The sequence below is a fragment of the Croceicoccus bisphenolivorans genome, assembly GCF_001634625.1.
In the GTDB taxonomy this organism is placed as follows: Bacteria; Pseudomonadota; Alphaproteobacteria; order Sphingomonadales; family Sphingomonadaceae; genus Croceicoccus; species Croceicoccus bisphenolivorans.
The window spans coordinates 55,522-112,559 of the sequence record NZ_LRSE01000003.1 but is presented as its reverse complement, the minus strand read 5'-3'; the positions used below and the strand labels follow the sequence as shown (position 1 = coordinate 112,559).

The following is a 57,038-nucleotide window of genomic DNA, read 5'->3' as shown; positions in this document are numbered from 1 at the left end:
ATCGCCATCTGCGACCGCAACGGCCTTTACGGCTCGATCGCCTTTGCGGGCGCGGCCAAGGATGTCGGCGTGCAGCCCGTCGTCGGCACGCTGCTGGCCGTCCAGCGCCCGAATCGCGATACGATCGACTGGATCGCGCTCTATGCGCAGGACGAGGATGGGTGGAACAACTTGTGCCACCTCGTCTCCAAGGCGCACCTCGATCGTCCGCTGCACCTTGACCCCCACGTGCCGATGGGTGCGCTGGAGGGGCATACCGACGGGCTGATCTGCCTTACGGGCGCGGGCGAAGGCGCGCTGGCGCGGCTGCTGGCGGCGGAGCAGGCGGAAGAGGCCGCAGCCTATGCCGACAGGTTGCAGGCGCTGTTCCCGAACCGGCTATATGTCGAGATTGCGCGCAGCGGCGCGGAGAACGAGGCGGAGAGCGAGGACGCGCTGATCGACCTTGCCTATGCGCGCGACCTGCCCATCGTCGGCACGAACCCCGCGCTGTTCGACGAGGCGAGCTTCCACCCCGCGCACGATGCCATGCTGTGCATCGCCAGTTCGACCTATATCGATAACGAGGACCGCCCCCGCGCGCCCAGGGATGCATGGGTGAAACCGGCGGATGCGATGGCACAGGTCTTCGCCGATCTGCCCGAAGCGCTGGCCAACACGATGGTCGTCGCCCAGCGCTGCGCGTTCATGCCGCCCTATCGCAAGCCGATCCTGCCCAGCCTTGCCGGCGATCTGGAGGGTGAGGCGCGCATGATTACAGAGGACGCGAAGCGCGGCCTTGAAAAGCGGCTTGAGCCGTATGGCGAGATGGAGCCGGAAGAGCGGCAGAAGTATTTCGACCGCCTGCAGTTCGAGATCGACATCATCGTCGGCATGGGCTTTCCCGGCTACTTCCTGATCGTTGCCGACTTCATCAAGTGGGCGAAGGATAACGGCATTCCGGTTGGGCCGGGCCGTGGTTCTGGTGCAGGTTCGCTGGTGGCGTGGGCGCTGACGATTACCGATCTCGATCCACTGCGGCTCGGCCTGCTGTTCGAACGTTTCCTAAACCCCGAACGCGTGTCGATGCCCGACTTCGACATCGACTTCTGCGAAACGCGGCGCGGCGAGGTGATCCGCTACGTCCAGAAGAAGTACGGGCACGATCACGTCGCGCAGATCATCACCTTCGGCAAGATGAAGGCCCGCGCCGTGCTGCGCGATTGCGGCCGCATCCTGCAGATGAGCTACGGCCACGTCGACCGGCTGACCAAGATGGTGCCGAACCTTCCGGCAGACCCGTGGACGCTGGACCGCGCGCTGAACGGCATCGCCGAGTTCGCGGGTGAGTATAAACGTGATCCCGAAGTGCGCCGGTTGCTCGACCTTGCGATGCAGCTGGAAGGCCTGCCGCGCAATTCCTCCACCCACGCCGCGGGCGTGGTGATCGGCGACCGTCCGCTCTCGCAGCTCGTCCCGCTCTACCGCGATCCGCGTTCGGACATGCCGGTGACGCAGTTCGACATGAAGCATGTCGAATCGAGCGGCCTTGTTAAGTTCGACTTCCTCGGCCTGAAAACCCTGTCGGTGCTGCGCAAGGCGGTTGATTTGCTCAAGCGGCGCGGGATCGAGATCGATCTCGATGGTCTGCCGTGGGACGACGGGGGCGTGTTCCAGCTTCTGAAGCAGGGCAATACCGTCGGCGTGTTCCAGCTGGAATCGGAAGGCATGCGGCGCACGCTGGCCGCGGTGAAGCCGACGCGGTTCGAGGACATCATCGCGCTCGTCTCGCTCTATCGCCCCGGCCCGATGGACAACATCCCCCTGTTCGGCCAGCGCAAGAACGGACAGGCGGAAATCGAATATCCGCACCCCAAGCTCGAAGGCATCCTGGCCGAGACGTACGGCATCTTCGTCTATCAGGAACAGGTGATGCAGGCCGCGCAGATCCTTGCCGGATACTCGCTGGGCGATGCAGACTTGCTGCGCCGCGCGATGGGCAAGAAGGTGCAGGCCGAGATGGACGCGCAGCGAACGCGATTTGTCGAAGGCTGCAAGGAAGTCAGCGACATCGACGCGAAAAAGGCGAACGAACTGTTCGACTTGATCGACAAGTTCGCCGGCTACGGCTTCAACAAGTCGCACGCCGCTGCCTATGCGTTGCTCGCCTATCAGACCGCGTGGCTGAAGGCGCATTATCCGCACGAATTCTACGCCGCATCGATGTGCTTCGACATGCACCAGTCGGAAAAGCTGTCGGTCTTCGTCGACGACATGCGACGCTATCCCGGCGGCGGTCTGGAATGCGCCGGCCCCGACATCAACATGAGCGAGGCCGAATTCACGGTCGAGCCGACCGACGAAGGGCACCGCGTCCGCTACGCGCTGGCGGGCATCCGCAACGTCGGCGAAAAGGCGATGGACGCGATCGTCGCCGAGCGCGAGGCACGGGGCAAGTTCGATGGCCTGAAGGATATGTTCGAACGGCTACCCGCAGGTTCGATGAACCGCCGCCAGCTGGAAGGGCTGGCCTGTGCCGGTGCGCTGGACAGCCTTGAGCCGAACCGCGCCAAGGTCATCGCCAATGCCGACATGCTGCTCGCCGTGGCCGATGCCGCCGTGCGCGAAAAGGAAAGCGGGCAGGGCGGGCTGTTCGGCGGGGAAGACCATGCCGAGGCGGACTTGCGCATGGTCGAAACGCCCGCATGGCCGCGCAAGGACCAGATGGAGAAGGAGCGCGAGAATTTCGGCTTCTACTTCGCGGCCCACCCCGTCAGCCAGTGGCGCGCGGTTGCCAGTTCGCAGGGTGCGCGATCCTATGCCAGCCTGATGGCCAGCGGGTCGGAAGACGGCGGCGGCAGCGGGCGCACCAGCGCGGTGATGGCCGTGCTGGTCGAAGGGGCGAACAAGCGCCAGACGCGCAAGGGCCGCGATTTCGTGATGGCCGATTTCTCCGACCAGTCCGGCCAGTTCAGCGCATCGTGTTTCGAGGAAGGGCTGGTCGACAGTTTCCGCGATTGGGCAAAGTCGGGCGAATGCGTGCTGCTGAATGTCGAGCTTGACCGCCCAAGCCCCGAAGAGCCGCCGCGCGTTACCGTGCGCGGGGCAAGAGCGCTGACGGCGGTGAAGGGGTCGGCGCGGATGGAACTGCGCCTGACGATCGACCGGATCGACGCCATCGGCGAGCTGGCACTCGCTCTGCCGCGGGCAGAGGGCGCGACAGGTGAAGTGATCGCCCGCCTGCTGTTGGGTGAAGGGCGGGAGGCGACGATGCTGCTGGGCCGCGATTTCGCGCTGGACGGCGAACTGGCCGACCGGCTGGCAGAGATCGCGGGTGTCAGCGCCGCCGCATTGTCGGCCAAATCGAAGCAGGCGCTGCGGCTGGTCGCCTGATCCTCAGTCCGATTCGAGCCAGCGGCGCATTTCGGCGTCTTCGCGGTCGGCTTCGTATTCCTGCTGCATCCTGCCCGTTTCGGCGCTCATCTTCAGCGCGTCTTTCTGCATCTGCGGCAGGTTGCGCATCATCGCGCCGGTGTTCTGCATCTGCACTTTGGCATTGTCGAACGGTCGCTTTTGCATCGTGGAATCGACCAGTTCGCGAAATCCGATCTCCTTCATCTCGTCCACCGCCGGGGCGGCCGCGCCGTCACTTGGCGAACCGCCGCCGGTGCACGCGGTTTTCACCTGAACCGCGTCCCTGCGGGCCTGGAAAACGGTGGCCGTGCAGCCGAACCGCGCATGGGCGCCTTCCGCCGCGAAACGGACCTTGTCGGCGGAAACCTTGCTGATTGTCAGGTCAAGATTGCCGAAGGGCATCTGCCCTTTGACGGGCGCTGCCGTCAGCAGCCGGTCGACGGCCTGTTCCGTCGTCAATGTATAGGCGGGGCCATGCGCCGTATCGAGGCGTTCGAACGTGCCGAACTTGAAGGGCGGGGCGAAGAACGTGGCAAGCCCCACGCCGAAGACGGCGACGCCGCCCAGAACGATTTCCTTCATAGCCGGGTAATCCCCCTGATTTGCGAAGAAAATTCTCGCACACAGAGTTTGCCCAACCGTAAACGCGATAGTTTACAGCAACGACAGCTGCCCGTCTGCCGAAGGCGCGCGAAAGCGGGAGCAGTCCAGCGTCACCTGCCGCTGCGGAATCCTTGCGCGCCGGATCGCCAGCCGGAAGCGTTGCCGGAACAGGTCTGCCCATGCCCCTTGCGGGCGGAAGCGGGCGTGGAAGTCCGGTTCGTTGTCCTTGCCCCCGCGCATTGCGCGCACGGTGTTCATGACTTTCGCCGCGCGGTCGGGGAAATGCGTGTCCAGCCATTCGCGCATCAGTGGCGACACCTCGTGCGGCAGGCGCATCATGATCCAGTTGGCGGATTGCACACCAACCGCGCCGGCCCGTTCAACGATGCCTTCCATGAATTCGTCGGTGATAGCGGGAATGACCGGCGCGATCATGCAGTTTGCCGGCACGCCCGCATCGACCAGACGGGCCAGTGCATCGATTCGCTTTGCAGGGGCAGAGGCGCGCGGTTCGAGCAGGCCCGACAGGCGCGGGTCCAGCGTGGTGACCGAAAGGCTAACGGCGACGAGATCCATCCGCGCCATCTGCGCCAGCAGGTCCAGATCCCGCAGCACACGCGCCGATTTGGTGGTTATGGCCACGGGGTGCCGCACTTCCAGACAGAGTTCGAGGATCGCGCGGGTGATCCGGTAACGCGCCTCTATCGGTTGGTAGGGATCGGTGTTCGTGCCCATCGCGATCACGGCGGGGGCATAGCCCTTTTTCGCCAGCGTCTTGCGCAGCAGGCTTGCCGCGTCGGGCTTCGCAAACAGCTTCGTTTCGAAATCCAGCCCCGGCGACAAGTCGTGATAGGCGTGGGTCGGTCGCGCAAAGCAATAGACGCAGCCATGCTCGCAACCGCGATAGGCGTTGATGGACCGGTCGAAGGGAATATCGGGAGAGGCATTGAACGACAGGATCGCGCGCGGGTGCTCCTCCGTCACCGTCGTGCGCAGTTTGGGGGCAGGACCGTCAATGCCCGCCGCCTCGTCCAGCCAGTCGCCATCCGCCTCGCGCGCGGCAAGGCCGAAGCGCTGCGGCACTGCGTTCGAAGGCGCGCCGCGACCGGAAAAGGCACGAATCGGCATGAGCTTATTGTATGGCCGAGCACGGAACATAACAAGAACTACTAGCGCCAAGCGATTGAACGACCTATGGTTCGGGCATGAGCGAATTCGGACCGTTTCACTATCGTGTAGAGGAAGCAGAGGCCGTCGTGGCGGGCCGGATGGCGATGAAGGCGCGCATGTTCAGGCCGCCGGCGAAGTGGCTTATCGTCGCCATTGTGGTCGTCGCGGTGCTGTTGCTGGTTCTGGACGCGATGGACGGATACCTGAACCTCGCATCGACTTTCGCGCTGGTCGTGGTGCTGCCGCTGCTGTGGGTGGTGCTGCTGGTGATGGCGCCCATTCAGGCGCGGCGGCAATACCGGCAAAGCGCGCAGTTGCGCGACGATCATACCCTGTCCTTCGATGAAGATGCGATCACTTTCATCGGCAGTCGCGGCACGGTGCGCATCCCGATGGCGGAATATCGCGAAGTGCTGGCGGGGAAGGGCGTGATCCTGCTTTACCAGACGGAGATGTTCTACAACCTCGTGCCGACCTGCGCGCTGGGCGATGCGGCGGACGAATTGCTGCGAAGGCTGGAAGCAGCAGGCGTCAGGCGGTTGTAGGGCTCAGCCGCGATAGATCCCGTCCTTGTCCGGACGGATTCTGGCGGCGCCGAGGATCGTTTTCACCGTGTCCGCTGCCAGGGCACGCAGGTTGGGACCCGGCCTGCCCGGCGGCCCTTTGAAATCGGCGTCGACATGCGGGCCAGCCTTGCCGGTGCGCAGCCATGCATCCGCTTCGGGCAACAGTGCGACCAGTCTGCCGACCAAGGCGCGGCAGGCGTCACGGTCGTCGCGGATATCGTCGTATCGGAAATCGCTGGACCATTGATGCCGGTCCGATCCGTCTTCGCCTTCGTGCCACAGACGGGCGCGCTGCTTGCGGTCATGGTCGGCAATCGCTGGCAATCCGGCCTGTGACGGATCGGATTTCAGCAGGCGGCGATAGCGCGCTTCGCTGAACGGGGATCGCGCCATGTCGGTCGAAAAGCCGCCGCCGTACTTGTCGGTGCGGATGGCAAAGCCGTGCCACTGCCCGTCGGCAAGGCGGTGAAATTCGGGGTATTTGCCGTCAAACCCCAGGCGGACCAGTTCCGGCTCCAGCAGCTCGCGGATCGCGGCGCGGACATGACGGTTGGATTTCGCCGCGTCAGCCATGTTCGCCTTACTTCTCGCGTAGGCGCGGGATCAGTTCCACGAAGTTGCAGGGGCGGTTCCGGCTGTCCAGCTGTTCGGCAAGAATGCCGTCCCACCCGTCCTTCACCGCGCCGTTCGATCCGGGCAGCGCGAAGATATAAGTGCCGCGCGCCACCACCGCGCAGGCGCGCGACTGGATCGTGCTGGTGCCGATGGTCTGGAAACTGATCCAGCGGAACAGTTCGCCGAAACCGGGTATTTCGCGCGTCTTTACCCGGTCCAGCGCTTCTGGCGTGACGTCGCGGCCGGTCAGGCCCGTGCCGCCGGTGATGACGACGACATCGATGGTCTCATCCTCGATCCATGCGTGAAGCTGTGCGGTGATGAGGCCGACATCGTCCTTCAGGATGCGACGGTCGATCAGCGTGTGGCCCGCGTTGTGGATGCGGTCGGCAAGGATGTCTCCGCTCGTATCCTCGTCCGGTCCGCGCGTGTCCGATACGGTCAGCAGCGCGATGCGGATCGGCTTGAAGGTGCGGGATTCGTCGATGGCCACCGTGTAACGCCTTTCTAGCGGGTCGCGCCCGACAATACCGGCTTGCCGTTCCGTGAAACCGCGCTGGCACCGCCGGGGCCGGGGAATTTCGGCCACAGGTTCTGGGCAAAGGCTTCGCGCACGTCGGACGTCTCACCATCCTGCCGCCGGTACATCAGGTAGTTCTTCGTCACGATCGCGACATAGCCGCGCGTTTCCCAATAAGGGATCGATTCCATCCATAGCAGCGGATCGCCGAAGTCGCGGATTTCGGTGTTCCAGCGCGTGATCGGCGACAGCCCCGCGTTATATGCGGCCATGATCTTGGGCAGCAGGCCCTGCGTTCCGCCCGAATCGCGCAGCATCTCCAGATTGCGCTGGCCGAAGCTCATGTTCGTGGCCGGATCTTTCAGGTCATAGCTGCCAAGGCCGAGCGATGGCGCATGGTGGCGTGCGGTGCCGGGCATGATCTGCATCAGGCCGACCGCGCCCGCGGGGCTGACGGCTTCGGCGCGGAAGTTCGATTCCTGCAATGTGTGGGCGTAGGCGAGTGCGGGATCGACGCGCCACCCCTCGTTCGGGGCCCAGCGCGTTACCGGATAGCGCGTTGCCGGATCGGCCTTTGCCCCGCGCGGTGCGTTGTACGCCATGTAAAGCTGCGTTCCCGGCAGGCCGAGCGCGCGGGCAAGGCGCGACAGCGAATCGAATTCGCCCGGATCGCCGATGCTGGCCTGATGGCGCAGCACTTCGTCGGCCAGTCCCTCTCGCCCGATTTCCACCAGCGCGATCGCCGTCTTCACATTTGGTTCGCCGGCGATCTGCTGCCAGTCGCGGGCGGAGAAATCCTGCCCGACGGCGGCCTTGGGCAGTTCCATGCCCAGCTGTTCCGCCGCGATCATGCCATAGAGCGTCTCGCTATATCCGGCGGCGGAGCGCAGCGACGGATCGGCCAGTTCCGGCTGGCGACAGCGGGTGAAACTGCGCGCTGCCCAATAGAGCGATGCGGCGCGCAATTCCTCGTTCGCGGCGGTTTTCGATGCGTTGGTGAAGCCGTCTGCGGCCAATGCGCAATCGCCCAGCCGCCATGCGGCCAGCCCCGCAACCCACCAGCCTTCGCCGACCCATGCGCCGGTGCCGCCATTGGCGACATTGCGGGCCAGTGACAGCGCAGCGGCATCGTTGTTCTCGATATAGTAGGACCATGCGACCTTCTGCCTCCATTCGGCCCGCGCCTCGCCCGAAAGCGTGGCGTCCACACCGTCCAGCAGGATGCGTGCGCCCGCCGGATCGTCGTTCTTGATCCGGTCGGTGATGGCGTTCGCGATCTCGTCCGGCATCGTCATGTCGCCGGTCTTGCGCGGCAGGATGCGTTTGGCAGGCGTGCGCATCGAGACCAGCCGCTGCGTGCCCGGCAATTGCGGCCCGCTTTCAAGGCCCCGCTTGATCGCCAGCCGCCCGATCTGTCCGGCCTGCGGCAGGTCCGTTCCCATCGCCAGCCACGCGTTCAGCTGGTCCAGCCCGATCACGGGGCTTTTCGGATTGAGGTAGTATTCGGCCAGCGCCACCTGCTTCATCGGCTCGTCCGGCCGCAGGGCAAGCCGGGCTTCCACTTCCGTCCAGTTTTCCGCATCGATCAGCGCGAAGATGCCGGAATAGAACGCGCGCTGTTCGCCGTTCAGCTGGTCCGGAATGCGGACGGAGGCCGTGCCGGGCACGGTGGTGTTGGCGTGGGCGGGTGCGGCGATCGCGGCGGCGCTTCCGGCAAGGGCCAGCGCGGCGCAGAAACGCTTCAGGCGTGACGTTCCGGGGATTGACGGGACCATCATGGCAAACCTTATGCGGGCAACAGGGTAAAGACTGACTGAACGGCGCAAAAGCAGGGCCGCAGGCCAGTCACATGGCACCACGTTGAATCCACTGGGCTTTTTCGTCAATCCCTGTTGGCGAATGCAAGCCAGCGTTGCCAGAAAATCCTTTTGTATCCGGCCCTTGGTGCCATCTGGGCGAGTGGATAAGCCGCAATTACGGGGATTTCGCGCGTTCCGGCGACAACCACGCCCGTGCCGTCCGCATCGAATTTCTCGGGCGCAAGCAGGGCGACAACCTCTCTCGACAGGACGAGCAGACGTTTTGGTGCGACGAGCTGGACATGGCGGCGCAGAACCGCTCCCATTCCGGCTGCCGCGATTTCTGCCCAGTCTGCCGCAGGGGTGAGCCGGGGGAGGGCGGACGCGCGATAAATCGCCCCCGGCGCAAGGCCCATGGCCCGTTCGATCGCATCGAGAAGCGCGCCCTCCGGCCCCGAAAGCAGGGTGCCGGTGTCGACCGATTCGGGCTGCGCGACGATCACCATCAGTTCGGCGCCAGCCGCACCGCGCGGGGGCACACGCCTGTCTGCCGGCCCGCTGTCCAGCGACGGTTCGGCCAGCCACCACGGCGCGAACGCCTCCAGCCGGTCCGGCCAGTGATCCGTATTGTCGGATACAGCCGCGACATCGGGCGTGGACGGGCCAAGCGGCCTTGCCGGAGGAAGTTCGACCGGCGCGATACGCGGCGGTGCATCGGGTGCATTCGCCGCCTCTGCCGCCGCCAGCATGTCCTGTGCTTCGTCGATGAAGGCAAGATCGACGCCCGCGTCCTGCCAGAACGCGGCGTGCGATTCGATCATGGCCTTCCAGTCGGAAGCGTTTCTGGCCAAAGTTCCAGTTCCCTAAAGCGGCGGGCCTTGCGCATCTGCTGCGTCAGCCACGACTACACGCAGGCTTGACGTTGCGCTTTGCAGCAATCAAGGCCTGATGTGAAAATCGAACGGATAAGATTGCTAGGGGAAGTTGGGAAGATGAGCGAACGGGAATCGATGCCCTATGACGTCGTCGTTGTCGGCGGCGGCGTGGCGGGCCTTTCGGCGGCGATCCGGCTGAAGCAGGTGAACCCCGAAATCGAAGTCTGCATCCTTGAAAAAGGATCGGAGATCGGTGCGCACATCCTGTCGGGCGCGGTGATCGATCCGCGCGCGCTTGATGAACTGTTCCCCGACTGGCGCGATGAAGGTTGCCCGATGGCGGAAACGCCGGTGACGGACAACCTCCACTGGGTCCTGACGCGCGGCAAGAAGTACTCGCTTCCGCACATCGCGATGCCGCCGCTGCTGTCGAACGATGGCAACTACACCGGATCGCTGGGCAACCTGTGCCGCTGGCTCGCCGAAAAGGCCGAGGAGCTTGGCATCGAGATCTTCCCCGGCTTCCCTGCTGCCGAAGTGCTTTATAACGACGATGGCTCGGTAAAGGGCGTGGCCACCGGCGACATGGGCGTTGCCGCCGACGGCTCGCACAAGGGCGACTATCAGCCGGGCATGGAACTGCACGGCAAGTACACGCTGTTCGCCGAAGGTGCGCGCGGTTCGCTGACCAAGGAACTGAAGGCAAAGTACGACCTCGAGGCGGATTGCCAGCCGCAGGTCTATGGCCTGGGCATGAAGGAACTGTGGGACATCGATCCCGACAAGCACGTTCCCGGCCGCGTCATCCACACGCAGGGCTGGCCGCTGAGCGAAAGCGAAAGCTGGGGCGGCGGGTTCCTCTATCACCAGGCGAACGGGCAGGTTGCTTTGGGTTTCGTGGTGGCGCTCGATTACAAGAACCCGTGGGTCTATCCTTTCGAGGAATTCCAGCGCTGGAAGCAGCACCCCGAAATCCGCAAGATCCTCGAAGGCGGCAAGCGCGTGGCATACGGCGCGCGCGCCATCAACGAAGGCGGCTGGCAGTCGGTGCCCAAGCTCGGCTTCCCCGGCGGCGCGCTGATCGGCTGTGCGGCAGGTTTCGTGAACGTGCCCCGCATCAAGGGCAGCCACACCGCGATGAAGAGCGGGATGCTCGCCGCCGAAGCGATTGCAGAGGCGATCGCCGCTGGCCGCGAGAATGACGAGGTGGCCGAGTACGAGGCGAACCTGCGTAACAGCTGGATCGCGGAAGAACTGAAGAAGGTGAAGAACGCCGAACCTGCCGTCGCCAAGTTCGGCGGCGCTCTGGGCACCGTTCTGGCCGGTGCCGACATGTGGATGCGCACGCTGAAGATCGGGTTGCCGATCACGATGGGGCACCACGCGGACTACGAAAGCACGGGCCGCGCCGATCTTTACAAGAAGATCGACTATCCCAAGCCCGACGGCAAGATCAGCTTCGACCGCCTTTCCTCGGTGTTCCTGTCGAACACCAACCACGAGGAAGACCAGCCCTGCCACCTGAAGCTCAAGGATCCGTCGATCCCGGTTGCGGTGAACCTGCCGGTCTATGGCGGCCCTTCGCAGCGGTATTGCCCGGCAGGCGTCTATGAATTCACGGGCGTCGAAGAGGGCGAGCCGAAGTTCGTGATCAACGCGCAGAACTGCGTCCACTGCAAGACCTGCGACATCAAGGATCCGAAGCAGAACATCATCTGGACCACGCCCGAAGGCGGCGGCGGACCGAACTATCCGAATATGTGAGGGGTGGGTGATCGGAGCCTGACTTCACGACGACACAACCTTCGTCATCCCCGCGAAGGCGGGGATCCAGCGAGGCGCGCGTGAACCGTGAATTCAGCCCGATAGTCTATATGCTGGCCTCCCGGCGCAACGGCACCCTTTACATCGGGGTGGCATCGAACCTGATTGCGCGCTTGCACCAACACCGCAGCGCAGAGATCTAAGGTTTCGCCAAGCGATATAATGTGCATCGGCTGGTATGGTTCGAGCAGCATGCGACGATGGAAAGCGCTATCGTCCGCGAGAAGCAGTTGAAAAAATGGAACCGTGCGTGGAAGCTGCACTTGATCGAGGAGAGTAATCCCGATTGGCTCGACCTTGCAGTCGACTTTGGATTTGAACCTTTGGCGCAGGCTGGATTCCCGCCTTCGCGGGAATGACGAAAGTGCGATGACCCTCTCCGAAACCGCCTACGCCAAGATCAACCTAGCGCTGCATGTTCGCAGGCGGCGGGAGGACGGGTATCACGAGCTTGAAACGCTCTTCGCCTTCGTCGACGATGGCGACAGGCTGACCGCAAAGTTCGCCGACGAGGACAAGATCACCGTTTCCGGCGAGTTTGCGGGCGCGCTCGACAACCCCTTTGACAACATCCTGGCCCATACGCTGACCAAGTTTCCGCGCGGCGAGGGCTGGCACGTCCATCTCGAAAAGAACCTGCCCGTCGCGGCGGGGCTGGGGGGCGGGTCCGCCGATGCGGGCGCGCTGATCCGCATGATCGCCGCAGAGCAATCGGTGCCTAGCGACGTCATGCAACGCGCCGCAACGCTGGGCGCGGACGTTCCGGCCTGCGTCTGGTCCGAAATGAAGATCGGCACCGGCACGGGCACCGATCTCGCCAAGGTTCAGAACGACCTGAAAGGCACGCCGGTCTTGTTGGTGAACCCGCGCCAGCCCGTGCCCACGGGGCCTGTATTCAAGGCGTGGGGTGAATTGGGCGGCGGCAAGGATCGCGGCCCGCTGCCCACCGGCACGGCGCGTCAGATCGCCACCGATGGGCGCAACGATCTCGAAACGCCAGCTATCGCGATCTGCCCCGCCATCGCCGATGTCCTTGCCGCGATGCGCGATACCGCGCCGTGGCTGGCCCGCATGTCGGGATCGGGTGCGACCTGTTTCGCGTTGTACGATGACCCTGCGGCGCGCGACGGTGCCGCGCAAACCATCGCCGCCAGCCATCCCGACTGGTGGCAGATGAGCGGAGCGATACGTTGACTTTCACCCCCTACCGCACCCTCGGCACGCCGCAACCGGGCGGGATCGTTCTGGTTGCCGACCATGCCAGCAACGCCGTGCCCGAAGGCATCGAACTGGGCGTTGCACCCGGCGTGATGGACGAACATGTCGCGGTCGACATCGGGGTGGACGGCGTGGCCGAACGCATGGCCCGCCGCCACGGCATCCCCGCGCATCTGGCCACGCTCAGCCGCCTCGTCATCGACCTCCACCGGGAGGAGGATCACCCCGGCCTCATCCCCGAAACCAGCGACGGGCACTTGATCGCGGGAAACATCGGCGCGGACCGGCAGGGGCGGATCGACGCGTTCTACCACCCCTATCACGACGCGCTGGAGGCTTGGTTGGAAGCAGCGCAACCGCGCCTTATCGTCTCGCTCCACAGCTTTACCCCGCGCCTTGAAACCCGGCCGGAGGAAGCGCGCCCGTGGCAGGTTTCGCTGCTCTACAACCAGACCTCGAACCCCGCCTTCCACGCGATGCGGCTGTTTGCCGATCAGGGCCTGATCGTGGGCGATAACGAGCCTTATTCGGGCCGCGACCTCAACGCGACGATGAACCGCCACGCAGAGGACAAGGGCCGCGACTACCTCGCCATCGAAGTCCGCAACGACCAGATCGCCGACGAGGCGGGGCAGGCGCGCTGGGCCGCCCTGATCGCGGACGTCGCGCAAAGGACGGTGCTGGCGATGGGGTAGGGCGGTTGGTCGGGTCTATGGCTGCTTAGCGGACTGGCGGCTAGCGACCCCAAAGGCCGCCGGATTGCCGAAAGCGATAAAGCGTTAGGCTGCTTTAGCGAACTACCGCAAGTTTTATGTCCATTGGTTCGGTATCCTGGTCGGTCCTGGCTGACCGCGCCGATGCACGCGTTATGGCGATCGCGATCTGGTGATTGGCACTTCTCATGACGGATTTCAGGCAAGTGTGCAGGAAGATCGAGATTTCGAATGGCACGTCATAAAATCCGCAGACTTGCTTGGCGGCGTGTGTTACCCGCGCCCTCAACTCGTCTTGCCCCTCCTCTGTATCAAGTCTGATATCGGCATAGCCGACCCTGACCGATTCCTCTGCCTCCGTGGTCGCGGGATTGGCGACCGCAGGTGCTGCCAGCATCATCGATGCAGCAACAGGAAATGCGAACATTGCGGAACGGTACATGATTGTTCTCCTTCGTCGCATGAGCGTGGGCGAAGGATGCGGCCGACAAAGGGTAATGTGCGAGGACGATATCCTGATATTTACCTGATGAATCGATGAATACTGGTGCGGTTCAGTTGGTGGGGGACTTGGCCTCTACGCGGGTTGACTTGGTTGCCCTTGGCAGCGTTCCCGTCGCATTGACTCGCTTGCCCCTTCACCATAAGTTTCAGGCGCATCGAATATTACCGGGTCACCAGATGATGACTGTGACCAGAATAGATCTCGCTCACGAGGTGGACTTCAATGCGGGTCCGCTTACGATCCTGCCCCGCACGCGCGAACTGATCGGTCCCGATGGCGAACCGATAGTCCTTGAACACCGGGTCATGCAGGTTCTGGTTGCGCTCGCCCGCGCAGATGGCGGCATCGTTACCCGAGACGATCTGATCGACAGTTGTTGGGACGGACGGATTGTCGGCGAAGATGCCATCAATCGCGTCATCTCGCGGTTGCGCAAGGCGGTGAGGAAAGTCGGCGAAGACATTGCCAGGATCGAAACCCTCAACAAGATCGGCTATCGGCTTATCCTTGACGCGGAAGGACGATTGGCCCGCCCACCCTCGCGCTTGCCGACATTATTCGCCATGGATCGCAGAGGGGTCATGCTCGGTTCGGGTGCCCTGGCGTTGCTGGGTGGCGGTGCATGGTACAACCGGTCGCGGGAGCGAGGCGCGGTTTCACCCGAAATCAGGGATCTGCTGGATCAATCGCGGCAGCTTCTGGGGCAAAACACGCGCGATGCGCAAAACCAGAGCATCGGCCTTCTCAGGAACGTCGTCGAACTGGCTCCGACTTTCGCGGACGGGTGGGGCCGGCTGGGCATCGCCTACGGCGTGGTCTCGCACTATCGTGAGCGACCGGAGGCCCAGAGCCTGCGCGTGCGGGCCGAGTCCGCGGCGCAACAAGCACTGGAGCTTGATCCCGACAACGCCTGCGGTGAAATCGCCCGGTCGGTCGCGCTGCCGCTTATCGGACATTATCTTGAGCGGGACCGGTGCCAACGCCGGGCACTTAAGGCCGAGCCCGATAATTATGACGCCATCGTCTATACAGCTACTGCCCTTCCCTGCGTCGGACGCAATCTCGAGGCCGTGTCCCTGTTTCGCCGTCTGCCGGACGGCCCTCTGACCCCGGCAGATCACAACAATTTGATATTGGGGCTATGGAGCGCAGGGCAGATCGAAGACGCAGACCGTGAACTGGACAAGGCCGCCTCGCTATACCCCACGCAGGTGTCTATCTGGCTGACCCGATTGTATATAAAGCTCTATAACGGCGAATTCGACGCTGCGATCGCACTTGCACACGATACGCGGAATGCGCCAACGGGAACCGTCCCGGAAAGGGTGGCTAGGTTTGACACTCTGGCAAAGGCATTGGAAACCCAGGACAGCAAGCAGGTCGACGCGGTCACCCGCTTACTCGTCAGTCGGGCACGCTTATGTATGTATGAGGCGGAACTGGCCTTGAGAGGTTTAAGTGCCCTTGGCCGAGTGAACGAAGCGTTCGACGTTGCAAACGCCTACTATTTCAGCAGCGGCTACAGCGTCCCCGATTTTTTCTTGCCGGGGAGCGATTCCAAACCTGGAAGCAGCGTATCCATCGACCAGCGGCAAACGCGACTGTTGTTTGAGCCGGTGACCGCGCCCATGCGTGCAGATCCTCGATTTGAAACCCTGGTGTCGAAAATCGGACTCGAGCGGTATTGGCAAACATCCGGCTCGCCGCCTGATTACCGCAAAACCTGACCTTCGCGTATGATCGTGTCGACCTGATGTTCCGGCGCGAGAGTCCACTCTCGACCTTTTTACGGGTATAGTATCGGGCATTCGACAACGGCTACGCTTCACGCCATATCGGTCATTCGGCTCCTACCGGCACAACCCCGTAACTCGCCATCGCATCCCGCAATCACAAACCATTTTCCTACACGCCGGCGCCGCGTCATGATGCGCGCCGCTCTTTGCCATCGTTGGTCCTTGCCTGCACAGTGTCACCCGTGACGCGTGCGCTCAAAGCCAGCTTTCCTGCGGGCTTGCGGCTGTTGGACATGGGTGACAGGGTGTCACCTTTGTCACCCTGTCGTGCTTATTCAACGTCGCCGCTGAACGCGATTTCCTGCAGTTTTTCGCGGGTCTGTTCGAACATCACGTCGACATCGACATCCTCGCCCGCCTCGATCCGCTGGGATATCATCGTCACCGGATAAAGCACGATCGAGGTGCCCGGCCAGTTCAGCGCCGGAACGCGGCCGTATTCATCGTCCACCGTGATCCAGTCCAGCATCAGGTCATCCGCCAGCGCATCGCCCAGCGCGATGCCGAGTGCCTGCAGCTTCCAGGTGTCATCCGCCTTTACCCATCCATGGGCAAGGTTGGCGCGCACCACGGCGAGCTTGGCGTCGGTATCGTCGTAATTGTCTTCAGCCTTTTCGCTGAAGTGACCCTTGATCCACGATCGCGACTCTTCGAGCCACTCTCGCTCCGGGTCTTCGAGCCGGTAGCGGGGAATATCGTCCATTGCGGGGGAGCATAGCACGCAATGCGGCACTTGCGAAATCGTGACCGCAGACATGGCAAAGCGCGCGATTGGGGCCTAGACTTGCCCGCCGCTGCCGCTAGTGACGGGCAGCGAAATTCTATCCGGAGCCAAGCAAATGCCCGCCTATCGTTCACGCACATCGACCCACGGCCGCAACATGGCGGGCGCGCGCGGCCTCTGGCGCGCGACGGGCATGAAGGATAGCGACTTCGGAAAGCCGATCATCGCGATCGCCAATTCCTTCACCCAGTTCGTGCCCGGCCACGTCCACCTGAAGGATCTGGGCCAGCTGGTCGCCGGAGAGATCGAGGCGGCGGGCGGCGTTGCCAAGGAATTCAACACCATCGCCGTCGATGACGGCATCGCGATGGGCCACGACGGCATGCTCTATTCGCTGCCCAGCCGCGACCTTATCGCCGATTCGGTGGAGTTCATGGTGAACGCCCACTGTGCGGATGCGATCGTCTGCATCTCCAACTGCGACAAGATCACGCCGGGGATGCTGATGGCGGCGCTCAGGCTCAATATCCCCGTCGTCTTCGTGTCGGGCGGCCCGATGGAAGCGGGCAAAGTCGTGCTGAAGGGCAAGGAAGTCGCGCTCGATCTTGTCGACGCGATGGTTGCCGCCGCCGACGACAGCGTTTCGGACGAAGACGTGCAGGCCATCGAACGCTCCGCCTGCCCGACTTGCGGTTCGTGCAGCGGCATGTTCACCGCGAATTCGATGAACTGCCTGACCGAAGCACTGGGCCTGTCGCTGCCCGGCAACGGTTCGATGCTGGCAACCCACGCGGACCGCGAGAAGCTGTTCCGTGAGGCGGGGCGCACTGTCGTGGACCTTTGCAAGAAGTACTACGAGGAAGAGGACGAAAGCGTCCTGCCGCGCAATATCGCCAGCTTCGCCGCGTTCGAGAATGCGATGAGCCTGGACATCGCGATGGGTGGGTCGACCAACACCGTGCTCCACCTGCTCGCCGCCGCACATGAAGGCGAAATCGACTTCACGATGGCCGACATCGACCGGCTTTCCCGCAAGGTGCCGTGCCTGTCGAAGGTAGCCCCCGCCAAGTCCGACGTCCACATGGAAGACGTCCACCGCGCCGGCGGCATCATGGCGATTTTGGGAGAGCTGGAGCGGGCCGGCCTGATCAATGCCGATTGCCCCACCGTGCACAGCCGCACGATGGGCGAGGCGCTGGAGCGCTGGGACGTGGGCCGCACGAACAGCGACAGCGTGCGCGAATTCTACGCCGCGGCGCCGGGCGGGGTGCCGACGCAGACCGCGTTCAGCCAGAACCGCCGCTGGGACGAGATCGACACCGACCGCGTCGGCGGGGTGATCCGCAACGCCGAAAACGCGTTCAGCAAGGACGGCGGACTGGCGGTGCTTTACGGCAACATCGCGCGCGACGGCTGCATCGTGAAGACGGCGGGCGTCGATGAAAAGATCCTGACCTTCAAGGGGCCGGCCAAGGTGTTCGAAAGCCAGGAAGCGGCAGTCGTCGGCATCCTTGGCGGGCAGGTCGTTGCGGGCGACGTCGTCGTGATCCGCTACGAAGGGCCGCGCGGCGGGCCGGGCATGCAGGAAATGCTCTACCCCACCAGCTACCTGAAGTCGAAGGGGCTGGGCGCGGCATGCGCGCTGATCACCGACGGGCGCTTTTCGGGCGGCACCTCGGGCCTCTCCATCGGCCATGCCTCTCCCGAAGCGGCCGAAGGCGGCGCCATCGGGCTGGTCGAGGAGGGTGACCTGATCGAGATCGACATCCCGAACCGGACGATCAATGTCGCGGTGACGGACGAGGTTCTGGCCGAGCGCCGGATCGCGATGGACGCGAAGGGCGAAGCGGCATGGGCCCCCTCCCACCCGCGCCCGCGTCGGGTTTCGACCGCGCTCAAGGCCTATGCCGCGATGGCGACGAGTGCCGCGCGCGGGGCAGTACGCGACCTGTCGTTCATCACGTCGCGACGCTGATCCCGCGATGACCTTCGCCGCCGCCGATCAGGTGCTCACCGTCGCGCAGATGGTCGCGGCGGAAGAGCGGCTGATGGATGGCGGCACAGACGTTCACGAACTGATGCAGCGCGCGGGGCGCGGGGCGGCGGAATATGTCTGGCGCATGGCTGCGGGCGCACCCCACGGGCATGGCGTGACGGTGCTGTGCGGCCCCGGCAACAACGGCGGCGACGGGTACGTTATTGCCGAGGCGATCCGCGAACGCGGCGGCGAAGTACAGGTCGTCGCCGCGCGCGATCCGGGCACGGATGCGGCAAGGCGCGCGGCCTCGCTCTATCGCGGCAGGGTGGCCGATGCGGGTGACGCGAAGGGCTGGATCCTTGTCGACTGCCTGTTCGGCACCGGCCTGTCGCGGATGCTGTCGGACGGGATGAACGCGCTGCTGGCGGGTCTTGCCGCGCGCCACCACCGCACCGTTGCCATCGACGTGCCGAGCGGGATCGACAGCAATACCGGCGCAATCCTTGCCGCGAACCTTCCGCACTATGCGCTGTGCATCGCGCTGGGTTATTGGAAGCGTGCGCATTTCCTGATGCCGGCGATGGCGCATTGGGACATGGCGAGGCTGGTCGATATCGGCGCTGCGAAAGCGCGGGGTGGCGCTGTCACGGTGTCGAAGCCGCAGCTCTCCGTGCCCGCGCCCGATGCGCACAAGTATCGGCGTGGCCTTGTCGCTGTTGTCGGCGGCGCGATGTCGGGGGCGGCGCTGCTTGCATCGCGTGCGGCGGCCCACGGCGGGGCGGGTTATGTGAAACTGCTGGCGCGTGGGGAGTGCGGTGCTCCCGATTGGCTGGTGGTGCAGTCTACCGGCGATGATGGCCTGTCCGATGCGCTGTTGGACGAGCGGATTGCCGCCGTGCTGGTCGGGCCGGGGCTGGGGCGCGACGACAATGCGCGGGCGCGGCTGAACGCAGCACTGGCCAGCGGGCACCGCGCGGTGCTCGATGCCGATGCGCTGATGTTGCTGGACCGGCCGGCAGCCGGGGCGATCCTAACCCCGCATGAAGGCGAACTTTCGCGGCTGGAACGGCATTTCGGGCTTTCCGGCGGCGGCAAGCCGGACCGGGCACAGGCCCTCGCGCGTGCAAGCGGAGCAGTCGTTGTCGCCAAGGGGCCAGACACGGTGATCGCCGCGCCGGACGGCAGGATCGCGTTTGCCGGAAAGGCACCAAGCTGGCTGTCCGTTGCGGGCACGGGCGATGTGCTGGCAGGGCTTTGCGCCGCGCGCCTTGCAGTTACCGCCGATGCCTGGGCGGCGGCGAACGAAGCGGTGTGGCTGCATGGGGAGGCCGCGCGGCTGGCGGGGCCGGCGTTCCATGCGGGGAACCTTGCCGATCATGTGCAACCGGCGATGGCGAACTGTCTGTGAGTGAAACCGAAGAAATCCTGCGGATCGCCGCCAAGGGCGATGGCGTCACCGCGTCTGGCCGCCATGTGCCGCTGACCGCGCCCGGGGACATCGTGGCACCCGATGGTGCCGTCACACCGGGGCCGCACCGTGCTGAACCGCCGTGCCGCCATTTCGGCAAATGCGGCGGATGCCAGTTGCAGCAGCTGGACGAGGAAAGCTGGACCGCGTTCGTGCGGGATCGTGTTGCCAATGCCGCCACGGGGCAGGGGCTGGAGGCTGTGCATTTCGATCTGCCGCACCTTTCGCCCCCGAACAGCCGCCGCCGTGCGACGCTTCACGTGGAAGGGAAAGGCCGTTCAGTCCGGATCGGTTTTCGCGAAGGGCGCAGCCATGCGCTGGTCGATCTGGCCGAGTGTCCCGTCCTCGCGCCGGAACTGTTCGCGTTGGTCGAACCCTTGCGCGGTATGTTGCGCAGTTTTGCGCGCAAGAAGCTGTCTGCCGACATTCACCTGACGCTGGCCGATCAGGGCGTCGACTGCAACGTGAAGGGTTTCATGCCCGAAGGGCTGGCGGAAACAGAAAGCCTGATCGCCTTTGCCCAGAAGCTGGGCGTTGCCCGCCTGACGCTGGACGATGGCTATGGCCCCGAAACGCATTGGGAGCCGGAGCCGGTTACCGTCATGCTTGGTGGCGTTCCGGTCTCACTGCCGCCCGGAAGCTTTTTGCAGCCCACGCGCGAGGGAGAGGCAGCACTGATCGCCGATGCCCGCGAGTGGTTGGCAGGTGCGAAGACGGTGGCCGACCTGTTCTCCGGCCTCGGCACGTTTGCATTTGCGCTTTCGGATGGCGCGAAAGTGCTTGCGGCAGAGGCTGCGCGCGATGCGCACATGGCCTGCAAGGCGGCTGCGGGTGCGGCCCAGGCGAATTCGGGGCGGCAGGTGTTCGTCCAGCACCGTGACCTTTTCCGCAACCCGCTTCTGCCTGCGGAACTGAACCGTTTCGATGCCGTCCTGCTCGATCCCCCGCGCGCCGGCGCGAAGGAACAGGTGGCAAGGCTGGCCGAAAGCACCGTGCAGCGCGTGTGCTACATCAGTTGCAACCCGTCCAGCTGGGCCAAGGATGCGGCAACGCTGGTGGCGGGCGGATACCGGCTGGAGCATCTGCGCCCTGTCGGCCAGTTCCGGTGGTCCACTCACGTCGAACTGGCCAGCCTCTTCGTGCGTTAGGTTCTGGCCCTAATTCAGCACCGACAGTAGCGCCCTGATCGACAGGATCAGCATCACCAGCGTCGAAACGACGAACAGCGCGCCGCGAATTTTCACCACGTTGATCTTCGCCTGGTACACCGAATGCACCACGCGCAGCACTAAGTAGGCCCATGCCAGTCCGTAGTCATATCCGCTTGGCCCACCGATCGAGAGGATCACCACGGCGGCGTAGAACACCGTCGGCTGCTCCATCAGGTGCATGTAGTTGTGGGCGGGCCAGTCGCTGCCGGGCGGCAGCATCTTCTGCAAGTCGACACCGCGCGCGCCGGGTGCGGCCTTGTTGATGTCGATCTTGGCCTTGGTGAAGGTCTTTACCCGGTCGACGGCCATCCAGATCGCCATCACCATCGTCCAGACGACCAGCAGCGCTGCCGGTATCAATATCGCCTTGTCGGGCATTGCCCCTGTCTCCATCCCCGTTTCGGAGCGGCAGTGATGCGGCGCAGTCACTCTCTTGTCCAGACCGTCGCTTGTTCTGTCATCTGAGGGGACTATATGCACCGCTCACGCAGTGGCATTCCCCAAGGTTCGGGAGACGAGATTTGAGTAAGGTTCTGGTGATCGGCGCAGGTGGTGTCGGTTCGGTCGCGGTCCACAAGATGGCGATGAACAGCGATATCTTTTCGGAAATCGTGCTGGCGAGCCGGACGAAATCGAAATGCGATGCCATCGCCGAATCGGTGAAGCAGCGCACTGGCGTGACCGTGGAAACGCACCAGATCGATGCGGACGACGTTGCGGCAACCACGGCGCTGCTCAACGCGGTGAAGCCCAAGCTCGTCGTGAACCTCGCGCTTCCCTATCAGGACCTTTCGATCATGGACGCCTGCCTTGCCGCGGGTGTCGATTACATGGACACGGCGAATTACGAGCCGAAGGACGTCGCGAAGTTCGAATATCGCTGGCAGTGGGACTATCAGGAGCGGTTCAAGGAAGCCGGCCTGATGGCGCTGCTGGGTTCGGGCTTCGATCCCGGCGTCACCAGCGTATTCGCGATGTGGCTGAAGAAGCACAAGCTGAAGACGATCCGCACGCTCGACATTCTCGACTGCAACGGCGGCGATCACGGGCAGGCATTCGCCACCAACTTCAATCCGGAAATCAATATCCGCGAAGTGACCGCGCCCGCGCGCCACTGGGAAAACGGCGAATTCGTCGAGACCCCGGCGATGGGCGTGAAGCAGAGCTTCGACTTCGAGGCAGTTGGCCCGAAGAACATGTACATGATGTATCACGAGGAACTGGAAAGCCTCGCGAGGTTCATCCCGGAAATGGAGCGTGCGCGCTTCTGGATGACGTTCGGGGACGAGTACATCAAGCACCTCACCGTCCTGCAGAACGTGGGCATGACCCGCATCGATCCGGTCACCTACAACGGGGTCGAGATCATTCCGCTGCAGTTCCTGAAGGCCGTGTTGCCTGAACCTGCGTCGCTTGGCCCGACGACAAAGGGCAAGACCAACATCGGCGACATCGCGACGGGCGAAGCGCTTGACGGTTCGGGCGAGAAGACGTTCTACATCAAGAACATCTGCGATCACGAAGACGCTTACGAGGAAACCGGCAACCAGGCCGTATCCTACACCACCGGCGTTCCGGCGATGATCGGCGCGGCCATGGTGCTGACCGGCGCGTGGAAGGGTGACGGCGTGTTCAACATGGAGCAGTTCGATCCCGATCCCTTCATGGACATGCTGAACAAGCACGGGTTGCCGTGGACGGTCGAGGAACTTCCCGCGCCGTTGCCGTTTTAAGTTTCATGCGCGCGCTGTTTCTTGCCCCGATCCTGCTCTTCGCTGCCGCCTGCACGCAGGCGGTGGCCGACGAGCCGGTGCCTGCCGATGAAATCGCCGCCCCTGATGCGCAAGCGCCGGTCAGTGCCGGTGCGGCCGATGCGGAGTCCTGCAAGGCTGCGGGCGGTTTCCTTGACCAGAGGGGGCGGATGCAGAGCCTGATCTGCGTTCATCCCTATGCCGATGCCGGCAACGCCTGCACCGACAACCAGCAGTGCGACGGCAAGTGCGTGACGGCGGTGGACGACGGGCCGGACGGCGAAGTCGTCGGCTCGTGTCAGGCAGACGATGCGCTGTTCGGCTGCTATGCCGAAGTGGTGGACGGCAAGGTCGTCCGCGCGATCTGCGTCGATTGAACAGGCAGGACTGAAAACATGGAAACCCGTGCCGGCGATCCCGGGGCCTTTGCGCGCTTTGACCTGAACCTTGTCGACAGTCCTGCCTTCGTCGTCGATACGGCCAAGCTGCGGGACAACTTGCGCGTACTTGCCGATATCCGCGACCGGGCGGGGATCAAGGTACTCTCCGCGCTCAAGGCATTTTCCATGTGGTCTGTCGCTCCTACGATCGGCGAATATCTCGACGGGGTCTGCACATCGGGCCTGTGGGAAGCACTGCTGGCGGCAGAGCATTACGACGGCGAGATCGCTACTTATTGCGCCGCCTACAAGGAAGAGGACATGGAGGAGATCCTCCGCCTTTCCGACCATGTCATCTTCAACACTCCGATGCAGCACGAGCGGTTCAAGCCGCAGATCGAGGCAGCGCGCAACCGCGGCGAATCGTTCGATGTGGGGCTTCGCATCAACCCGATGCATGCCGAAGGCGAAGTGCCACGCTATGATCCCTGCGCGCCGCATTCGCGGCTCGGCTTCCCGATCGACCAGCTGACCGAGGAGCATCTGGAGGGCATCGACGGCCTGCACTTCCACACTTTGTGCGAACAGGATTTCGAACCGCTGAAGCGCACGTGGGAAGCGCTGCTGCCGTGGATCGAGGAAGTGATTCCCGATCTGAAATGGCTGAACTTCGGCGGCGGGCACCACATCACGCGCAGCGATTACCAGCGCGACGATCTGGTCCGGTTCCTGATCGACGTTCGCGATACCACGGGCTGCGAAATCTACATGGAACCGGGCGAGGCGGTTGCTCTGGATGCGGGCATTCTTGTCGGCACGCTGCTCGATACGCACTGGAACGGCATGCCGCTTGGCATCACCGATGTTTCGGCGACCTGCCACATGCCCGACGTGATCGAGGCACCCTACCGCCCCGCGATGCTGGGCGAACTGCCGGAGGAAGCCGGTGTGGAGCCGGTGCGGCTGGGCGGTCCATCCTGCCTCGCCGGAGATGTGATCGGCGACTATCGCCTGCCGTTCAAGCCGGAGCCGGGTGCGCGTTTCGCGTTCCTTGACCAGGCGCATTATTCGATGGTGAAGACCAATACCTTCAACGGCGTGCCGCTGCCTTCGATCTGGCTGTGGGACAGCGAGACCGGCATGCTCGATAAGGTGAAGGGCTTCGGCTACGACGCCTTTCGCGACAGGCTGAGCTAGGGAATACCGCTACGAAAATTGGCGGAGCGGTCCGCGGACGTGGATGGTTCGGACTAACCCGGGGTATCGGCGGACCGTCAGGAAGAGGCCGTCCGGACAAACGGCTCTATTGATCCACAACCCCGTTCCACGACCGCGGACAGCTCTCGCCAATCCAGGCCAGCAAGTTCGCGGTTGGGAAAAGGCCAGACGGGCGCCTTTCAAAACCGCAAGGGTGCGCGAAGCACCCCGCCTGCTGCGATCACCTGCGCTGGAACGGGCGCATGCGATCACTGTGCCAATGAAGAGACGGATTCTCCCCCCGAGGCACCGCTTTATGTCGACGCGACCGATAGCCACGACCGGGTCTGCGACCCGCCGGAACCAATCCCCCAACTGGTGACCGGAACGAGAGGCACCTTGCGCCACTCCGCCCCCCTTCACGAGTTGCACCGGACTGCGCATCCTGTTGCAACTATCGTGCAACCTGGTTGCATATCTGCGGTAAGCCGTTATTTCGGCGGCATGAAGCGAGTTTCTGACCTTGCCGAAAAACTTGATATGTTGCTCAAGGCCTGTTCGCTCAGCCGCGTTGCGCTGGCTCAGCAGGTCGGTGTCGACAAGTCGCTGGTAGGGCGTTGGGTTAAAGGGACAATTCATCCCGGCGAACATAATCTTGCGCGGCTGACGGGCGTGTTCCAGCAGCATTACCCGACCTTCACGCTGGCCCATTGGTACGAGGAAACGGCCGATCTGGCCAAGCGAATCGGCCTTGCGATCCGCCCCGATGCCGGTGCGCGGATTGAAACTATCCCCGACGGGCCATTCGCCAAGATCGTCGCCACGTCCGAACCGGAGATCGAATTCAGGGCCAAGGCCTATGAAGGTTTCTGGCGCACCACCCGTCCATCGCTCGTCATGCCGGGCGAACTGTTTCACGATTACGGGATGTTCCGGCTGAACGATGAGGGCATGATCGATGTCCTGATGGAAGGGGCGGGGCTCACCTTCACCGGCTGGATGTTCCCGATGGCGGGCAACCTCTACGTATTCCTGTTCGATCCGGTCGGGCGCACGCCGCTGATCGTGCTCATGAAGGGCGTGACATTGCCACGGGCCAACTCGCTGGAGGGGTTGTTGCTGCTCTCGGCGCTGGATCCGGCGCGGACCCCAGCGGCCTTTCCGATCGTGCTCGAACGCGTGGGAGACCTTAGCGGCGATCGCGAGGTGGATGATGCCCGAATGCGTGAGATCATCGAAGCTCAGCCCGCGCCGCTCGAACCGCTAGGCGAAGACGTTTTGCGCAAGGCGACCTACCGCGACGTGGGGCCGGAAGTAGCAAAGGCGGGAGGACCGCTGTTCATGGCGGTAACGGGCGCGTTGTCGCACGGTTCGACCTCGAACGGCTTGCGAGGCTGATCCTGCGCCCTGCCGCGCCATGGGCACGGCTGGCGGCGTGGCATGGAACGGCATGGCCTTCACCCCGTTCCCCTCACACACTGCAAGGGCGGATCTGCAGGCTCCACAAGGTTGCCTGTCATCGATTTGTCATCAAAAACACGGCGTCGAACCGCGTTTTAAACTTGCAGTTCATGTCGGCTGTTTTATATGCGCCCCTCGCTGCCCCAAGGGGACTTCCTAACCGCAAGGCAGCCTTGTCTGAAACGCCATGTTTTGGGGGTCCCTTGAGTTGCACCATCATCCTGACGCCACTGCTGTAGTCCGCGACCTCGCTCCGGACGAACCGGTTATCCTCAATCGCCCGCACGCAGCAAAGCGCGCGGCGCGGTTCTTCGTGCAGAAATTCCCCGGCAAAGTGCTCTATGCGGTGAAGGCGAACCCTTCGGCCGACCTGCTGCTGCTGCAGTGGGAAGCGGGGGTCACGCATTACGACGTCGCCTCGATCGCCGAAGTGCGGCTTGTGCGCGAGACGCTGCCGGAAGCGACGCTGTGCTTCATGCACCCGGTCAAGACCGAGCGCGCGATCGAAGAGGCGTATTTCCGGCACGGCTGCAAGACCTTCAGCCTCGATTCGGTCGAGGAACTGGAGAAGATCGTTCGCGCCACTACCCGTGACGGCGCGGCTGCCAAGGACTTGCGCCTTTGCGTGCGCCTGCGCGTCTCTTCCGAATATTCGGAACTGTCGCTTGCCGCGAAGTTCGGCGTGGACCTCACCGAAGCGCCCGCGCTGCTTCAGGCGACCCGCCAGGTCGCCGACTGGCTGGGTGTGTGCTTCCACGTCGGTTCGCAGGCGATGACGCCGTTCGCCTATGTGCAGGCGCTGGAACGCGTGCGTGCCGCGATTGCCGAAGCATCGGTCGTCATCGACATGATCGACGTCGGCGGGGGCTTCCCGTCGGTCTATCCCGGCATGGAACCGCCGCCGCTGGAAGACTACTTCAAGATCATCCACCAGCACTTCTATGCGCTGCCGATCGCCTACAACGCGGAATTGTGGTGCGAGCCGGGCCGTGCGCTGTGCGCGGAATACAATTCGATGATCGTGCGCGTGGAAAAGCGCCGCGGGAACGAGCTGTTTATCAACGACGGTGCCTATGGCGCGCTGTTCGATGCCGCCCACATCGGCTGGCGCTTCCCCGTCCGCCGCATCGCGGCAGACGGCACGGCGGGCAACGATGTCGAGGCGGAGGACTTCGCGTTCTACGGCCCCACCTGCGACGATGCGGACTTCATGGAAGGTCCGTTCCAGTTGCCGGGCGACATCCGCGCGGGCGACTATATCGAGGTCGGCATGCTGGGTGCCTATGGCGCGGCCATGCGCACCGGTTTCAACGGTTTCGGCACCGGCCCCGTGGCTACGGTCGACGATGAACCGATGAGCAGCCTCTATCGCGGCGACCGCGACGATCCGCGCGTTTCGGACAACGTGGTCTCGCTGCGCTGATTTGTACCTTCGATTCCGGGGCGGTAAGGTCCCGACGGTAATAGACCGTTAGCCTTACCGCCCTAGGACGTTTTCCCATGTCATCGACCACCACGAAGGCCGCGGGCAAGTTGCTGGCCGCGATTGCCTGCCTGATGCCGCTCTTGCCCGTCCTGCTCTGGCCGGGGCTGGGCATACTTGCCTCCATCGCGCTGGCCGCCATCGGGCTGGCTTTCTTCAAGGCTTCGCGCAAGCCGGCACTGGCAATGGAATGGAAGGGGCGGGCAGGCTCAATCGTGCTTGGCGCTCTGGTCGGGGCGGGAATGGCATGGGGCATCGCCAATCTCGTCCGCCCGCTGGTCGAACAGTGGTTCGGCAAGGGGCTGAACATGTCGGGGCTGGAGCAGGTGGCGGGCAATCCGCTGGTCTTCGTGATCACGCTCGCGATTGCGCTGGGCAGCGCGATTATCGAGGAAGTGATCTTCCGCGGCTATGTCATCGGCTGGGGCGCGCAGATCTTCGGCAAGGGCTTCGCGCCGTTCCTGATGTTGCTATCCAGCGCCGTGTTCGGCTGGGCGCACATGGACTACGGGGCCAGCGGCGCTGTCGTCACCGGCTTTGCGGGTTTCGTGCTGGGCACGCTCTACCTGCTGTGCGGGCGACGCCTGCTGCCATGCATTGCCGCGCACATGACGTTCAACCTGATCGGTACGACCGCGCTCTACCTGTCCTGAAAACCCGGTCGCCGTGCCGCAGGATCAGGCGGCGAGCCGTATCTCCATGCGTTCCCAGATCTCGACCAGCGCCGTGACCAGATCGGTCATCATTTCCTGCGTATGGGCAGGGCCGGGCGTGAAGCGCAGGCGTTCGGTGCCGCGCGGAACGGTGGGGAAATTGATCGGCTGGACGTAGACGCCATATTCGGCGAGCAGGATGTCGCTGATCTTCTTGGCCATCACCGGATCGCCAACCATCAGCGGCACGATGTGCGTGGTCGAATCCATGACCGGCAGCCCTGCATCGCGCATCGCCTGCTTCAGGAAGGCGGCAGCGGCCTGCTGGCCCTCACGCTCCACGCTGCTGGACTTCAGATGCCGTACACTGGCGAGCACGCCCGCGACGAGAACCGGAGATAGCGAGGTGGTGAAGATGAAGCCGGGTGCATAGCTACGCACGCAGTCGATGATCTTCTTGTCCGCGGCGATGTAGCCGCCCATCACGCCGAACGCCTTGCCAAGCGTGCCTTCGATGATGTCGATGCGGTCTGCCGCATCGTCACGTTCCGAAATGCCGCCGCCGCGCGCGCCGTACATGCCGACGGCGTGCACCTCGTCGATGTAGGTGAGAGCGTTGTACTTTTCAGCCAGGTCGCAGATCGCGTGGATCGGGGCAACGTCGCCATCCATCGAATAGACGCTTTCGAACGCGATCAGCTTGGGAACGTCGGGGTTTTCGGCCGCCAGCAGTTCTTCCAGATGCGCGACATCGTTGTGCCGCCACACGCGCTTTTCGCAGCCCGAATTGCGGATGCCCGCGATCATGGATGCATGGTTCAGTTCGTCGGAAAAGATCACGCAGCCCGGCAGCAGCTTGCCAAGCGTCGTCAGCGTCGTGTCGTTGGAGACATAGCCGCTGGTGAACAGCAGTGCGCCTTCCTTGCCGTGCAGGTCGGCCAGCTCGGCCTCCAGATCGACGTGGTAGTGCGTGTTGCCGCCAATGTTGCGCGTGCCGCCCGAACCTGCACCCACATCGTGCAGGGCGTTTTCCATCGCCTCGATCACCTTTGGGTGCTGACCCATGGCGAGATAGTCGTTGGAGCACCACACGGTGATCGGCTTGGGACCGTTGTGGCCGGCAAAGCAGCGTGCGTTGGGGTAGGCGCCCTTGTTGCGCAGGATGTCGATGAAGACGCGGTAGCGACCTTCGCTATGGAGCCGGTCGATCGCTTGGTCGAATACCTGATCGTAGTTCACAGATGCGCTTCCGTCGTTTTCCTGACGGCTGGCGACACGCAGGTTGCCATTCCGGTCTTTCGACCGGAGCCCGTCCCGTTCATGGCGCGCATAGTCCATCAGGCTTCTCCATGCAAAACATTTGCGTGCGGAAGACTGGCCGTGCCCGGTTCGGGTGCGACCGGTTGGCCGCCACCCTTCGCCCCCTCGCTAGGGGTAGCGACCGCCAACTCCTCTGCCGCACGCAGGCTACGGTTTCCTTGAGGCAGGTCAAATTGACCTAAAGGACGAGGATATCTTCGATTCCCCGCGCACCGAGTGCCGGGCGCAGGGCATCCAGCCGGGCATCCGCACTGGTGAACACGGCCCTATCGGGGATGCTTCGCGCGAACGACTGGCCCTGCGTCAGCTGCGCGATTCGGCGCGCGATGCCCGCTGCGCCATCGACAAGTTCTACTTCGGAGCCGAATACCTCCCGCAATTCGCCGGACAACAGCGGGAAGTGGGTACAGGCCAGCACCAGTACGTCGATCGTGTTGCCGCTGGCCATCATCGTCAGGTCTTCTGCGGCCTTGCGGATCGCACCAAGATCGACCGGATCGCCACGCAGTTTCGCTTCGGCGGCGGCGACGAGATCGGGTGCGGCAAGGCGCAGCAGGGTCTTTCCCTGCGCAAACTCCGCCTCCAGATTGTCGACATAGGCTTGCCGGATCGTCGCTTCCGTTCCGATCAGGCCGATGGTGCCGGTTTTCGTCAGGGCGGCTGCGGGCTTGATCGCGGGAACGGTGCCCACGATCGGGATGTGCAGCACTTCGCGCACCATGCCCAGCGCGATCGTGCTGGCCGTGTTGCAGGCGATGCAGGCAAGGCGGGGGCGGAACCGTTCGGACATGCGACCCAGCAGGCCCGCGACCCGCGCCGCGATCTCCGCCTCGCTCTTGCTGCCATAGGGCAGGCCGGCCGTATCGGCCGCGTAGATCAGCGGCGCATCGGGCATCAGCGCACGCACCGCATCAAGCACCGACAGCCCGCCGACGCCCGAATCGAAGATCAGGATCGGGGCATCGGGATCGGGGCTGGCGTCCTGGTCGCTCATCGCCTGTTTGCATGGGCAAAGCCGAAACGCTTGGCAAGCAGGTTCGCTTGCTTGTGCCCGTAACATCAAGCGGCTAGCGTCCGGCGCGAGAGAACCGGTCAACCTTGGGGTGCGCCCCTGCCGGAATAGAGGAATCCTACGACGTGTCAGTCACTGCGCTGATCTCGGCCCTGTTGCTGGGCTATGTATTCGGTTCGATCCCGTTCGGCGTGATCCTGACCCGCATGGCGGGGGCGGGGAACCTGCATGAAATCGGATCGGGAGGGACCGGCGCAACGAACGTGCTGCGCACCGGCCGCAAGGGGCTGGCTGCGGCGACCTTGCTGCTCGATCTGGCAAAGGGCGTTGCCGTCGTATTCCTCGCTCGCGGTTTCTTTCCGGGGCTGGAGGCAATTGCCGGCTTCGCGGCCATCGTCGGCCATTGCTATCCCGTCTGGCTGCGCTTTCGCGGCGGCAAGGGCGTGGCGACGCTGATGGGCGTGGCACTTGGCCTTGCATGGCCGATCGGGCTGGTCTTCGCGGTCGTCTGGCTGGGCGTGTTGGTGGCAACCCGCATATCTTCCGCTGGGGGAATGAGCGCGGCCATCGCGGCGCCGATCGCGGCGCAGTTGCTGGGGTATCAGGTCTATGCCCCCGCGCTTGCGGCGATGGCGCTGGTCGTCCTGTGGCGACACCGCGACAATATCCGCCGCCTGCTTGCGGGCAAAGAACCGCGCATCGGCAAGAAGGGCTGATCCGCGACCGTAATGCCGATCACGCAGGAAGAAGCTTTCGCGCGCATTCGCCTGTTGCGCTCCCCCAATGTCGGCCCTGTCACGTTCCGCCACTTGCTGGCGCGGTTCGGCAACGCGGTGACCGCGATCGAGGCTCTGCCCGATCTTGCCGCGCGCGGCGGCAAGCGTCAGCAGGCTGCGCCTGTCGACAGGATACGGGCGGAGATCGCGGCAGTGCGCGATGCCGGTGCGAAGTACCTGTTCCACGACGATCCCGCCTATCCGGCGCTGCTGCGCGAAGCGCCATCGGCACCGCCCATCGTCACCTATCGCGGCGATCCGGCACTGCTGGCGCGCCCCGCGGTTGCCATCGTCGGTGCACGCAATGCCAGCGCCGCCGCGCTGAAGCTGGCCCGCCAGTTCGGCGAAGCACTGGCCGGTGAAGGCAGGCTTGTCGTGTCGGGCCTTGCCCGCGGCATCGACGGCGCGGCGCACGAAGGGGCGCTGGCAAGCGGCGCAACGGCGGCAATCATCGCGGGCGGTATCGACATCGCCTACCCGCCGCAGCATGCAGAATTACAGGAACGGATCGCCAATGAAGGCGTGTTGATTGCCGAACAGCCACCCGGCACCGAACCGCAGGCGCGTCACTTTCCCGGCCGCAACCGCATCATCGCGGGCCTTTGCGCCGGAACGCTGGTGGTGGAAGCCGCTCCGCGATCGGGCTCACTGATAACCGCAAGGCTGGCGGGAGAGGCGGGGCGCGAGGTCATGGCGATCCCCGGCAACCCGCTGGATGGGCGGGCGCGCGGCTGCAACCAGCTGATCCGCGAAGGCGCGATCCTGGTGCAGACGGCCGGGGACGTGTCCGAACTGCTGGACGGGTTCACCGGCCAGCCGCGCAGCACCTTCCGCGAGGACCGCGAGGATTATGCATCGTTTGCCGTCGATCCCGCTGCGGAACCGGAACCGGCAATGATCGAAAACCTGCTCTCCTCGTCCCCCGTTCCTGTGGACGATATCGTACGTGCCAGCGGCGAGAGCACGGCTTCGGTGCAGCTTGCCCTGCTCGAACTGGAACTTGCCGGTAGGCTGGTGCGCCACGCGGGCGGGCGGGTTTCGCTGAACGGCTGAGCACCGAACGTGACCGCATTTGTAAGCAGTGTTGCGATGACAACGCTGGCATTGAGGTGTGGGGCTGGCGGGACGGCAAGTGATTGTCCCGCGCTGACTTCACGTCACCAAATGGGGGATTTGATGAAGAAGATTTCGGGATTTTTCCTTGCTGTCGCATTTGCACTTGGGCTGGCGGTGCAGCCGGTTCAGGCCAAGGGTGATGAACCGCTGTCGATCAAGGATCGCGGGGCGATGGACGGCGCGGCGCAAGTCGCCGTGGCGGCCTTCAATGTCGGTTTCATTTTCGAATCGACCGATCAGACGAAGAAGACCGGCGGGATGATGGGCGCGTTCGGCGGTGTGACGAAGGCGAAGAGTACGCTGGTCGGCGTGACGCCGGAAATGATGCAGGCCGTCGTCGATGCCGCATACGCCGACTTCATGGCGAAGCTGGCCGCGCAGGGCGTAGCGGTTGTTCCGGCTGCGGAATTATTCGCGAACGAGGATATCCGGAAGGCAGCAGACGGAACAGGGCCCATCGAAACGAAGATCCAGCTTGAAAAGAAGAGCAGCGGCATCGCGACTTTCGTGAAGCCGACGGCGCTGCCGCTGCAGCTAACGCTTCAGGGCGATCTTGTCGAAAAGACCGGCGGTTTTGCCGCGATCGGGAAGGGCTTTGCCGCCGGTGGGCGTCAGGCCGCGATTGCGCGCTATGTCAGCGAAACCGGCATTCCGCTTGTCAGCGTGGTCTATCTGATCGACTTTTCCGACCAGAAGCGCCCCGGTGCGTTTAGTTTCGGCGGGCTGAAGGTCAATGCGAATCTGTCGGTCGTGCCGGAATATTCGAAGCTGACCGTTGTAGGCGTGAATAAGCAGGACGAGCTCGTGCTGGAGCAGCAGGTTTCAGTCGACGGCGATTTCATCGAGCAGGCCGACGCGACAGGCGGTACCGAAAAGACCGCACAGGCCGCAGCAAACATCGGCGCCGGTGTTGCCGCAGCCAAGGGGCTGGGGCTGCCGATGATCGGCAAGACGCGCAAGTTCGAGTTCGCCGCCAAGCCGGGCAATTACGAAGAGGGCGCTGCCAAGGCCGCGATGCTTGCCAACGACGTCGTCCTGGCCGGTTTTGCAAGCCTGCGCTGACCCGTTCCCGATGATTTGAACCGGGGCCCGGTCGCGTCTTTGCGGCCGGGCCTTGCTTTATCGGCTTGACCAACGCAGGGGGCGGTACCCAGATTCACACGCGTATACGCGTAGGGACGTCCTGTTCCCGCGCCCGGGAAATTTGAATGCAGCTTGTTATCGTCGAGTCGCCTGCCAAGGCGAAGACAATCGAAAAATACCTCGGGTCGGACTACAAGGTCCTTGCCAGCTATGGCCACGTCCGCGACTTGCCGCCCAAGGACGGTTCGGTGCGCCCGGACGAAAACTTCGCGATGGACTGGGAGCTTTACGGCGACAAGCAGAAGCAGGTGCGCGCCATCGCCGATGCCGCCAAGCAGGCCGACCGCCTGATTCTCGCCACCGACCCTGATCGTGAGGGAGAGGCGATTTCCTGGCACGTTCAGGAACTGCTGACCAAGCGCAAGGCGCTGCCCAAGGAAGTCGAGCGGGTCACGTTCAACGCCATCACCAAGAAGGCGGTGACCGATGCGATGGCCGCCCCGCGCGAGCTGGACCGCGACCTGATCGACGCCTACCTCGCCCGCCGCGCGCTGGACTACCTATTCGGCTTTACCCTGTCGCCGGTGCTGTGGCGCAAGCTGCCCGGTGCGAAATCGGCCGGCCGCGTGCAGTCTGTCGCCCTGCGCCTGATCGTGGAGCGCGAGCGCGAGATCGAGGCGTTTCGCCCGCAGGAATACTGGAACGTCCTTGCCCGTCTGGAGCATGACGGCACGAAGTTCGACGCCCGCCTCGTCAAGTTCGAGGGCGAGAAGCTCGAACGCCTGAGCCTTGGCGACGAAGGCGTGGCGATGCGTGCGAAGAAGGCGGTCGAGGACGGCCTTTTCACGGTCGAGAATGTCGAGACCAAGCCGCAGCGCCGCAATCCGGCCCCGCCGTTCACCACCAGTACGCTGCAACAGGAAGCCGCGCGCAAGCTGGGCTATTCGGCCAGCCATACGATGCGGCTGGCGCAGGGCCTGTATGAACAGGGTGCCATCACCTATATGCGTACCGACGGTGTCCAGATGGACCCGAGCGCGATCAGCGCGGCGCGCAAGGCGATTTCGGACCGTTTTTCCGGCCATTACCTTCCCGAACAGCCGCGCCACTACCAGACAAAGGCCAAGAACGCGCAGGAAGCGCACGAGGCGATCCGACCCACCGACTTCGGCAAGGACCGGGCCGGGCAGGGCGATGCGGCCAAGCTCTACGATCTCATCTACAAGCGCGCGATGGCCAGCCAGATGGCGTCTGCGGCGCTGGAGCGCACGACCGTCACCATGCGCGACGGAACGGGCCAGAACGAGCTTCGCGCGACCGGACAGGTCGTGAAGTTCCCCGGCTTCCTTGCGGTTTACGAGGAAGGGCTGGACCAGAAGAGCGAAGATGACGAGGAAGGCCTGCTGCCGTTCATGAAGTCGGGCGACCGTCCGGCGAAGACCGGCGTCGAAGCCACCCAGCACTTCACCCAGCCCCCGCCGCGCTTTTCCGAAGCCAGCCTCGTCAAACGGATGGAGGAACTGGGCATCGGGCGTCCGTCCACGTACGCCTCGGTCATCCAGGTGCTGAAGGATCGTAACTACGTCCGCACCGAAAAGAACCGCTTCTTCGCCGAGGATTCAGGCCGCCTGCTGATCGCTTTCCTCGAACGCTATTTCGAGCGTTACGTCGCCTACGATTTCACGGCTGGCATGGAAGAGGAGCTGGACGACGTTTCGGGTGGCAGGGTCGACTGGCACGCCGTGCTCGAAGCATTCTGGCGCGACTTCAAGCCGAAGTCGGACGAGGTGATGGAGCACAAACCTTCGGAAATCACCGAGGAGCTGGACAAGTTCCTTGAGGATTACCTCTTCCCGCCCAAGGAAGACGGCAGCGATCCACGCGCCTGCCCGCTGTGCGGCGATGCCGGTAGGGAAGGGGGCCACCTGTCGCTTCGCGGCAGCCGCAACGGGCCGTTCATCGGCTGCTCGAACTATCCCGAATGCAAGTATACCCGCAACTTCGGCCAGCCGGGCGAAGACGGCGACGAAGGCGGGGACGGTGTCGTCGGCCAGCATCCGGAAACAGGCGCGGACATCTTGCGCAAGACGGGCCGGTTCGGGCCCTATATCCAGATGGGCGACGGCAAGGAAGCGGCGCGGGCGTCCATACCCAAGGATATTCCGGAACTGGATCTGGAATGGGCGGTCAAGCTGCTCTCTCTGCCGCGCATCGTGGGCAGCCACCCCGAAACGGGCAAGGAGATCGAGGCGAACATCGGCCGCTATGGCCCCTACCTTCGCCATGACGGCAAGTACGCGAAGCTGACCAGCACTGCCGATGTGTTCGACACCGGCATGAACGCAGCCGTGACGATGCTGGCCGAGGCGCAGAACCGCGGCGGACGCGGCACGCGGGCCAAGGCAGAGCCGCTCAAGACATTCGGAGCGCATCCCGAAAGCGGCGGCGAGATCAAGCTGCTGGCGGGCCGCTATGGCCCCTATGTCACCGACGGTACGACCAACGCGACGATCCCGCGCGATGTGAAGCCCGAAGACGTGACCGAGGAACTGGCCGTCAAACTGATCACCGAGCGTGCGGCCAAGGGACCGGCCAAGAAGAAGGCGAAGAAAGCAGCGCCGAAGAAAAAGGCCGCACCCAAGAAGAAGGCACCGGCCAAGAAGGCTGCTGCCAAGGACGAATGACGACATTGCCTGCCAACCGGGAACCGGACCGCGCTTCCATGGTTTCCGGTTTATGCTGCAGATGCGAAATGAAGGTCGCGCTGTGATCGACGGCGGCGCGGACGCGATGCCTGCAAAAGTGCAGGCAGCAAGGCTGGCGAGGCGCTCCGACGACGGCCATCCCGGCGTTCCGACCCCGCGTCGCTGGCTGGCCATCGCGGCGATCTCGTTCGGCAATGCGCTGCTTGTCGTTGACGGGGCGATTGCCAACGTCGCGCTTCCCACCCTTTCGCGCGAACTGGGCGTGACCGCTTCGGTCGCGACCAACGTTATCGTGATCTATCAACTCGTGCTCGTCATGGGGCTTTTGCCGATGTCGAGCCTTGGCACCCGCATCGGTTTGCGCCGCGTCTATCAGGCGGGGCAGGTCCTGTTCTGCCTGTCATCTGCTGCATGTTTCTTCGTGGAAACAATGCCCCAGCTACTCGTGCTGCGAGCAGTGCAGGGGCTTGGTGCGGCGATGGGGTTGTCGGTGTCGGTCGCGTTGCTGCGGGCGATCTATCCGTCCAAAACCCTCGGAGCAGGTCTTGGATTTAACAGCGTTGTCATCACCAGCAGCCTCGCGATCGCGCCAACCATTGGTGGTTTCATCCTTGCCCACTATGCGTGGCAATGGATTTTCGTGATGGCCGCGCCGCTTGCCGTGCTTTCGCTCATCGTCGGCCGAGCGCTGCCGACGGGGGGGAGGCGCGATGGATCGGGCGACATCGTCGGTTCGGTCTGGATCGCGCTTACCATGGCCATGCTGATCGGCGGCGTACAGTTGGCGAGCCATTCGATCATGGCCGTCGGCATCGGTGTGGTCGCCTGCGGCGTGATCTCGCTCGTCATGCTGGTCAGGCGTGAGCGTAGACGCAGCGATCCGGTGGTGCCTGTCGACCTTATCGCCACGCCGGTGATCGGGCTTTCCATGCTGGCTGCGCTGGCTGCGTTTCTGGGGACAGGCATGATCATCGTGTCGCTGCCTTTCCGGCTTGAACAGGCGATGGGCTTTACTCCGGATCAGGTTGGCCTGCTGCTGATGCCGATCCCGCTGACGCTGATGATCGTGAACCCGGTTTCGGGCTGGCTGTCGGACCGTGTGGCCGCGACGAAGCTGGGCGTCTCCGGCCTCATCGTGTCGATCATCGGGCTGACCCTCTTGGGAACGATGCCTGCCGATGCCGGCGCTTTCGCGGTCAGCTGGCGCCTTGTGATCTATGCCGCCGGCTTCGGGTTCTTCATTTCCCCCAACTCACGCCTTATCGTCGGCAATGTCCCGATCGATCGCACGGCGTCGATCGGCGGAACGATGCAGACGGTACGCATGTTCGGGCAGGCCGGTGCGGCCAGCATCGTCGGCGTGTTGTTGGCGCTGGGTCTGGGCGAGGGCGGATTTCCCGCGTTGCTGTCGGCAGGGATGCTGTCGCTGGCCGCGATATTCTCGCTGATCAGGTTCAAGAGTTACAAGCGCCGGATCGCAGCGGGCTGAACGCTCAACTCTCGATAAAATTGCGCGCTTCCATGCTGCGATCGCGCGCGGTCGGCGTCATCCGTTCCAGCATGGCAGAAATGATGCGCCGCTGCTCGTCCTCGTCCGCGAAAGCTTCCTTCAGCATCACGAACGTCGTCATGTCCGCGACAACCAGCCAGCCGTTCGGGGACCGGATGATCTCTGCAACCGCGTTCCACCGGACCGCATATTCCACGCGGCCGTTATCCATGACGAACCTGTCGTCGGTAAGGCGATAGGTCACTTTCACCCGTGCCGGCATCCCGCGTTCGTACATGCCCAGCATATAGCGCCGGTGATAGCTGCGCGTCGCAAGGTTGAGACCGAGGCCATAGCCGAGCACGGCCAGCGCCACGGCCAGCGCGCTTTGCACCGGAGCGAAAAGCAGCGAGACCGCCGGATTGATCAGGAACATCGCGGCATTGAGCGTCGGCCCGATGGCCAGCGCGATCGTCATGCCCAGCACCGCGCCAACGATTGGGAATACCCGCGCGAACCATAGCGATCCCACGGCGCGGGCATGGGCCTGACTTGCCTCGCTAATCGCCTGCTGCGCGGTGATCTCCCCGCTCAGTTCTGCGATCAAAGGCGTCTCGCTCATTTCACCCAGTCCAGACCCAGCACTTCATAGAACTCCCGGTTTTCGGCCCAGTTCTCTTCCACTTTCACATGGAGGAACAAGTGCACCTTCTGCCCGAGAAGTTCTGACAATTCCTTACGCGCCGCCTCTCCGATCGCCTTGATCCGCGCGCCGCCCTTGCCAAGCACGATGGCTTTCTGGGTATCGCGGCCAACCACGATCTGCTGCCGGATCTCGACCGATCCGTCCTCGTTCTCGCGATAGGCTTCGGGCCGCACCGCGCTGTCATACGGCAGTTCGTCGCGCAGCTGCAGATAGAGCTGTTCGCGCGTCACTTCCGCCGCCAGCAGACGCTGCGAAGCGTCCGAAACCTGATCCTCGGGATAGAGCCACGGGCCTTCGGGCATCATGTCGGCAAGCGCCGACTTCAATTCGGGCACTCCATCGCCGGAAAGCGCGGATACGAAGAAGATTTCGGCAAAGTCCGCCTTTGCCGAAAGGTCTTGCGCCAGCACCAGCAGCGCTTCCTTTTTCGAGGCGTCGACCTTGTTGAGCACCAGCAGCTTGCGCTCCTTGCGGCCGGCCAGCGTCTCGATCAGGGGCTCAAGCTCGTGACGGCGCAGCTTTACACTGTCGACCACCAGCATGATCGCATCGGCTGCCTCTGCGCCTTCCCATGCGGCGGAGACCATGGCGCGGTCCAGCCGCCGCTTCGGCGCGAAGATGCCCGGCGTGTCGGCCAGCACGATCTGCGTTTCGCCCTGCAGGGCAATGCCCAGCAGGCGCGCGCGCGTTGTCTGCGCCTTGGGGCTGGTGATGGCGACTTTCTGGCCGACCAGCGCGTTGACCAGCGTGGACTTGCCCGCGTTGGGCGCGCCGATCACGGCAACGACGCCGCAGTGTGTTCCGGTATCGGCCCCGTTTTCGTTATCAGCCATGTTCATCAAGAAACCTTTCGGCAGCGGCAGTTTCGGCCTGCTGCTTGGAATCGCCTTCGCCCGTTGCCTCGCCCACGCCTCTTACCGAAACCCGCACGGTAAAACGCGATGCGTGATCGGGGCCGGACCGGTCGACCAGTTCGTATTCGGGCGGCTTGCGGCGATTGCCCGCCGCCCATTCCTGCAATGCGGACTTGGGATGCTTCTTCTGTCCGGCGCGTCCTTCTACGGCATCGCCAAACCAGTTGCGCACCATCGTGCGCGCGGCGGCGAAGCCATGGTCCAGCTGGCAGGCGCCGATCAGGCTTTCGATAATGTCGCCAAGGATATTGTCGCTTTCCATCCCGCCGTCGGCACGCGCCTGCTTGCCCAGCCGCATGTGGGCGGCAAGATCGATCGAACGGGCGACGCGCGCGCAGCTTTCGCGGCTGACCAGCGCGTTGAGGCGCTGTGATAGCTTGCCTTCGGGTGCGTCGTTACGCTCGAAAAGCCATTCGGCGATGACCAGGCCGAGCACCCTGTCGCCCAGAAATTCCAGACGCTGGTAATCGAAAGTCTCGCCCGTGCTGCCGTGAGTCAGCGCCTCGACCCAGACGGTAAGCTCGCGCGGGGGCTGGCCGGCCTGCAGTGCGATCCAGTCCAGCGTTTCCTTGCTCAGTGTCATCGCGACATGGCCTAGAACGTTTTGCCCAGCCGGTCCCACCGTGCGGCGGTGAACCATGTCCATGGCAGCAGCCACGAGGAGGAACCGTCGGTCGACCACATCATGATCTGCGCCTTGCCGACAAGGTTTTCCATCGGGACCATGCCGACGCCGCCGCCCACTTCGGCGGGAAAGCGGCTGTCTTCAGAATTGTCGCGGTTGTCGCCCATCATGAACACGTGGCCTTCGGGAACCGTGAAAGTGCGGGTGGTATCCTGCGGTGTCGTCGTCAGGTCCAGCACTTCGTAGCTTACCCCTTCGGGCAGGGTCTCGACATAGCGAGGATAGCGGCAAACGGCTGCGCCTTCGCCGTCGCGATCCTCGAACTGCGTGCCGGTGCAGGGGGACAGGCGACCGCCCTGTATGGCGGCGTCGATCATGTTCTGGGTCACGGGCAGCACGAAATCGTCGATCCGGCGCTTGGGCACGGCATCGCCGTTGATGAACAGCTCGCCGTCCATCATCCGGATCTGGTCGCCGGGCAGGCCGATCACGCGCTTGATATAGTCCAGCTCTGCCGTTGGCGGCGCCTTGAACACCGCGATGTCGCCGCGTTCGGGCGTACTGGCAAAAATCCGGTCCGGAATCAGCGGCAGGGAGAACGGCAGGGAATAGCGATTGTAGCCGTAGGACCACTTGGCGGCGAGCAGGTAGTCGCCGATCAGCAGGCGCGGCAGCATCGATTCAGACGGAATCGAGAACGGCGAGAAAATGAAGCTGCGGAAGATGAAGACCACCACCGCCAGCTTGATCAGGAAGACGGGAAAGCTGTCTTCCTTCTTTTCCTTTTTGACGGGTCCGTCGGCAGCCGCCGTATCGCCCGATTTCGCGTTTTTCGTACCGAACCTGAATTTCATTCCAAGGCTTTCATCTGTGCCTACTGGTAAGCCTGCGCGGCATAGGGCAGTAAGCCCATGTTGCAAAGCAAAACGAGGATCGACGCCCGCGATGACCAATACCGCTGACTGCTGGACACGACTTGAACAGGCTGAGCGGGAGACGCTGAAGGCGCTCTTTGCGGCAGACGACGGGCGGGTCGGACGGTACAGCGGTACGCTGGCACCGGGGGACGGGGATATCCTGTTCGACTGGTCGAAGACGCACCTGTCGGACGAGCTTGTCGCCGGGTTCGAGGCTCTGGCACAGGCCGCCGGTTTCGATGCGGCGCGCGAGGTGATGCTGAGCGGCGACATGGCGAACCCGACCGAGGGGCGCGCCGCCGAACACACCGCACAACGCGGCATCGGCGCGGACGAGAGCGTGGCAGAGGCCGATGCGTTCCATATGCGCATGCGCGGGCTGGTAGAGGCGATCCACGATGGCGTGTTCGGGCAGATCAGGCACCTGATCCATATCGGCATCGGCGGATCGGCGCTGGGCCCTGCGCTGGCCATCAACGCACTGGCGCGGCCCACGGCGGAGTGGCGCGCGCCGGTCGACGTGCATGTCGTGTCCAATATCGATGGCAACGCGCTGGAAGCCGCGTTCGAGGCATGCGATCCGGCCACGACGATGATTGCGGTCGCGTCGAAGACCTTCACCACGATCGAGACGATGACCAACGCGGCCAGCGCGGTCCAGTGGCTGGAGGAATCGGGCGTGTCCGATCCCTATGGCAAGGTCGTCGCGCTGACAGCCAGCCCGGACAAGGCGGTGGAATGGGGTATCGACGAAACGCGCGTCCTGCCGTTTTCTGAAAGCGTGGGCGGGCGCTATTCGCTCTGGTCCTCGATCGGCTTTCCCGTCGCCATGGCGATTGGATGGGACGGATTTGCGGCGTTCCTTGACGGGGCGGCGGCGGTCGACCGGCATTTTGCCGATACAGACGGATTTGCGAACCTGCCGCTGCGCGCGGCCTTTGCCGACCTGATGTATGTCCAGCTGCGCGGCTGCCAGACCCGCGCGGTGTTCGCCTATGACGAGCGGCTGGGCCTGTTTCCCGACTATCTGCAGCAGCTGGAGATGGAATCGAACGGCAAGTCGGTAACGGCCGATGGCAAACCGCTGGGGCGGCAGAGCGCGCCGATCACCTGGGGCGGCGTTGGCACCGATGCGCAGCACGCGGTTTTCCAGTTGCTCCACCAGGGCACGATCGAAGTGCCGGTGGATTTCATTGCGGTAAAGCAGCCGGGTCACGATCTGGATCCGGCCCACCACGCCATCCTTTTGACCAACTGCTTCGCGCAAGGGGCGGCACTGATGGCGGGCAAGGAGAACGATGATGCGGCGCGCGCCTATCCGGGCAACCGCCCGTCGGCCACGATCCTGTGCGATGCGATGACACCGGCGACGCTGGGCGCGCTGATCGCGTTCCACGAACATCGCACCTTTGCCAACGCGGTGCTGCTGGGCATCAACCCGTTCGACCAGTTCGGCGTGGAATTGGGCAAGCAGATCGCCAACCAGATCGCGGCGGGAGAAGGCGACGGTTTCGACCCTGGTACAGAGGCATTGCTGGCCGCTGCGGGCCTGAAGGACTGATCGCGTGCCTGCCTGACGCAGGCATGTATCAGTAAATGTCTTCCCGCGTATCCAGCATCAGCACGCCGGACGGATCCTCCAGAACCTCGTCGCGCTTCGGGTGGTTCACGATCCGGCGGCCTGCTTCCAGCAGGGCGTCCAGCGTCCCGAACTCGCAATCGCTGCCGTCGATGGTCAGCCCCTTGATGTCGGAAAGGTATTCGGGGCAGTCGACCGGATCGTAGATGGTGACCTTGTTCCCTTCCCTGTGGCCGAAGCCATAGAGAACGTCCGGTCCCTCGTCACCGCTTACCTGCAGTACGTACCAGTCCTTCGCGACCTGCCGCACCATCAGGGCGAGCGCGCCTTCGTCCTTCACGTAGTAGATGTAGCCGCCGCCGGGAAAGCGCAGCAGGCTGGACGCCTGTACGTCGTCGTTGCCCATGTCGTAGGAGTACACGCCGCTTTCGATCGGCTGTTCGGAATCGGCTGCTGTCATCAGGGGTTTGTCCGATTGCCAGCATCCTGCCAGTATCAGGCTGGCAACACAGGCAAAAGTCGCGATGGCGGGGGAATTCGGTCGTCGCATCGTGGCACCCTCCACCCGCAACAATACCGCAAACCGCGCAATTCCGCCAGTTTTGCGGTCTGGGAACCTTACGCCACCAGCCGCGATCGTTCCGCACCGTCAAGCCCCGGCAGACCGCGGTGGCCGTATATCGGCGGCGGACTGGACATTATGCGCGGCGATCACGACTGGCGAAATTGCGCCAAGCGCCTATTTGAAGCGTCGAAAGACAGGAGAACGCATGGCCGACTACGACTACGATCTGTTCGTTATTGGCGCAGGTTCGGGCGGAGTCCGGGCTTCGCGCGTTGCGGCGGCGCATGGGGCAAAAGTTGCAGTTGCCGAAGAGCACAAGGTCGGCGGCACTTGCGTGATCCGGGGGTGCGTGCCCAAGAAGCTGCTGGTTTACGGCAGCCACTTTGCCGAAGACCTTGAAGATGCGGCAAATTATGGCTGGTCCTTCGAAAATGCGAAATTCGACTGGGCACGCCTTCGCGACCATGTCCTGAACGATGTCGATCGTTTGAACGGACTTTACGAAAAAACCCTCGAAAGCCACGGGGTTGAACGGATCATGCAGCGCGCGATGGTTAAAAGCGCCCATACGGTCGAACTCGCCGACGGTCGCGAAGTGACGGCAAAATACATACTCGTCGCAGTGGGCGGCTGGCCCTTCGTGCCGCAGTTCGAAGGGGCCGAACACTGCATCACCTCGAACGAGGTGTTCCACCTCGACAAGTTGCCCAAGCGCATCGTCATCGCCGGCGCTGGCTATATCGCGCTGGAATTCGCCGGTATCTTCAACGCGCTTGGCTGTCACGTGACGGTCGTGAACCGTTCCAACGTGATCCTGCGCGGATATGACGAGAGCCTGCGCGACCGGCTGCTCCAGATCACGATGAGCCGCGGGATCGAGTACAAGTTCCACTGCCCGTTTCAGAAAGTGCAAAAGCGCGAGGACGGTGCCTTCGACGTACACCTTGAAGGGCAGGACCCACTGGTTGCAGACCAGGTGCTGGTCGCCACCGGCCGCCGCCCGAAGACGGACGGGCTGGGGCTGGAAAATGCCGGCATCGAACTGGACGATGGCGGCGCGATTCCGGTCGATGAATATTCGAAGACCAGTTGCGACAGCATCTATGCCGTTGGCGACGTGACAGACAGGATCCAGCTGACTCCGGTGGCCATTCGCGAAGGGCAGGCCTTTGCCGACACGGTATTCGGCGGGAAACCGAGCACGGTGGACTACGCCTGCGTGCCCAGCGCGGTATTCTCTCAGCCGCCGCTGGCGGGCGTCGGCCTTACAGAGGGTGAGGCGCGCAATACTTATGGCAACATCCGCGTTTATTCATCGGATTTCCGCCCGATGAAGAACGTCTTTGCCGACCGGCAAGAGCGCGGGCTCTACAAGCTGATCTGCGAGGAACCGACCGGCAAGGTGCTGGGCCTGCACATGATCGGGCCGGATGCGCCGGAAATCCTGCAGGCGGCTGCCATCGCGGTAAAGGCGGGGCTGACCAAGGCGGACTTCGACGCCACGGTCGCGCTCCACCCCTCGATGGCCGAGGAACTCGTGCTCATGCGCTGATCCGGCGGGGCAATCGGTGGCAGGGCATTCGGGGGCGTGGCATTCGGGGTCTGGGCAATCGAAAAATTAACCCTGTCCCTGCTAGCGCCGCAGGCCGGGCATGATAGACATGCCGTCACTTGCGCCAGTCCATAGGGGGATCGATGGCCGCGCCCGACTTGTCCTTGCTTGCCAAACGTCGCTTCGGGCCGATCTTCGCGGTCCAGTTCCTTGGCGCCTTCAACGACAACCTGCTGAAGTTCGCGCTGCTGTTCCTTGCCAGCTTCACTGTCTTCTCGGCCGAACCGGGCAAGGCGGAGATGCTGGCCACGATTTCCACCGGCCTGTTCATCCTGCCCTATTTCCTGTTCTCCGCCATGGCGGGGGAACTGGCCGACAGTCGGGACAAGGCGTGGTTGGTGCGCCGGATCAAGCTGCTGGAAATCGGCATCATGGCGCTGGGGCTGCTCGGTTTCTGGCTGCAGTCGGTGCCGGTATTGCTTGGCGCGCTGTTCCTGTCGGGCCTGCAGTCCACGTTCTTCGGACCGGTGAAATACTCGATCCTGCCGCAGCACCTGAAGCGGGAAGAGATCATGGGCGGCACCGGCCTGATCGAGGCCGGTACTTTCGTTGCCATCCTTGGCGGGCAACTGCTGGCAGGGCTGGTCGAACCGTGGGAAGGCGGACTGATCGCGCTGGGCCTTTCCATCACCGGTTTCGCCTTCAGCCTGTCGGTGCCTGCCGCGCCGCCGGTGCGCGATCACGTGATCCGCAAGAACGTGTGGAAGGGGACGCTGGAAATCCTCGCCATCGCGCGCCATGGCCGCGGCATCTGGCTCGCGATCCTGGGCATCAGCTGGTTCTTTGCCTGCGGGGCGGTCGTCGTTGCCGAATTCGCGCCGCTGGTCAGCGGAACGCTGAACGCGCGGCAGGAAGTGGTGACGCTGTTCCTCATCGTCTTCTCGCTTTTCGTTGCGATCGGATCGCTACTGGTGAACCGGCTGCTGCGGGGCGAGGTATCGGCCAAGTTCGTGCCGGTTTCAGCAGTCGGCCTCGCGCTCGGCCTGATCGACCTTTACTTCTCCACGCGCGGTTATGGCCCGGCGACACCCGGTGCGAACATCGCCCAGTTTCTCGCCGCGCCCGGATCGTGGCGCATCCTCATCGATCTGGCTGTCATCGCGCTGTCGGGTGGGATGTTCATCGTGCCGCTCTACGCGATCCTTCAGGTTCATTCCGACCCCGACGAACGCTCCCGCGTGATTGCCGCGAACAACATCGTGAACGCGGGCGTCACCGTGTTGCTGGTCGCGATCATGACCGGATTGCTTGCCGCCGGAATGGACGTTCCCGTGCTGCTTGGGGTGCTGGGCCTGATGACGCTGGTTGTCGCGGCGGTCTCGATCTGGCTACTGCCCGAATACCTTTTCAAGCAGGTTATGGCCTTCGTTCTTCGCGTTCTTTATCGCGTGGAGGTTACCGGCATCGAGAACATGCCGAAAGCGGGTGAAAGGGCGGTAGTCGTCGTGAACCACCTCTCTTTCCTTGATGGCGTGTTGCTCGGCGCGTTCTTGCCCGGAAAGCCGACCTTTGCCGTGCATACCGCGATTGCCCGCAACCTGTGGCTGAAACCGTTCTTCAAGCTGTTCGAGATTTTTCCGGTAGACCCCACGAATCCGATGTCGGCCAAGGCGATGGTGAAGGCCGTGCGCGAAGGGCGCACGCTGGTGATTTTCCCCGAAGGGCGCATCACCGTGACCGGCGCGCTGATGAAAGTGTTCGATGGCCCCGGCATGGTTGCAGACAAGGCGGATGCGCCGATCGTGCCAGTCCGCCTCGACGGGCCGCAATATTCGGTGTTCAGCCGGTTGAAGGGCAAGGTGCGCCAGCGCCTGTTCCCCAAGATTACCATCGATATCCTGCCCCAGCGCCGCTTCACCATCGAAGGCGAGATGAGCGCGCGCGAACGCCGCGCCATTGCCGGACGGCGGCTCTATGATGAGATGAGCGGCATGATCTTCGACACCAGCGACGTGTCGAAAACGCTGTTCTCTGCCTTGTGCGAGGCGCGCGAATTGCACGGCGGCAAGACCGGCGTGGTGGAGGATGTGACGCGCACCGTCCTGTCCTACGACCGGCTCGTCGTCGGCTCCGCGCTTCTGGGCAAACGCCTGTCCGAAGGGACGGAGAAGGGCGAGGCGGTCGGCCTGCTGCTGCCCAACATCAATGGCGTCGCCGTTGCTTTCTTCGGCTTGCAGGCGATGGGCCGCGTGCCCGCGATGCTGAACTTCACCGTGGGAGAGGCGAACCTGAAATCCGCCTGCGCCACCGCAAAGATCCGCACGGTCGTCACCGCCCGCGCATTCGTGGAACAGGCGAAGCTGGAAGGTGCGGTTGCTGCGCTGGAGGGTGAGGGGATCGCGGTCCGCTATCTTGAGGATATCGCAGCCACCGTCGGCACGCTTGAGAAGCTGTGGGCGGCCTTCACCATCGGCCGGATAGAGGCGCGGCACCGCAAGCTGGCGATTGCGCCCGACAGCGCGGCGGTGATCCTGTTCACCAGCGGGTCGGAGGGCGTGCCCAAGGGCGTAGTCCTGTCGCACCGCAACCTGCTGGCCAATTGCGCCCAGCTTGGCGCGCGGATCGATTTCAACCCCAGCGACATCGTGCTGAACGCCCTGCCGGTGTTCCACAGTTTCGGCCTTACGGGCGGGACGCTGCTGCCGGTGCTGAACGGGATCAAGACCGTGCTCTATCCAAGCCCGCTCCATTACCGGATCGTCCCCGCACTCGCCTACGACGCGAATGCGACGATCATGTTCGGAACCGATACGTTCCTGTCGGGCTATGCGCGGATGGCGCACGGTTACGACTTCTACTCGCTGCGCTATATTTTTGCCGGCGCGGAAAAGGTGCGGGACGAGACGCGGCGGACTTATGCCGACAAGTTCGGGCTGCGCATTCTGGAAGGATACGGTGCGACGGAAGCCGCGCCCGTCATCGCGGTAAATACGCCGATGCACTTCAAGGCCGGCTCGGTCGGCAGGCTGCTTCCCGCGATCGAAGCGAGGCTGGAAGAGGTGCCCGGCATAAACGAAGGCGGCAGGCTCTACATTCGCGGGCCGAACGTCATGGCAGGCTATTACATGGCCGACGAACCGGGCGTGCTGCAGCCGCCGGAGGGTGGCTCGCACGATACGGGCGACATCGTCACCATCGACGACGAAGGTTTCGTCACCATCCGCGGGCGCGCCAAGCGTTTTGCCAAGATCGGCGGGGAAATGGTCTCGCTTCCGGCGGTGGAAGGCTATGCCGCGCAAGTCTGGCCGGATGCCGACAGCGCGGTCGTCACCCGCCCCGATCCGAAAAAGGGCGAGCAGCTCGTACTCTACACGACGGCGAAGGACGCTGACGCGCGCGCGATCCAGAAGTGGGGCAAGGTCAATGGCATTGCCGAACTGATGATCCCTCGCGAAATTCGCGTGGTCGAGGCCCTGCCGGTGCTGGGCACGGGTAAGATCGACTATGTCACGCTGAACGCCATGGCGCGCGAAATCACTTGACCTGTAAAAGCGCGAGAGGCCGCCCGGACGAACCCGACGGCCTCTCCCAAAATTTCGGCGCGTTTCGCGCTTGGCGGCATCAGCCCCGGATCAGGCGTTCCCAGAAGCTGGGCGGGTCCATCGGTTGCAGTGCGCCGAACTTGGCATAGCGCTGCGACGCGTCCGAAAAGGGACGCGGAAGAGTCCAACGGTCGGGCGAACTGCTGCGATAGCTGGGAGTGAACATTTTATCACCTCATGCATTCGTTACTTGTTCGTTAAAATTCGCAATCGCGGAAAAAGTTTCCGGCGTCGACACGATTAACCAAGATGACCCGTTGCGGATCGGAGGTGAAACGACCGAAATTGGGGATTGACCGGAGCATTCGATGGTTAATCGGATCGCAAAAATATTTTTGCGAACAGGCTGATTCGCAGCCGAAATTAACGAATTGCCGCTGTGCGGAGGAGGGTGATTCGCGTGAAAAATGGCGCACTCTGAGGGAGTGTTCGGCCCTTTCGGTCCGCACGTCTCCGCTTCACTCCGACTCCGAAATTCGCCGCCTGCACCGACCCGTCATTTCCGCGCCGGGCATGATGAAGATGAGAACTGGGTAATCCGCAGCTGAGCCCTGCCCAAAATGCAGCCGCCCCTGACGTGGTGAGCCGGATTGATCACACCAACCAGATAAGAACGCGACAATACGCGCGCCTTGTCGATAAGTGGGTGTCGGTCATGGGGCCTCGTCGATTCGAATACGGGACGCATTCGCTCAGACGGGCAAAGGCAGCGATGATTTATCGGGCACTGGTAATATTCGCGCGTTTCAGATTCCCTTAGGCCATTGCTGGGTCGAAAAAACCGTCCCATACCTCGGTCTTTATGCTGAAGACGCACTACTTAGGGCTGATCGGACCCAAATCTGGACCTAACATGGTCGTTGTTTCATTGAGCGACCGCTTTCGAAAATTGGGTAATTGATCGGCACTGATATCGATGGGTTCGGGCGGACCTGCTCGATTACTTGGCTTCATCGTCGTCTCGAACCCCAGCGAGAAGCCGCATGCCCCATCAGTGGCGGCATAGGGCTTCTCGCTGGTACGGCGAGATCACAAACGGATTCGCAAGCCTACATCCAAATTATGACCATGGTGTTCGCGAATGTGTTCATAACCGCCGAGATCGGTGAAGTGGGCCTTGCCGACGCTGAACCAGCGGTATTGAGCCGTAAGGCTGACGGAATCGGAAACTCCCACGCTCGCCCCTGCCATCGCCTGGTAGGCCAATTCGCCGGTACGGTCGTTCAGTATGAGCATGGGCTCCTCGTCGGGGAACGGAGCACGGGCAGCAAATAGCCTGCCCTTCACTTCGGCATAGCCGACGCCGCCACCGATATAGGGACGAAAGTTGCCCTCTCCGAAGTCGTAATAGCCATTAGCCATGACGCGCCAGGTCTTGTGCCCACCTTCTGCCGGGATATCGCCGGTGGGTGGCACGATCGCCTCGTAGTGGTCGGCGGTGTTTTTCGTGTAGCCGCCTTCCACTTCGAGGCGGACACGATCGAACTGACGCCCGACGGCAACTTGCGCGCCCCAGCCTGCGTCCATCTTGTACTCGGTCTCGGCGTAGCCGGTGGGGATCGGCAGATCGACAATGAAAGTGTGCGAATCGTCGAGAAGCGAGAGCGTTCCCGATGCTGCGACATACCAGCCATCCTCTGCGCTTTGCGCGGCTGCTGCGGTGGGCAGGGTGAGCCCGGCGACAAGGACGGGCAAGAATACTGTTAATCTCATGATCGCAATCCTCCTCACGTGATCGTGAAGGATTGAATGGACTTCTCATGGCCCCGGACGAATGATGGAAGACCGATCATTTTCCGACTGTTTGCCGATGGCGTGCGAAGGTGACTGAACATCCGCGAAAAGCACCCGTCTCACAGCGCCTAGGCGATGTGATGTGACATGATCATCTTACGGACTTTCTGCACGATCAATGCAGTAGTATATCCTTGCTCGCAGACCGAGCTCGCGATTTGCGAACCGGTGAGAGGTTCGAACCAATGGACGCGCAACGTTCACCATTGCTCACCGTGCGCGACCTGGCGGAGCGGCCCCCATTTGCGATCGGCAGCCTTACGATCTCGCCTGCGACGCGCGTGGTACGTGGCCCAAGCGGGGAGGTATCGGTCGAGCCGCGCGTCATGCAGGTTCTTATCGCGCTGGCAGATGCCGCGGGCGCGGTGGTCACGCGCGACACATTGATGGATCGTTGCTGGGGGAATGTCTTTGTCGGCGACGACAGTCTCAATCGCGCGATTGCAGGTGTCCGGCGTATTCCGGAGCGGGTGGGCAGCGAAGCTTACTCCGTGGCAACCGTTTCCGGGACTGGCTACAGATTGGTAGCCAACGATGTGCCGCATTCTCCGATAGCGGGCAAGGCTGCCGGGCACGCAGCAAGCCAGTTGTCTAAACCCGTCACTCGTCGCGCTTTGATCGGGGGCGGAGCCGTCGTGGTCGCCGGGGCGGGAGCGGCCTACTTGTGGCAAGGCCGATTACACGAAGCCGATCCGGTCGAGCGGCTTATCGATGAGAGCCGGATTGCGATGCGGGCCGGAACGCCGGAAGGTGGCAAGCGCGCCGTCATGCTGCTCGACCGCGCTGTGGCGCTCGAACCGCGAAATGCGGACGCCTGGGGTTTGCTCGCGCTGACGATTGCGCGGATCGACGAACATGCCCTGGGAACGACAAGTTATCCGGTGTCGCGAGTGGACGAAGCAGCCAGTCGGGCGATCCGGCTGGACGAGGATAATGCAGATGCCGCCGCCGCACGCGCCATTGCGATTCCCTATTTCGGTGACTGGCTGGAGGCCGAGCAACGGTTCGACAAAGTACTCTCCGACCATCCCGATCATCTGGAAACGCAGGATTCGCGGGCGTTCCTGCTAGCCACGGCGGGCCGGATAACGGAAAGCGCGAATGCGCGCCTCGCCATGAACAACGACTTGTTCGATCCGGAAATGCAGTACCGCATGGTTTATGGCCTGTGGTTCCTCGGGCAGATCGAAGAAGCGGATCGCGTGGCCAGCCGTGGGATTTCTATGTGGCCGGGCCACGCAGGGCTCTGGTTTGCACGTCTATGGGTTATGACCGGAACCGGCAGGTTCGAACGGGCGCTGGCCCACGTCGATGACGAGGCCAGTCGGCCAGCACTGCCACCGCCGATGTTCGAGACGATCCGCGCCGCGATCCTGGCCGCGAGCGACCCGGGATCGGACCGAGCGCAGGTTGTGGCGCGCGTAATGGCGAGCGTAACGCAAAACGTAGCCGCCGTGGTGAATGCATTCATGCTCCTCAACCTGATGGGTGAGGTCGATCGAGCCTTTGACCTTGCTGATGCATACTATCTGGAAAAGGGACCGATCATCGCGGCTGTCAGTTGGCGGCCCGGCCAGCCCGTCGTGCAGGACCAGCGCCGCCGCAAGACCAACATGATCTTCACACCGACCGCCGAGCCGATGCAGCGCGATCCACGGTTCATGCCGCTCATGGCAAAGATCGGCCTGGCCGACTACTGGAAGCGCAAGGGCGTCGTTCCAGATTTCCTTGCATCCGCTGGCAGGGCCTAGAACCGCGCGTCCACACCGATGCCTGCCTCGCGCGGGGCGCCCGCTGTGCCGAAAGGGGGGGCATTCGGTGTCCGCGAAGTGTCGAAAAGGTAGGTCATGTAGAAGCGATCGAAGAGATTGCGGGCGAAGCCGAACAGGGTGATGCGTCCGAAGCGCCGTTCGATCCGCGCGTCGACGACCGTCGACGGACCGACGCGTAGAGCATCGCTGTTTTGGTCTCCGCTGAAATACCCGCTCTGGTGGCGTGCGTGAGCGGAAAAGACGGTAAGGCCATCCACCTTCCAATCAAGCGTGATAGAGCCTGAGAAATCCGGAGACCGTTCGAACTCGAGGCGGGCGTCAGGATATTCGGGCAGCACCCAGCCCCGGATCTCGGTTTGCAGCAGCCCTATGCCTGCGCCGAGTGTCAAACGCTGCAACAGGCGAAAACTGCTGCCGAATTCCAGTCCCCACGTCCTTGCGGATGGCGCATTTGCGAATTCGGGCGACAGGAATACCGAACCGTCGGGCAAGGTTAGAGGCACCAACTGCTGACGCTGGGCGTCCGTTATTTTGTTGTAGAATGCGTTGACGGTCAGCCAGCCTGTATCATCGGCAAGCTTCGTCCGGGAAAACACTTCGAAGTTCCACAGCCGTTCTGACGCGAAACTGTCCTCCGATTGCCTTACAAGGCTGATCGAGGTGCCGCCCGGATTGAACGCACGTTGGGCCGTAAGGCCGATAATCGTGTTGTCGGCAACGGCTAGCGCGACGCTGAACTTCGGTAGAAATGCGTCGAAGCGACCGTCGTAATTGAGCCCGATCGCACCGACCGTTCCAAGACGCTGCTGCCGATCACGCTGATAGCGAAGGCCCGCCGTTATCGTGAGCGGTTCGGCGAGATTCCATGTCGCCTCTCCAAACAATCCGAAACTGTCTTGCCTGTCATTGAAGTTACCGGTGCCGATGCCAAGTCCGGTGATATCTATGAACTGGTCTTGCCGGGTGTGGAGCCGACTGGTGCCTATCAGTAACGCAATCCGCTCTGTCGGTTGCCAATTGAAGATCGCTTCGGCCGAATAATCGCGGGTATCGGCATTAGTGCGCCCCAGCCCGGGCAGGCCGAAGCGTTGCAGCCGAACGTCGCCGGTCGAGACGGTGAGCGTCGATGTGAAATCACGCCCCAGCTCACCAACTGCGCGCAGGGTGAGGGAATCGGCTCGCACATCCATCACGCCGATTGTCTGTTGCGGGACCGGCAGTTTCCGCTCCTTGAACGGAGCCGTCACCCCTTCGAACTGCGGAGTGCGCGATTGCGCATGGGCGTATACGCCCTCGATGCGCAGACCGGGTGCTTCGCGTGGTTCGTAGAGCATCTTGACGCGGGCGGTCGCTGCCCTGTCGTCGTTGATGTCAGCTTCGGCAATCCCGTCTGCCATATCGCTTGCGGTACGTCCTTCGAACCAGTCACCGGCAATGCGAAAGGCGAGTTCGTCTTCAACGATCGGCCCTGAAACCAGCGCCGACAACTGGTGCCTGTCCTTCTCGGCCACTACGGTCCGGGAACGTGCCTCCCAGTCATAGCCCGGCGTTGACGTCGTCACGAAGATACCGCCGGCTATCGCGTTGCGTCCCTGCGTCGTCGTCTGCGGGCTGCGGAACACTTCGACTTGCGCGACGTCCCACACCGATTGCGTGCCCGAGATGAATTCGTAGAAACTTGCTGGCCGACCATCGATCTGGAGCGTCACGCGTGGACGGGCTCCGCCCAGGAACGCGAACAGGTTGCGCAGTTGTCCTGTCGAATCCTGCCCACGGATCGCGGGGCCCTCTTCTCCCGAACCGAGTTGAACGTTCGGCACCATCGCGATCACTTGGTCCAATCGGTCGGCGCTGGCGGCCTCGACTGTATCAGCCGTGATCACTGACACACTCGACGAAGTCTCCATCTGATCCCGCGCTACGCGCTCTCCGGTCACGACGATGGGATTATTCTCGACCTGACCTTCAGGAATCGCTTGCGCCAGCGCGAGGCCGGGGCCCACGGCGAGGCAACTGCCGCAAAGTATCAATCGTGGAAATTTGGCGCGCCGCCATCGCGCCATGGCGCGGATCATTTCCGGCACAGACACATCAGGAACCCCATCAGATGCGTTCACCAGGTGCGACATATCGCACGGTTTCGAATTCCAGGGTATAGGGATTGAGGACCGGACCCATGATCGAGATTGCCAGCTCTCTGGCCTCTGGGCCCATCAGTCGTCCCTGGACACGGCCGTCGAAACTGCTGCCCGGCACTTGGAATGTTGCCGACAGTTCGCCAGTCAGCGGATCAAGGTGTCCATTCTGCAGCTCGTAGAAAGTCGGTTCGTAAGGTCCCCAGGCGTCGGCCCACGCAATCTTCGCCTTCCCGGTCACAACTCCGGTTTCGAAGTCTATCTCGATATCCCACGGTTGGTTGACCGCATCCATTCGGAACACGGTCGTGCCGTTGGAAGGTAAGTCTTCGATGGCGGTCTCCAGACCGAACAGAGCCGAGCAAGAAAAACCGTCACCCCAAATTTGCAGGAGCCCGATATAGTAGAAGGGTCTGCCGTACAGACGATCGATCGAAACAAACGCGCCAAATGGCGTAGGCGATCCGTCAGGCAGCACCACATCGAGGGTGCCGCCGTTGCGGGGAGAGGAATAGGTCAACAGTCCTTCTTCAAGATCCGGCATTGCGAACCGGTACGTATCGGGATCGGCAGCCCAGGAGAATTGATAGGAAGCAGGATCGACGAGTTCGGTCCCTGCTTGACCGCTTATCCAGCCGACAAGCGTAAAGTCTCGTGGTCCGCTGATGCCAAACGGGGCTGGTGGATAGGGGCTGGGTGTAGGCGATGTCGTGGGTGTCGGTGAAGTGGTTGGCGTCGGTGTAACCACGCCGCCGCCCGATGACTGCGATGACGATCCTCCACCACATGCCACCAGTACGAAAGCCAATGCAGCCACGCTGCTCTTGCCTTGTTGCTGCCAGTTCATCGCTTCGCTCCTTCACCATCCGAGGGCATCTGCCTCACCGTGATGATTGAAGTCCTTTTGCTCTCCAGAACGCCATGATGGAGACCTGATGATTTTCCGATGTTGCGCGGGATCTGATGGGCAACGCCCGAAAATGCTCCATTCACGATGCGCTACGTTTAATGCATGCGCCATCAGGGCAATTTCTGGATGCACGGTTGCGGGCCGAACTCTTTGCAACCGCCTGTCGCGATATTCAGCGATATGACAGGCTGTAAGAACGGCCAGACCCAGCCGACTAACGGCATCCTTCTGGATTTTCACAAGTCGAAGGGTCTTGCTTTTGCTGCCGCGCTTTGCGTGCGAAACTTCGGCGGCATAAATCCGCGAAAAATGAGCGCGGCTCATGTTGCATCCATGCTGCATGGACTGGTCGGAAGCCCATGGAAAAGCGGGACGAACATATCCGGCGCTATGCGGAATTGCTGGAGGGACGGGCCAAAATTCAGGTGACGCAAAATGCCGCACCTGAAATTGGCTACAAGCAGCCTCCGCCGCAAAAGAAAGGCATCCCCCGGCAGATTGCAGAGGAAACCGGCCTGTCGGTCGATACGGTCCGCCGCGCTCTCAATCCCAAGCCCGCGCCAGAACCCAAGGCACCGCAAAATAGGGTCGTCTCAATGTCCCCTTTGATACACCAGGATGCCGTCCCGTTCGACTGCAGGCTTTACGACCAAATCATCCTCGGAGATCAATTCCAAATCGATCTGCGGTGGAAGTAGAGCATCAAGGTCTTCGGCCCATTTCTGCCTCTCGAAGATCCAAGTGGTAAGCTCATCTTCGTCGCCTCGCATGGGCTTGATGATGACCGCAACATCAAGATCGCTGCCTTCCGTCGCACTACCCTTTGCGTACGAACCAAAGATGTAGGCTGACTGGATGGGTTCATGGCGGTCAGCCCAAGCGCGAATAACATTCCGCCAAGCCTTTGGGATCAATTTGCGCTCGTTTGTTTCCTATACGTTACCTTTGTGCAGGATAGGTAATTTATTAAGTCATTGATTTATGGCGCGCCCTGCAGGAGTCGAACCTGCGGCCTCAGGATTAGAAGTCCCGTGCTCTATCCAGCTGAGCTAAGGGCGCGTGGGGCCGCAATAGCGTGCTTTTCGCGAGGCGCAAATCGCGATAGGCACCTGACTCGTGGACATTGACAATCCTCCTGCGGCGCATCCGCCCGCTCGCCCCGCACGTGTAGAGGGCCGCGCCGCTGGCCATCGCCTTTTCCGCTACTTCGATTTCGTGATGGCGGCCTTTGTCACGATCCTGCTTCTGTCGAACGTGATCGGTGCGGGGAAGCGGGCGGTGGTGGATCTGCCTGTGCTCGGCCTCTGGCCCTTTGGTGCGGGGGTGCTGTTCTTTCCGGTCTCCTATGTCATCGGTGACGTGTTGACCGAAGTTTACGGCTATGCCCATGCCCGTCGCTGCATATGGGCCGGGTTCGGCGCGCTCGTCTTCATGGCGGTGATGAGCTGGGTGGTCGTGGCCCTGCCGCCGGACGAGGGCTGGACCGGACAGGCGGCCTACGAACAGGTGTTCGGGCAAGTGCCGCGCATCGTTTTGGCCTCCATCGTCGCGTTCTGGGCGGGCGAGTTCGTCAATTCCTATGTGCTGGCGCGCATGAAGGTATGGACGAAGGGGAAGGCGCTGTGGAGCCGCACGATCGGTTCGACCGTGGTGGGCCAGGGCGTTGACAGCGCGATCTTCTATCCGCTGGCATTTCTGGGTGCTGCGGGCTGGACCGGAGAGCAGGTCGCATGGGTCGCGCTGACCCAATGGGTGCTGAAAGTCAGCTGGGAAGCGCTGCTGACGCCGGTTACCTATGTCGTGGTGGGCTGGCTGAAACGCCGCGAAGGGGTCGATGTCTATGATACCGACACCGATTTTTCCCCGTTCGCGAAGGCGGATTGACCCGCTGATCCGTCAGTCTGCAATCAACCCGATCAGAATGTAGACAAGGATCAGCGAGCCAAAACCGGCAAGCGTCGCGACAACCCACAGGATGCGGACCAGCGTGACGTCGATCTTGAAATAGTCGGCGATGCCCGCGCACACGCCCATCAGCTTGCCGTCACGCTTGTCGAGATGGAACTTGCGCGGGGATCGGCCGCCACGGTTGTCGATATTGCTCACGCCGTCATCTCCTGCGAGGCGACCGGCGGAGCGGCGAAGTCGACCGGCGTTACCGTGGCCGAAATCGCGGCGAGCGAGAAGGCGAGGGCGGCAAGAGCGGCTGTCGCGTTTGAAAGGGCGGTTGAAAACTTTTCCATGATGTCTGTCCCCTAATTCTATCGTGAATACGGCAACGTGCCGTTCATGCCGGATACATTGCAGAGACCGTGCCAATCTGGGAAACGACTATTAATCAACATGATATAGTGTTGCGCTCGTAGACGGCAAAGCGGCTGAATCCAACTATCGGTAATTTTCACCACTAGTTGGCATCACGTGTTTTCGCTTTGCCTCACTCTCTCTCGACCCTAAGCGCAAATGCGTGCTCGACCGCATTCGTCTTTCCGATTTTCGCAACCATGCAGCGACACGGCTGGAAGGCACCGGGCGTTTCAACCTGCTCATCGGTGCGAACGGT

At 63.0% G+C, this 57,038-nt stretch carries 51 protein-coding genes, 1 tRNA gene and 2 pseudogenes (2 of these 54 only partly in view); 29 read left to right on the top strand and 25 right to left on the bottom strand.

Annotation, left to right across the window (positions count from 1 at the left end; translation table 11 throughout):
* Positions 1-3,372, top strand: the 3' portion of a protein-coding gene (gene dnaE / locus A7A77_RS03695) for a DNA polymerase III subunit alpha (protein ID WP_066553833.1). 114 nt of this gene lie to the left of the window's left edge; the window shows 3,372 of its 3,486 coding nt (coding positions 115-3,486); the start codon falls outside the window, past its left edge; it ends in the stop codon at positions 3,370-3,372.
* Positions 3,373-3,375: 3 nt separating this feature from the next.
* On the opposite strand, the gene A7A77_RS03690 is transcribed toward dnaE, so the two are convergent.
* The gene (locus A7A77_RS03690) at positions 3,376-3,975 is read right to left on the bottom strand and encodes a hypothetical protein (protein WP_066553831.1); all 600 of its coding nucleotides are present in this window, start codon (positions 3,973-3,975) and stop codon (positions 3,376-3,378) included.
* 72 nt (positions 3,976-4,047) lie between these two features.
* On the bottom strand, positions 4,048-5,124 hold the full coding sequence (locus A7A77_RS03685; RefSeq protein ID WP_066553829.1) for a PA0069 family radical SAM protein: 1,077 nt from the start codon (positions 5,122-5,124) through the stop codon (positions 4,048-4,050).
* Between the two features lie 77 nt (positions 5,125-5,201).
* Between A7A77_RS03685 and A7A77_RS03680 the strand changes: the two genes are divergently transcribed.
* Positions 5,202-5,711 (top strand): YcxB family protein, encoded by a 510-nt coding sequence (locus A7A77_RS03680; RefSeq protein ID WP_066553824.1) that lies wholly within the window; start codon positions 5,202-5,204, stop codon positions 5,709-5,711.
* 3 nt (positions 5,712-5,714) lie between these two features.
* On the opposite strand, the gene A7A77_RS03675 is transcribed toward A7A77_RS03680, so the two are convergent.
* The 4 genes from A7A77_RS03675 to A7A77_RS03660 form a co-directional block, all read right to left on the bottom strand.
* Positions 5,715-6,305, bottom strand: coding sequence for a DUF4304 domain-containing protein (locus tag A7A77_RS03675; RefSeq protein WP_066553821.1), 591 nt, complete (start codon positions 6,303-6,305; stop codon positions 5,715-5,717).
* Between the two features lie 7 nt (positions 6,306-6,312).
* Complete coding sequence (gene moaB / locus A7A77_RS03670) at positions 6,313-6,840, bottom strand: molybdenum cofactor biosynthesis protein B (RefSeq protein ID WP_066553813.1); 528 nt, start codon at positions 6,838-6,840, stop codon at positions 6,313-6,315.
* A 14-nt stretch (positions 6,841-6,854) separates the two neighbouring features.
* Positions 6,855-8,645, bottom strand: a complete 1,791-nt coding sequence (locus tag A7A77_RS03665) for a lytic transglycosylase domain-containing protein (RefSeq protein ID WP_066553810.1) — start codon at positions 8,643-8,645, stop codon at positions 6,855-6,857.
* A 104-nt stretch (positions 8,646-8,749) separates the two neighbouring features.
* Complete coding sequence (locus A7A77_RS03660; protein ID WP_216635542.1) at positions 8,750-9,517, bottom strand: uracil-DNA glycosylase family protein; 768 nt, start codon at positions 9,515-9,517, stop codon at positions 8,750-8,752.
* Positions 9,518-9,658: 141 nt separating this feature from the next.
* Between A7A77_RS03660 and A7A77_RS03655 the strand changes: the two genes are divergently transcribed.
* From A7A77_RS03655 to A7A77_RS03640, 4 genes and pseudogenes are all read left to right on the top strand, one after another.
* Positions 9,659-11,305, top strand: a complete 1,647-nt coding sequence (locus tag A7A77_RS03655) for an electron transfer flavoprotein-ubiquinone oxidoreductase (protein ID WP_066553806.1) — start codon at positions 9,659-9,661, stop codon at positions 11,303-11,305.
* A gap of 80 nt (positions 11,306-11,385) precedes the next feature.
* Positions 11,386-11,724: pseudogene (locus tag A7A77_RS03650) on the top strand (GIY-YIG nuclease family protein).
* 10 nt (positions 11,725-11,734) lie between these two features.
* Positions 11,735-12,559: a 4-(cytidine 5'-diphospho)-2-C-methyl-D-erythritol kinase gene (locus A7A77_RS03645; protein ID WP_066553804.1), complete on the top strand. Its 825-nt coding sequence runs from the start codon at positions 11,735-11,737 to the stop codon at positions 12,557-12,559.
* Entirely contained in the window at positions 12,556-13,278 is a 723-nt protein-coding gene (locus tag A7A77_RS03640; protein WP_066553801.1) for an N-formylglutamate amidohydrolase, read from the top strand. The genes A7A77_RS03645 and A7A77_RS03640 overlap by 4 nt, the downstream gene beginning before the upstream one ends.
* A 94-nt stretch (positions 13,279-13,372) precedes the next feature.
* Here A7A77_RS03640 and A7A77_RS03635 read toward each other — a convergent pair whose 3' ends face one another.
* Positions 13,373-13,738 (bottom strand): UrcA family protein, encoded by a 366-nt coding sequence (locus tag A7A77_RS03635; protein WP_172799826.1) that lies wholly within the window; start codon positions 13,736-13,738, stop codon positions 13,373-13,375.
* Positions 13,739-13,977: 239 nt separating this feature from the next.
* Here A7A77_RS03635 and A7A77_RS03630 point away from each other — a divergent pair, with 239 nt between their 5' ends.
* Positions 13,978-15,528, top strand: coding sequence for a winged helix-turn-helix domain-containing protein (locus tag A7A77_RS03630; RefSeq protein ID WP_066553798.1), 1,551 nt, complete (start codon positions 13,978-13,980; stop codon positions 15,526-15,528).
* A 340-nt stretch (positions 15,529-15,868) separates the two neighbouring features.
* Here A7A77_RS03630 and A7A77_RS03625 read toward each other — a convergent pair whose 3' ends face one another.
* Complete coding sequence (locus tag A7A77_RS03625) at positions 15,869-16,300, bottom strand: DUF3806 domain-containing protein (protein WP_066553796.1); 432 nt, start codon at positions 16,298-16,300, stop codon at positions 15,869-15,871.
* Positions 16,301-16,436: 136 nt separating this feature from the next.
* Between A7A77_RS03625 and ilvD the strand changes: the two genes are divergently transcribed.
* Genes ilvD through A7A77_RS03610 form a run of 3 tightly spaced genes read left to right on the top strand, consistent with a single transcriptional unit; the run spans position 16,437 to position 20,915 of the window.
* Positions 16,437-18,296, top strand: coding sequence for a dihydroxy-acid dehydratase (gene ilvD, locus A7A77_RS03620; RefSeq protein ID WP_066553792.1), 1,860 nt, complete (start codon positions 16,437-16,439; stop codon positions 18,294-18,296).
* A 7-nt stretch (positions 18,297-18,303) separates the two neighbouring features.
* A complete protein-coding gene (locus A7A77_RS03615) occupies positions 18,304-19,707 on the top strand; it encodes a bifunctional ADP-dependent NAD(P)H-hydrate dehydratase/NAD(P)H-hydrate epimerase (protein ID WP_066553789.1) in 1,404 nt (467 codons plus the stop codon).
* Positions 19,704-20,915, top strand: coding sequence for a class I SAM-dependent RNA methyltransferase (locus A7A77_RS03610; protein WP_066553787.1), 1,212 nt, complete (start codon positions 19,704-19,706; stop codon positions 20,913-20,915). The genes A7A77_RS03615 and A7A77_RS03610 overlap by 4 nt, the downstream gene beginning before the upstream one ends.
* 9 nt (positions 20,916-20,924) lie before the next feature.
* On the opposite strand, the gene A7A77_RS03605 is transcribed toward A7A77_RS03610, so the two are convergent.
* A complete protein-coding gene (locus tag A7A77_RS03605; RefSeq protein WP_066553783.1) occupies positions 20,925-21,356 on the bottom strand; it encodes an MAPEG family protein in 432 nt (143 codons plus the stop codon).
* Between the two features lie 143 nt (positions 21,357-21,499).
* Here A7A77_RS03605 and A7A77_RS03600 point away from each other — a divergent pair, with 143 nt between their 5' ends.
* From A7A77_RS03600 to A7A77_RS03575, 6 genes are all read left to right on the top strand, one after another.
* Positions 21,500-22,711: a saccharopine dehydrogenase family protein gene (locus tag A7A77_RS03600; protein ID WP_066553780.1), complete on the top strand. Its 1,212-nt coding sequence runs from the start codon at positions 21,500-21,502 to the stop codon at positions 22,709-22,711.
* Between the two features lie 5 nt (positions 22,712-22,716).
* A complete protein-coding gene (locus tag A7A77_RS03595; protein WP_082835877.1) occupies positions 22,717-23,106 on the top strand; it encodes a hypothetical protein in 390 nt (129 codons plus the stop codon).
* An 18-nt stretch (positions 23,107-23,124) separates the two neighbouring features.
* Positions 23,125-24,306: a carboxynorspermidine decarboxylase gene (locus A7A77_RS03590; protein WP_066553777.1), complete on the top strand. Its 1,182-nt coding sequence runs from the start codon at positions 23,125-23,127 to the stop codon at positions 24,304-24,306.
* Positions 24,307-24,810: 504 nt separating this feature from the next.
* Positions 24,811-25,704: a helix-turn-helix domain-containing protein gene (locus A7A77_RS03585; protein WP_066553774.1), complete on the top strand. Its 894-nt coding sequence runs from the start codon at positions 24,811-24,813 to the stop codon at positions 25,702-25,704.
* Between the two features lie 271 nt (positions 25,705-25,975).
* Complete coding sequence (locus tag A7A77_RS03580) at positions 25,976-27,190, top strand: alanine racemase (protein ID WP_156500376.1); 1,215 nt, start codon at positions 25,976-25,978, stop codon at positions 27,188-27,190.
* 77 nt (positions 27,191-27,267) lie between these two features.
* Entirely contained in the window at positions 27,268-27,903 is a 636-nt protein-coding gene (locus A7A77_RS03575) for a CPBP family intramembrane glutamic endopeptidase (RefSeq protein ID WP_066553769.1), read from the top strand.
* A gap of 24 nt (positions 27,904-27,927) precedes the next feature.
* Here the strand turns inward: A7A77_RS03575 and hemA are convergent, their stop codons facing one another.
* Together hemA and murI are read right to left on the bottom strand one after the other, a co-directional pair.
* Positions 27,928-29,142, bottom strand: coding sequence for a 5-aminolevulinate synthase (hemA, locus tag A7A77_RS03570; protein WP_066554428.1), 1,215 nt, complete (start codon positions 29,140-29,142; stop codon positions 27,928-27,930).
* A 259-nt stretch (positions 29,143-29,401) separates the two neighbouring features.
* The gene (gene murI / locus A7A77_RS03565) at positions 29,402-30,217 is read right to left on the bottom strand and encodes a glutamate racemase (RefSeq protein WP_066553767.1); all 816 of its coding nucleotides are present in this window, start codon (positions 30,215-30,217) and stop codon (positions 29,402-29,404) included.
* A 143-nt stretch (positions 30,218-30,360) separates the two neighbouring features.
* On the opposite strand from murI, the gene plsY reads away from it, so the two are divergent.
* The 5 genes from plsY (at position 30,361) to A7A77_RS03540 (ending at position 37,404) form a co-directional block, all read left to right on the top strand.
* Positions 30,361-30,951: a glycerol-3-phosphate 1-O-acyltransferase PlsY gene (gene plsY / locus A7A77_RS03560; protein WP_066553764.1), complete on the top strand. Its 591-nt coding sequence runs from the start codon at positions 30,361-30,363 to the stop codon at positions 30,949-30,951.
* 12 nt (positions 30,952-30,963) lie between these two features.
* The gene (gene dprA, locus A7A77_RS03555) at positions 30,964-32,064 is read left to right on the top strand and encodes a DNA-processing protein DprA (protein ID WP_066553761.1); all 1,101 of its coding nucleotides are present in this window, start codon (positions 30,964-30,966) and stop codon (positions 32,062-32,064) included.
* Between the two features lie 123 nt (positions 32,065-32,187).
* Positions 32,188-33,189 (top strand): hypothetical protein, encoded by a 1,002-nt coding sequence (locus A7A77_RS03550; RefSeq protein WP_066554423.1) that lies wholly within the window; start codon positions 32,188-32,190, stop codon positions 33,187-33,189.
* Positions 33,190-33,335: 146 nt separating this feature from the next.
* A complete protein-coding gene (gene topA / locus A7A77_RS03545) occupies positions 33,336-35,894 on the top strand; it encodes a type I DNA topoisomerase (protein ID WP_066553758.1) in 2,559 nt (852 codons plus the stop codon).
* 82 nt (positions 35,895-35,976) lie between these two features.
* Positions 35,977-37,404: an MFS transporter gene (locus A7A77_RS03540; protein ID WP_245638381.1), complete on the top strand. Its 1,428-nt coding sequence runs from the start codon at positions 35,977-35,979 to the stop codon at positions 37,402-37,404.
* A gap of 4 nt (positions 37,405-37,408) precedes the next feature.
* On the opposite strand, the gene A7A77_RS03535 is transcribed toward A7A77_RS03540, so the two are convergent.
* The 4 genes from A7A77_RS03535 to lepB are packed head-to-tail and all read right to left on the bottom strand — an operon-like array spanning position 37,409 to position 40,503.
* Positions 37,409-38,026 carry a YcxB family protein gene (locus A7A77_RS03535; RefSeq protein WP_066553752.1) on the bottom strand — a complete coding sequence of 206 codons (618 nt, stop codon included), beginning with the start codon at positions 38,024-38,026 and terminating at the stop codon, positions 37,409-37,411.
* A complete protein-coding gene (gene era, locus A7A77_RS03530; protein WP_066553749.1) occupies positions 38,023-38,943 on the bottom strand; it encodes a GTPase Era in 921 nt (306 codons plus the stop codon). The genes A7A77_RS03535 and era overlap by 4 nt, the downstream gene beginning before the upstream one ends.
* The gene (gene rnc, locus A7A77_RS03525) at positions 38,936-39,607 is read right to left on the bottom strand and encodes a ribonuclease III (RefSeq protein WP_066553744.1); all 672 of its coding nucleotides are present in this window, start codon (positions 39,605-39,607) and stop codon (positions 38,936-38,938) included. The genes era and rnc overlap by 8 nt, the downstream gene beginning before the upstream one ends.
* A gap of 11 nt (positions 39,608-39,618) precedes the next feature.
* A complete protein-coding gene (gene lepB, locus A7A77_RS03520; protein WP_082835876.1) occupies positions 39,619-40,503 on the bottom strand; it encodes a signal peptidase I in 885 nt (294 codons plus the stop codon).
* A gap of 91 nt (positions 40,504-40,594) precedes the next feature.
* Here lepB and pgi point away from each other — a divergent pair, with 91 nt between their 5' ends.
* Positions 40,595-42,127, top strand: coding sequence for a glucose-6-phosphate isomerase (gene pgi / locus A7A77_RS03515; protein ID WP_066553742.1), 1,533 nt, complete (start codon positions 40,595-40,597; stop codon positions 42,125-42,127).
* Positions 42,128-42,155: 28 nt separating this feature from the next.
* Here the strand turns inward: pgi and A7A77_RS03510 are convergent, their stop codons facing one another.
* Complete coding sequence (locus A7A77_RS03510) at positions 42,156-42,695, bottom strand: hypothetical protein (RefSeq protein WP_156500374.1); 540 nt, start codon at positions 42,693-42,695, stop codon at positions 42,156-42,158.
* A gap of 220 nt (positions 42,696-42,915) precedes the next feature.
* Between A7A77_RS03510 and gor the strand changes: the two genes are divergently transcribed.
* The gene (gene gor / locus A7A77_RS03505) at positions 42,916-44,262 is read left to right on the top strand and encodes a glutathione-disulfide reductase (protein ID WP_066553737.1); all 1,347 of its coding nucleotides are present in this window, start codon (positions 42,916-42,918) and stop codon (positions 44,260-44,262) included.
* Between the two features lie 143 nt (positions 44,263-44,405).
* On the top strand, positions 44,406-47,804 hold the full coding sequence (locus tag A7A77_RS03500; protein WP_066553735.1) for an acyl-[ACP]--phospholipid O-acyltransferase: 3,399 nt from the start codon (positions 44,406-44,408) through the stop codon (positions 47,802-47,804).
* Between the two features lie 79 nt (positions 47,805-47,883).
* Here the strand turns inward: A7A77_RS03500 and A7A77_RS18135 are convergent, their stop codons facing one another.
* Positions 47,884-48,030 carry a hypothetical protein gene (locus A7A77_RS18135; protein ID WP_172799825.1) on the bottom strand — a complete coding sequence of 49 codons (147 nt, stop codon included), beginning with the start codon at positions 48,028-48,030 and terminating at the stop codon, positions 47,884-47,886.
* A gap of 417 nt (positions 48,031-48,447) precedes the next feature.
* Here A7A77_RS18135 and A7A77_RS18570 point away from each other — a divergent pair.
* Positions 48,448-48,716 (top strand): annotated as a pseudogene (locus tag A7A77_RS18570) (site-specific integrase); the annotation flags it as partial.
* A gap of 177 nt (positions 48,717-48,893) precedes the next feature.
* Here A7A77_RS18570 and A7A77_RS03495 read toward each other — a convergent pair.
* On the bottom strand, positions 48,894-49,577 hold the full coding sequence (locus A7A77_RS03495) for an outer membrane protein (RefSeq protein WP_082835875.1): 684 nt from the start codon (positions 49,575-49,577) through the stop codon (positions 48,894-48,896).
* Between the two features lie 266 nt (positions 49,578-49,843).
* Between A7A77_RS03495 and A7A77_RS03490 the strand changes: the two genes are divergently transcribed.
* A complete protein-coding gene (locus A7A77_RS03490) occupies positions 49,844-51,409 on the top strand; it encodes a winged helix-turn-helix domain-containing protein (protein WP_066553732.1) in 1,566 nt (521 codons plus the stop codon).
* Here the strand turns inward: A7A77_RS03490 and A7A77_RS03485 are convergent.
* The 3 genes from A7A77_RS03485 to A7A77_RS17740 are packed head-to-tail and all read right to left on the bottom strand — an operon-like array spanning position 51,406 to position 54,799.
* Positions 51,406-53,520: a TonB-dependent receptor gene (locus tag A7A77_RS03485; RefSeq protein ID WP_216635541.1), complete on the bottom strand. Its 2,115-nt coding sequence runs from the start codon at positions 53,518-53,520 to the stop codon at positions 51,406-51,408. The genes A7A77_RS03490 and A7A77_RS03485 overlap by 4 nt on opposite strands.
* A 13-nt stretch (positions 53,521-53,533) precedes the next feature.
* Complete coding sequence (locus A7A77_RS03480) at positions 53,534-54,412, bottom strand: hypothetical protein (RefSeq protein ID WP_156500372.1); 879 nt, start codon at positions 54,410-54,412, stop codon at positions 53,534-53,536.
* Positions 54,413-54,424: 12 nt separating this feature from the next.
* A complete protein-coding gene (locus tag A7A77_RS17740) occupies positions 54,425-54,799 on the bottom strand; it encodes a hypothetical protein (RefSeq protein WP_156500370.1) in 375 nt (124 codons plus the stop codon).
* Positions 54,800-54,834: 35 nt separating this feature from the next.
* On the opposite strand from A7A77_RS17740, the gene A7A77_RS18130 reads away from it, so the two are divergent.
* Positions 54,835-55,173: a helix-turn-helix domain-containing protein gene (locus A7A77_RS18130; protein WP_066553712.1), complete on the top strand. Its 339-nt coding sequence runs from the start codon at positions 54,835-54,837 to the stop codon at positions 55,171-55,173.
* Here the strand turns inward: A7A77_RS18130 and A7A77_RS18565 are convergent.
* Together A7A77_RS18565 and A7A77_RS03470 are read right to left on the bottom strand one after the other, a co-directional pair.
* Complete coding sequence (locus A7A77_RS18565) at positions 55,069-55,389, bottom strand: nucleotidyltransferase family protein (protein WP_082835873.1); 321 nt, start codon at positions 55,387-55,389, stop codon at positions 55,069-55,071. The genes A7A77_RS18130 and A7A77_RS18565 overlap by 105 nt on opposite strands.
* A gap of 68 nt (positions 55,390-55,457) precedes the next feature.
* Positions 55,458-55,534 (bottom strand) — tRNA-Arg (locus A7A77_RS03470).
* A 57-nt stretch (positions 55,535-55,591) separates the two neighbouring features.
* Between A7A77_RS03470 and A7A77_RS03465 the strand changes: the two genes are divergently transcribed.
* Positions 55,592-56,359 (top strand): queuosine precursor transporter, encoded by a 768-nt coding sequence (locus A7A77_RS03465; protein WP_425388537.1) that lies wholly within the window; start codon positions 55,592-55,594, stop codon positions 56,357-56,359.
* A gap of 12 nt (positions 56,360-56,371) precedes the next feature.
* Here A7A77_RS03465 and A7A77_RS03460 read toward each other — a convergent pair whose 3' ends face one another.
* Positions 56,372-56,581, bottom strand: coding sequence for a PspC domain-containing protein (locus tag A7A77_RS03460; RefSeq protein ID WP_082835872.1), 210 nt, complete (start codon positions 56,579-56,581; stop codon positions 56,372-56,374).
* The gene (locus A7A77_RS17735) at positions 56,578-56,718 is read right to left on the bottom strand and encodes a hypothetical protein (protein WP_156500368.1); all 141 of its coding nucleotides are present in this window, start codon (positions 56,716-56,718) and stop codon (positions 56,578-56,580) included. The genes A7A77_RS03460 and A7A77_RS17735 overlap by 4 nt, the downstream gene beginning before the upstream one ends.
* A gap of 224 nt (positions 56,719-56,942) precedes the next feature.
* Between A7A77_RS17735 and recF the strand changes: the two genes are divergently transcribed.
* Positions 56,943-57,038, top strand: the start of a protein-coding gene (gene recF, locus A7A77_RS03455; RefSeq protein ID WP_066553709.1) for a DNA replication/repair protein RecF. Its footprint extends 1,002 nt past the window's final position; 96 of the gene's 1,098 nt are visible here — the first part of the coding sequence; it begins with the start codon at positions 56,943-56,945; the stop codon falls past the right edge of the window.

Excerpts from the sequence above, each read along its gene's own strand:
- A7A77_RS03510 (WP_156500374.1), bottom strand. The coding sequence starts at position 42,695 with ATGCGACGACCGAATTCCCCCGCCATCGCGACTTTTGCCTGTGTTGCC.
- A7A77_RS17735 (WP_156500368.1), bottom strand. The coding sequence starts at position 56,718 with ATGGAAAAGTTTTCAACCGCCCTTTCAAACGCGACAGCCGCTCTTGCC.
- A7A77_RS03675 (WP_066553821.1), bottom strand. The coding sequence starts at position 6,305 with ATGGCTGACGCGGCGAAATCCAACCGTCATGTCCGCGCCGCGATCCGC.
- A7A77_RS03490 (WP_066553732.1), top strand. The coding sequence starts at position 49,844 with ATGGACGCGCAACGTTCACCATTGCTCACCGTGCGCGACCTGGCGGAG.
- A7A77_RS03630 (WP_066553798.1), top strand. The coding sequence starts at position 13,978 with ATGATGACTGTGACCAGAATAGATCTCGCTCACGAGGTGGACTTCAAT.
- A7A77_RS03680 (WP_066553824.1), top strand. The coding sequence starts at position 5,202 with ATGAGCGAATTCGGACCGTTTCACTATCGTGTAGAGGAAGCAGAGGCC.
- A7A77_RS03575 (WP_066553769.1), top strand. The coding sequence starts at position 27,268 with ATGTCATCGACCACCACGAAGGCCGCGGGCAAGTTGCTGGCCGCGATT.
- A7A77_RS03595 (WP_082835877.1), top strand. The coding sequence starts at position 22,717 with ATGCGCGCGCTGTTTCTTGCCCCGATCCTGCTCTTCGCTGCCGCCTGC.
- murI (WP_066553767.1), bottom strand. The coding sequence starts at position 30,217 with ATGAGCGACCAGGACGCCAGCCCCGATCCCGATGCCCCGATCCTGATC.
- A7A77_RS18130 (WP_066553712.1), top strand. The coding sequence starts at position 54,835 with ATGGAAAAGCGGGACGAACATATCCGGCGCTATGCGGAATTGCTGGAG.
- A7A77_RS03615 (WP_066553789.1), top strand. The coding sequence starts at position 18,304 with ATGACCTTCGCCGCCGCCGATCAGGTGCTCACCGTCGCGCAGATGGTC.
- era (WP_066553749.1), bottom strand. The coding sequence starts at position 38,943 with ATGGCTGATAACGAAAACGGGGCCGATACCGGAACACACTGCGGCGTC.
- A7A77_RS03495 (WP_082835875.1), bottom strand. The coding sequence starts at position 49,577 with ATGAGATTAACAGTATTCTTGCCCGTCCTTGTCGCCGGGCTCACCCTG.
- lepB (WP_082835876.1), bottom strand. The coding sequence starts at position 40,503 with ATGAAATTCAGGTTCGGTACGAAAAACGCGAAATCGGGCGATACGGCG.
- A7A77_RS03655 (WP_066553806.1), top strand. The coding sequence starts at position 9,659 with ATGAGCGAACGGGAATCGATGCCCTATGACGTCGTCGTTGTCGGCGGC.
- A7A77_RS03690 (WP_066553831.1), bottom strand. The coding sequence starts at position 3,975 with ATGAAGGAAATCGTTCTGGGCGGCGTCGCCGTCTTCGGCGTGGGGCTT.
- ilvD (WP_066553792.1), top strand. The coding sequence starts at position 16,437 with ATGCCCGCCTATCGTTCACGCACATCGACCCACGGCCGCAACATGGCG.
- A7A77_RS03585 (WP_066553774.1), top strand. The coding sequence starts at position 24,811 with ATGAAGCGAGTTTCTGACCTTGCCGAAAAACTTGATATGTTGCTCAAG.
- gor (WP_066553737.1), top strand. The coding sequence starts at position 42,916 with ATGGCCGACTACGACTACGATCTGTTCGTTATTGGCGCAGGTTCGGGC.
- A7A77_RS03590 (WP_066553777.1), top strand. The coding sequence starts at position 23,125 with ATGGAAACCCGTGCCGGCGATCCCGGGGCCTTTGCGCGCTTTGACCTG.
- A7A77_RS18135 (WP_172799825.1), bottom strand. The coding sequence starts at position 48,030 with ATGTTCACTCCCAGCTATCGCAGCAGTTCGCCCGACCGTTGGACTCTT.
- pgi (WP_066553742.1), top strand. The coding sequence starts at position 40,595 with ATGACCAATACCGCTGACTGCTGGACACGACTTGAACAGGCTGAGCGG.
- A7A77_RS03635 (WP_172799826.1), bottom strand. The coding sequence starts at position 13,738 with ATGTACCGTTCCGCAATGTTCGCATTTCCTGTTGCTGCATCGATGATG.
- A7A77_RS03685 (WP_066553829.1), bottom strand. The coding sequence starts at position 5,124 with ATGCCGATTCGTGCCTTTTCCGGTCGCGGCGCGCCTTCGAACGCAGTG.
- A7A77_RS03550 (WP_066554423.1), top strand. The coding sequence starts at position 32,188 with ATGAAGAAGATTTCGGGATTTTTCCTTGCTGTCGCATTTGCACTTGGG.
- A7A77_RS17740 (WP_156500370.1), bottom strand. The coding sequence starts at position 54,799 with ATGAGCCGCGCTCATTTTTCGCGGATTTATGCCGCCGAAGTTTCGCAC.
- A7A77_RS03535 (WP_066553752.1), bottom strand. The coding sequence starts at position 38,026 with ATGAGCGAGACGCCTTTGATCGCAGAACTGAGCGGGGAGATCACCGCG.
- A7A77_RS03500 (WP_066553735.1), top strand. The coding sequence starts at position 44,406 with ATGGCCGCGCCCGACTTGTCCTTGCTTGCCAAACGTCGCTTCGGGCCG.
- A7A77_RS03645 (WP_066553804.1), top strand. The coding sequence starts at position 11,735 with ATGACCCTCTCCGAAACCGCCTACGCCAAGATCAACCTAGCGCTGCAT.
- topA (WP_066553758.1), top strand. The coding sequence starts at position 33,336 with ATGCAGCTTGTTATCGTCGAGTCGCCTGCCAAGGCGAAGACAATCGAA.
- dprA (WP_066553761.1), top strand. The coding sequence starts at position 30,964 with ATGCCGATCACGCAGGAAGAAGCTTTCGCGCGCATTCGCCTGTTGCGC.
- A7A77_RS03625 (WP_066553796.1), bottom strand. The coding sequence starts at position 16,300 with ATGGACGATATTCCCCGCTACCGGCTCGAAGACCCGGAGCGAGAGTGG.
- A7A77_RS03480 (WP_156500372.1), bottom strand. The coding sequence starts at position 54,412 with ATGAACTGGCAGCAACAAGGCAAGAGCAGCGTGGCTGCATTGGCTTTC.
- A7A77_RS03665 (WP_066553810.1), bottom strand. The coding sequence starts at position 8,645 with ATGATGGTCCCGTCAATCCCCGGAACGTCACGCCTGAAGCGTTTCTGC.
- rnc (WP_066553744.1), bottom strand. The coding sequence starts at position 39,607 with ATGACACTGAGCAAGGAAACGCTGGACTGGATCGCACTGCAGGCCGGC.
- A7A77_RS03605 (WP_066553783.1), bottom strand. The coding sequence starts at position 21,356 with ATGCCCGACAAGGCGATATTGATACCGGCAGCGCTGCTGGTCGTCTGG.